The organism is Exiguobacterium sp. s194, from assembly GCF_018618275.1.
In the GTDB taxonomy this organism is placed as follows: domain Bacteria; phylum Bacillota; class Bacilli; order Exiguobacteriales; family Exiguobacteriaceae; genus Exiguobacterium; species Exiguobacterium chiriqhucha.
On sequence record NZ_JACSLT010000015.1, the window covers coordinates 1 to 43,925 of the forward strand.

43 protein-coding genes, 2 tRNA genes and 1 rRNA gene are annotated in these 43,925 nt (G+C 50.9%); 1 reads left to right on the plus strand and 45 read right to left on the minus strand.

Annotated elements, in window-relative coordinates; translation table 11 throughout:
* Window positions 1-360: 360 nt before the first annotated feature.
* From lysS to metG, 35 genes are all read right to left on the minus strand, one after another.
* Window positions 361-1,851: a lysine--tRNA ligase gene (gene lysS / locus KNP85_RS14875; protein ID WP_029594415.1), complete on the minus strand. Its 1,491-nt coding sequence runs from the start codon at window positions 1,849-1,851 to the stop codon at window positions 361-363.
* A gap of 147 nt (window positions 1,852-1,998) precedes the next feature.
* Window positions 1,999-2,937, minus strand: a complete 939-nt coding sequence (gene dusB, locus KNP85_RS14880; protein WP_232819639.1) for a tRNA dihydrouridine synthase DusB — start codon at window positions 2,935-2,937, stop codon at window positions 1,999-2,001.
* Between the two features lie 79 nt (window positions 2,938-3,016).
* The gene (folK, locus tag KNP85_RS14885; RefSeq protein WP_021068198.1) at window positions 3,017-3,520 is read right to left on the minus strand and encodes a 2-amino-4-hydroxy-6-hydroxymethyldihydropteridine diphosphokinase; all 504 of its coding nucleotides are present in this window, start codon (window positions 3,518-3,520) and stop codon (window positions 3,017-3,019) included.
* Window positions 3,517-3,882 carry a dihydroneopterin aldolase gene (gene folB / locus KNP85_RS14890; protein ID WP_021068197.1) on the minus strand — a complete coding sequence of 122 codons (366 nt, stop codon included), beginning with the start codon at window positions 3,880-3,882 and terminating at the stop codon, window positions 3,517-3,519. Before folB ends, folK begins: the two co-directional genes overlap by 4 nt.
* A complete protein-coding gene (folP, locus tag KNP85_RS14895) occupies window positions 3,875-4,660 on the minus strand; it encodes a dihydropteroate synthase (protein ID WP_214803855.1) in 786 nt (261 codons plus the stop codon). The genes folB and folP overlap by 8 nt, the downstream gene beginning before the upstream one ends.
* Window positions 4,657-5,487 carry an aminotransferase class IV gene (locus KNP85_RS14900; protein WP_214803857.1) on the minus strand — a complete coding sequence of 277 codons (831 nt, stop codon included), beginning with the start codon at window positions 5,485-5,487 and terminating at the stop codon, window positions 4,657-4,659. Before KNP85_RS14900 ends, folP begins: the two co-directional genes overlap by 4 nt.
* Window positions 5,471-6,055 carry an aminodeoxychorismate/anthranilate synthase component II gene (gene pabA, locus KNP85_RS14905; protein ID WP_021068194.1) on the minus strand — a complete coding sequence of 195 codons (585 nt, stop codon included), beginning with the start codon at window positions 6,053-6,055 and terminating at the stop codon, window positions 5,471-5,473. The genes KNP85_RS14900 and pabA overlap by 17 nt, the downstream gene beginning before the upstream one ends.
* A complete protein-coding gene (locus tag KNP85_RS14910) occupies window positions 6,052-7,431 on the minus strand; it encodes an anthranilate synthase component I family protein (RefSeq protein ID WP_214803859.1) in 1,380 nt (459 codons plus the stop codon). The genes pabA and KNP85_RS14910 overlap by 4 nt, the downstream gene beginning before the upstream one ends.
* Window positions 7,432-7,525: 94 nt before the next feature.
* Window positions 7,526-8,479, minus strand: coding sequence for a cysteine synthase A (cysK, locus tag KNP85_RS14915; protein ID WP_021068192.1), 954 nt, complete (start codon window positions 8,477-8,479; stop codon window positions 7,526-7,528).
* An 86-nt stretch (window positions 8,480-8,565) separates the two neighbouring features.
* Entirely contained in the window at window positions 8,566-9,492 is a 927-nt protein-coding gene (hslO, locus tag KNP85_RS14920) for an Hsp33 family molecular chaperone HslO (protein WP_051627654.1), read from the minus strand.
* 20 nt (window positions 9,493-9,512) lie between these two features.
* Entirely contained in the window at window positions 9,513-10,277 is a 765-nt protein-coding gene (locus KNP85_RS14925; RefSeq protein WP_021068190.1) for a type III pantothenate kinase, read from the minus strand.
* 94 nt (window positions 10,278-10,371) lie between these two features.
* Window positions 10,372-12,399, minus strand: a complete 2,028-nt coding sequence (gene ftsH, locus KNP85_RS14930) for an ATP-dependent zinc metalloprotease FtsH (protein WP_021068189.1) — start codon at window positions 12,397-12,399, stop codon at window positions 10,372-10,374.
* Window positions 12,400-12,504: 105 nt separating this feature from the next.
* Window positions 12,505-13,050 carry a hypoxanthine phosphoribosyltransferase gene (gene hpt / locus KNP85_RS14935; protein WP_021068188.1) on the minus strand — a complete coding sequence of 182 codons (546 nt, stop codon included), beginning with the start codon at window positions 13,048-13,050 and terminating at the stop codon, window positions 12,505-12,507.
* A 35-nt stretch (window positions 13,051-13,085) separates the two neighbouring features.
* Complete coding sequence (gene tilS, locus KNP85_RS14940; RefSeq protein ID WP_214803860.1) at window positions 13,086-14,315, minus strand: tRNA lysidine(34) synthetase TilS; 1,230 nt, start codon at window positions 14,313-14,315, stop codon at window positions 13,086-13,088.
* Between the two features lie 68 nt (window positions 14,316-14,383).
* Window positions 14,384-14,455, minus strand: a tRNA-Glu gene (locus KNP85_RS14945).
* Window positions 14,456-14,464: 9 nt separating this feature from the next.
* Window positions 14,465-14,541: transfer RNA gene (locus KNP85_RS14950), tRNA-Met, on the minus strand.
* Between the two features lie 142 nt (window positions 14,542-14,683).
* Window positions 14,684-17,086, minus strand: a complete 2,403-nt coding sequence (locus KNP85_RS14955) for a YhgE/Pip domain-containing protein (RefSeq protein ID WP_214803862.1) — start codon at window positions 17,084-17,086, stop codon at window positions 14,684-14,686.
* Between the two features lie 211 nt (window positions 17,087-17,297).
* Window positions 17,298-17,837: a S1 domain-containing RNA-binding protein gene (locus KNP85_RS14960; protein ID WP_021065739.1), complete on the minus strand. Its 540-nt coding sequence runs from the start codon at window positions 17,835-17,837 to the stop codon at window positions 17,298-17,300.
* Window positions 17,838-17,912: 75 nt separating this feature from the next.
* Window positions 17,913-18,287 carry an FtsB family cell division protein gene (locus KNP85_RS14965; RefSeq protein ID WP_021065740.1) on the minus strand — a complete coding sequence of 125 codons (375 nt, stop codon included), beginning with the start codon at window positions 18,285-18,287 and terminating at the stop codon, window positions 17,913-17,915.
* A 45-nt stretch (window positions 18,288-18,332) separates the two neighbouring features.
* The gene (locus KNP85_RS14970) at window positions 18,333-18,605 is read right to left on the minus strand and encodes an RNA-binding S4 domain-containing protein (protein WP_021065741.1); all 273 of its coding nucleotides are present in this window, start codon (window positions 18,603-18,605) and stop codon (window positions 18,333-18,335) included.
* A complete protein-coding gene (yabN, locus tag KNP85_RS14975; protein WP_021065742.1) occupies window positions 18,602-20,017 on the minus strand; it encodes a bifunctional methyltransferase/pyrophosphohydrolase YabN in 1,416 nt (471 codons plus the stop codon). Before yabN ends, KNP85_RS14970 begins: the two co-directional genes overlap by 4 nt.
* 1 nt (window position 20,018) lies before the next feature.
* A complete protein-coding gene (locus KNP85_RS14980; protein ID WP_214803864.1) occupies window positions 20,019-21,566 on the minus strand; it encodes a polysaccharide biosynthesis protein in 1,548 nt (515 codons plus the stop codon).
* Window positions 21,550-25,074, minus strand: a complete 3,525-nt coding sequence (mfd, locus tag KNP85_RS14985) for a transcription-repair coupling factor (RefSeq protein WP_058765142.1) — start codon at window positions 25,072-25,074, stop codon at window positions 21,550-21,552. The genes KNP85_RS14980 and mfd overlap by 17 nt, the downstream gene beginning before the upstream one ends.
* Before the next feature lie 45 nt (window positions 25,075-25,119).
* The gene (gene pth / locus KNP85_RS14990) at window positions 25,120-25,677 is read right to left on the minus strand and encodes an aminoacyl-tRNA hydrolase (RefSeq protein WP_058765144.1); all 558 of its coding nucleotides are present in this window, start codon (window positions 25,675-25,677) and stop codon (window positions 25,120-25,122) included.
* Window positions 25,678-25,732: 55 nt separating this feature from the next.
* Window positions 25,733-26,689 (minus strand): ribose-phosphate diphosphokinase, encoded by a 957-nt coding sequence (locus tag KNP85_RS14995; RefSeq protein ID WP_021065746.1) that lies wholly within the window; start codon window positions 26,687-26,689, stop codon window positions 25,733-25,735.
* Between the two features lie 45 nt (window positions 26,690-26,734).
* Window positions 26,735-28,090: a bifunctional UDP-N-acetylglucosamine diphosphorylase/glucosamine-1-phosphate N-acetyltransferase GlmU gene (gene glmU / locus KNP85_RS15000; protein ID WP_021065747.1), complete on the minus strand. Its 1,356-nt coding sequence runs from the start codon at window positions 28,088-28,090 to the stop codon at window positions 26,735-26,737.
* Between the two features lie 184 nt (window positions 28,091-28,274).
* Window positions 28,275-28,574: a septation regulator SpoVG gene (gene spoVG / locus KNP85_RS15005; protein WP_021065748.1), complete on the minus strand. Its 300-nt coding sequence runs from the start codon at window positions 28,572-28,574 to the stop codon at window positions 28,275-28,277.
* 135 nt (window positions 28,575-28,709) lie between these two features.
* Window positions 28,710-29,534, minus strand: coding sequence for a pur operon repressor (purR, locus tag KNP85_RS15010; RefSeq protein ID WP_021065749.1), 825 nt, complete (start codon window positions 29,532-29,534; stop codon window positions 28,710-28,712).
* A 73-nt stretch (window positions 29,535-29,607) separates the two neighbouring features.
* Complete coding sequence (gene ispE, locus KNP85_RS15015) at window positions 29,608-30,471, minus strand: 4-(cytidine 5'-diphospho)-2-C-methyl-D-erythritol kinase (protein ID WP_034796941.1); 864 nt, start codon at window positions 30,469-30,471, stop codon at window positions 29,608-29,610.
* Between the two features lie 100 nt (window positions 30,472-30,571).
* Window positions 30,572-30,808, minus strand: coding sequence for a Veg family protein (locus KNP85_RS15020; RefSeq protein WP_021065751.1), 237 nt, complete (start codon window positions 30,806-30,808; stop codon window positions 30,572-30,574).
* A gap of 82 nt (window positions 30,809-30,890) precedes the next feature.
* Window positions 30,891-31,769 (minus strand): 16S rRNA (adenine(1518)-N(6)/adenine(1519)-N(6))-dimethyltransferase RsmA, encoded by an 879-nt coding sequence (gene rsmA / locus KNP85_RS15025; protein WP_058765146.1) that lies wholly within the window; start codon window positions 31,767-31,769, stop codon window positions 30,891-30,893.
* Window positions 31,766-32,326 carry a ribonuclease M5 gene (rnmV, locus tag KNP85_RS15030; RefSeq protein ID WP_214803866.1) on the minus strand — a complete coding sequence of 187 codons (561 nt, stop codon included), beginning with the start codon at window positions 32,324-32,326 and terminating at the stop codon, window positions 31,766-31,768. The genes rsmA and rnmV overlap by 4 nt, the downstream gene beginning before the upstream one ends.
* Window positions 32,319-33,614, minus strand: a complete 1,296-nt coding sequence (locus KNP85_RS15035) for a ubiquitin-like domain-containing protein (RefSeq protein ID WP_353048946.1) — start codon at window positions 33,612-33,614, stop codon at window positions 32,319-32,321. Before KNP85_RS15035 ends, rnmV begins: the two co-directional genes overlap by 8 nt.
* Before the next feature lie 14 nt (window positions 33,615-33,628).
* On the minus strand, window positions 33,629-34,396 hold the full coding sequence (locus KNP85_RS15040; RefSeq protein ID WP_021065755.1) for a TatD family hydrolase: 768 nt from the start codon (window positions 34,394-34,396) through the stop codon (window positions 33,629-33,631).
* Window positions 34,397-34,449: 53 nt separating this feature from the next.
* Complete coding sequence (metG, locus tag KNP85_RS15045) at window positions 34,450-36,411, minus strand: methionine--tRNA ligase (RefSeq protein WP_021065756.1); 1,962 nt, start codon at window positions 36,409-36,411, stop codon at window positions 34,450-34,452.
* Between the two features lie 329 nt (window positions 36,412-36,740).
* On the opposite strand from metG, the gene KNP85_RS15050 reads away from it, so the two are divergent.
* Window positions 36,741-37,034: a transition state genes transcriptional regulator AbrB gene (locus tag KNP85_RS15050; protein WP_012727742.1), complete on the plus strand. Its 294-nt coding sequence runs from the start codon at window positions 36,741-36,743 to the stop codon at window positions 37,032-37,034.
* A 16-nt stretch (window positions 37,035-37,050) separates the two neighbouring features.
* Here the strand turns inward: KNP85_RS15050 and rsmI are convergent, their stop codons facing one another.
* The 10 genes from rsmI to rrf form a co-directional block, all read right to left on the minus strand.
* Window positions 37,051-37,920, minus strand: a complete 870-nt coding sequence (gene rsmI / locus KNP85_RS15055) for a 16S rRNA (cytidine(1402)-2'-O)-methyltransferase (protein WP_021065757.1) — start codon at window positions 37,918-37,920, stop codon at window positions 37,051-37,053.
* Window positions 37,892-38,170 carry a GIY-YIG nuclease family protein gene (locus KNP85_RS15060; protein ID WP_021065758.1) on the minus strand — a complete coding sequence of 93 codons (279 nt, stop codon included), beginning with the start codon at window positions 38,168-38,170 and terminating at the stop codon, window positions 37,892-37,894. The genes rsmI and KNP85_RS15060 overlap by 29 nt, the downstream gene beginning before the upstream one ends.
* Complete coding sequence (locus tag KNP85_RS15065) at window positions 38,163-38,897, minus strand: tRNA1(Val) (adenine(37)-N6)-methyltransferase (RefSeq protein WP_021065759.1); 735 nt, start codon at window positions 38,895-38,897, stop codon at window positions 38,163-38,165. The genes KNP85_RS15060 and KNP85_RS15065 overlap by 8 nt, the downstream gene beginning before the upstream one ends.
* A 65-nt stretch (window positions 38,898-38,962) precedes the next feature.
* Window positions 38,963-39,298 (minus strand): DNA replication initiation control protein YabA, encoded by a 336-nt coding sequence (gene yabA / locus KNP85_RS15070; RefSeq protein WP_021065760.1) that lies wholly within the window; start codon window positions 39,296-39,298, stop codon window positions 38,963-38,965.
* Between the two features lie 23 nt (window positions 39,299-39,321).
* On the minus strand, window positions 39,322-40,152 hold the full coding sequence (locus KNP85_RS15075; protein WP_021065761.1) for a PSP1 domain-containing protein: 831 nt from the start codon (window positions 40,150-40,152) through the stop codon (window positions 39,322-39,324).
* Between the two features lie 6 nt (window positions 40,153-40,158).
* Complete coding sequence (locus KNP85_RS15080; protein ID WP_353048947.1) at window positions 40,159-41,169, minus strand: DNA polymerase III subunit delta'; 1,011 nt, start codon at window positions 41,167-41,169, stop codon at window positions 40,159-40,161.
* Window positions 41,169-41,498, minus strand: a complete 330-nt coding sequence (locus KNP85_RS15085; protein WP_029594397.1) for a cyclic-di-AMP receptor — start codon at window positions 41,496-41,498, stop codon at window positions 41,169-41,171. Before KNP85_RS15085 ends, KNP85_RS15080 begins: the two co-directional genes overlap by 1 nt.
* The gene (tmk, locus tag KNP85_RS15090; RefSeq protein WP_029594396.1) at window positions 41,498-42,136 is read right to left on the minus strand and encodes a dTMP kinase; all 639 of its coding nucleotides are present in this window, start codon (window positions 42,134-42,136) and stop codon (window positions 41,498-41,500) included. Before tmk ends, KNP85_RS15085 begins: the two co-directional genes overlap by 1 nt.
* A 2-nt stretch (window positions 42,137-42,138) precedes the next feature.
* Entirely contained in the window at window positions 42,139-43,560 is a 1,422-nt protein-coding gene (locus KNP85_RS15095) for an aminotransferase class I/II-fold pyridoxal phosphate-dependent enzyme (protein ID WP_251136311.1), read from the minus strand.
* Between the two features lie 84 nt (window positions 43,561-43,644).
* Window positions 43,645-43,760 (minus strand): 5S ribosomal RNA (gene rrf / locus KNP85_RS15100).
* Window positions 43,761-43,925 lie beyond the last annotated feature (165 nt).

Here is a 43,925-nt window from a genome sequence, read left to right on the forward strand (position 1 = left end):
CGTCCTGAGCCAGGATCAAACTCTCCAAAGAATTTGATATAGCTCTTTAAAAATGACGAAGCTTGCGCTTCATTCAAAAATTGTAAAACTTTTTTTGCCTCATCGTTCAGTTTTCAAAGTTCGTCTGTCGCTCATTGGCGACTCTTAAAATAATACAAGTCATCGACACAGTTGTCAACCACTTTTTTTATTCTTTTCCGCTGCCATCAGCGGCAACGTTTATTACTTTACCGCATCCCTAAATAGAACGCAAGACTTTTTGCAAAAGTTTTTCTAAAAAAGTTTTTAGTCTCTTTACACCGGCAACATTCTCCATAGAAAAACCTCTCGTCTGTAAGAACGAGAGGTTAAAATGATTCTTTACTGTTGGTGTCTCATCGTCGGGAACAATAGAACATCACGAATCGATGGTGCATTCGTCAACAACATGACGAGGCGATCGATTCCGATTCCAAGACCGCCCGTTGGCGGCATTCCGTATTCGAGTGCCTCAAGGAAATCGTTATCCAATTCATGGGCTTCGTCATTCCCTGCTTCTTTCTCAAGAAGTTGAGCTTCGAAACGCTCACGCTGATCAATCGGATCATTCAATTCCGTGAAGGCGTTAGCATGTTCACGACGAACGATGAACAATTCAAATCGATCCGTGAAGCGTGGATCTGTATCGTTCTTTTTCGCCAATGGCGATACTTCGACAGGGTGACCGGTGACAAACGTCGGTTGTAACAATGTTTCTTCGATTTTCTGCTCAAAGAATTCATTGACGATGTGACCGAATGTCATATGGTCTTGAATCTCGACACCGTGCTCTTTTGCAAGCGCACGTGCATCTTCATCAGACATCTGTTGCCAGAAATCGACGCCTGTTTCTTCTTTAACCAAGTCGACCATGTGCGCACGTTTCCAACCGACAGCCAAATGAATCGTATCTTCTCCATATTGAACGTCCGTCGTGCCAAGAACTTCTTGGGCTACGTGAGCTACGAGTTCTTCTGTCAAATCCATGATGTCATTATAGTCCGCATACGCTTCATACAATTCAATCATCGTGAACTCTGGGTTATGACGTGTTGAGATCCCTTCATTACGGAAGACACGGCCAATCTCATACACGCGCTCGAGACCACCAACAATCAAGCGCTTCAAATGAAGCTCGATGGCGATCCGCATATATAATTCCATATCAAGTGCATTATGGTGCGTCAAGAACGGACGGGCCGCCGCTCCACCTGCGATTGTATGCAACATCGGCGTTTCGACTTCCAAGTAACCGCGATGGTTCAAGAAATTCCGAATTTCCGAGATGATCCGGCTACGCAGAATAAACGTTTGACGCGAATCGTTATTCGTAATTAAATCCAAATAACGTTGACGATAGCGTTGCTCAACATCTTTTAAGCCATGATATTTATCAGGAAGCGGACGAAGTGCTTTTGTTAAGAGTTCGAACTCTTCAACATGAATCGACAATTCGCCGACGTTCGTCTTGAACAGCTTCCCTTTCACCCCGACGATGTCACCAAGGTCAGATGATTTGAATAAATCGAACGGTTCGTCACCTACGTCATTTTTACGCACGTAGATTTGGATTTGTCCTGTGACGTCTTGGATGTGGGCAAAGAAGACTTTCCCTTTTCCACGTTTCGTCATGATTCGTCCGGCAAGCGTCACTTCGACGTCTTGTTCGGCCAAGGCTTCTTTTTCAATTGCCTCATATTGTTCATGTAATTCACCGGCGTGGGCAGAACGTTCGAACCGACGTCCGAACGGGTCAAGCCCTTGTTCACGCATCTCGGTCATTTTTTCAAACCGAACCTGCATTTGGTCATTCATTTCCAACTCGTGACTCACTACTCCATTCACTCCTCTATACGTATTGGGGATGTTCCTAATAAAAAACTGTCAGCCTCACGGCCAACAGCACAGCCTAAACCGTTTGCTTGTGTGGTTCACTTTTTCGCCAAACAAGCTTACCACAAATCAATTTTTTTCACTAGTTCACACTTCTTGCATTTGTCGCTCGAGCTGTTCCACAAAATGATACAACACGATGCCAAAAGCATCTCGCGATTCCGTTTCGTTGATTTGCTTCCGAACCGGGCCGCTGCCTTTCAACCCTTTCAAGTACCACGCCGCATGTTGACGCATCTCGCGAACGGCCGTCACTTCTCCTTTGATGGCAATCAAGCGATCGAGGTGCAACATACAGATGTCGATTTTTTCACGCGCCGCTGGTTCTGGCGGAAGTTCACCCGTCTCCAAATACTGCACCGTTTGATACAGCATCCATGGGTTACCGAGCGCTGCCCGTCCAATCATGACGGCATCGACACCATAGTGATCAATCGCATGTTTTGCTTCTTGAGGTGTCGAGATATCGCCGTTACCGATAATCGGAACCGTCGCAATCTTCTTGGCTTCGCCAATCCAATCCCAGTTTGCGGTTCCTTCATATTGTTGAGACCGCGTACGACCATGAATCGCAATCGCCGCCGCTCCTCCGGATTGAGCCGCCCGAACATTGTCGAGAATATAAATATGGTCTTCGTCCCAACCGAGGCGCATTTTGACCGTGACCGGCTTATCGACCGCATTCGAGACGGCGTTCACCATCTCGTAAACTTTGTCCGGGTCGAGCAACCATTTGGCACCCGCCTCACACTTCGTGACTTTCGGGACTGGGCAACCCATATTGATATCGATGATGTCCGCATTCGTGTTTTGATCCACGTACTGGGCCGCTCTGACGAGTGTGTCTTTCGAACCTCCGAAAATCTGAAGGCTGAGCGGTTTTTCCCGTTCATCGACGTACAGCATCCGGAGCGTTCTTGCGTTCTCCAATAAAATCCCTTTATCGCTGACCATTTCAGCACAGACGAGTCCCGCGCCAAATTCTTTAGCGATCAAACGAAACGCAGGGTTTGTCACTCCGGCCATCGGGGCAAGGACGGCGCGGTTCTTTATATCGATGTTACCAATTTTGAACCCTGACACTTCTCCACTTCCTTTGCTAACGTTAAACCGAGCTGACCAATGATTGTAACGGCCCCAGACGGACGACATCTTGTCGTTCCGACGCAGGAAGGGCTTCTAGCAACGCCCGCACCGTCATTCCCTTTACCTCGACCGCCGGAGCAATCTCCGCGAACGGGGCAAGGACAAAAGCGCGTTCATGCATCCGTGGATGCGGAACAGTTAACTGCTTCGATTGTATATCTTCGCTGTTATAGACCAAGATGTCAAGGTCGATTGTACGCGGTCCATTCTTGAATAGTCGTTCTCTCCCTAGGTCCCGTTCAATCTGTTGGAGTTGAAGCAAGGCCGCTTCCGCAGAAAGCGACGGCTCGACTTCGACGACCATATTATAGAAGGATGGCTGATCTGTGTATCCGACCGGTGCCGTCTCATATACGGATGACTCTTTCGTCACCTGAAGACCGTTTACCGCCATCGCTTGAATCGCTTCTGCCAGATAGTTGGCACGCTCCCCAATGTTCGAGCCCAGCGCTACGTACATCATACGTTCCGTCTCCGTGTCATCTCAATTGCGACTGAGTCATAATGACCCGGGATGGGCGGGTCCGGCTTGATCACTTTGACGGTGACGCTTTGAATCTTGTCGCTGTGGGCCAAGACAGCCGTCGTGATGCGCTCGCCTAGCGCCTCAAGTAGATTGACCGGCTCCCCGGTGACGATGTCTTCCGTCAATTGATAGAGACCGGCGTAGCTGACCCCGTCTGATAAATCATCCGATTGTCCAGCCGGCGCCAAATCCAACTCACACATCAAATCGATGTTAAACCGTTGACCGAGTCGATTCTCTTCTGCAAACACACCGTGATAGCCGTAAAAACGCATCCCATTCACAAACATCTTATCCAATTTGTCCGCCTCCCAGCATCGCGTCCATCATGAGTGACGCTCGTTTATTCTCTCGTACGTCATGGACCCGAATCCACGCACAGCCTTTCATGATGCCTAGACACGTCGTCGCCAGTGTCCCTTCCAGTCGTTCTTCGGTCGGTAAATCAAGCGCTTGCCCGATAAATGATTTCCGCGACGTTCCGAGTAACACCGGATAACCGAGGTTCGTGATCACGTCGAGTCGATTCATCAACTCCATGTTTTGCGCATAGTCTTTCGCAAAGCCGATTCCCGGGTCTAACCAAATCATCTCATCCGGCACACCTGCCGCTTGAGCGATTTCAATCGATTCATACAAGTCACCGACGACCTCCTCAATGAAATGGCCATAATTTCGATTGTCGCGATTGTGCATCAAGATGATGGGAACGTTAAACGCCCGTGCCACTTGTGCCATCGATTGATCGCCCCACTTCGAGCCCCAGACGTCATTGATGATATCGGCCCCGGCTTCTAATGCTGCCTTTGCCACCATCGGTTTGTACGTATCGATCGAGATGAGCACGTCGAGCTCTTGCTTCAGTTGACGAATGACAGGAACGACTCGCTCGATTTCTTCTTCCGCCGAGACGAACCGGGCTCCCGGCCGTGTCGATTCCCCGCCGATATCAATCGCGTCCGCTCCGTCTTGAACGAGTTGCTTGGCGTGAGCGACCGCCTGTTCGAGCGCCGTATACCGTCCTCCGTCCGAAAACGAATCCGGTGTCACATTTAAAATTCCCATGATTTTTGTCATCGCGTTTCTTCCCTCTCAATCGCATGCAACAATACAGACCAACATGCTTTAAATTTTGCCCCGTCTTTTCCTGGATAGCTGTTCCCGGCATAGTCTGTGACCGGAGCAATCTGTTGAACCGAATTGGTCAACCAAATCTCGTCTGCCTGTGCAAGTTCCGCAAACGTCACATCACGTTCCTTCACATCAAACGTATCCATCACCCAACGTCGCGTGACCCCAGCCAGAGGTCCCGTCGCGAGCGGCGTCGTCCAAAGTTGGTCAGCTTCGGCCCAGAAGATATTCGAGACAAGCCCTTCCACGACATGTCCTGAGTCATCGGCGAACAGTCCTTCCGCCTCCCGATCAACAAGCATGCGCTTCCCTAATATATTGTTCATATAATGATGGGATTTTAAGCGAAATGCCGCTTCGGGCCGACTTCTTGGAAACGGGATGGCTTCCAGCCGTTTTTCCGTGGGCTGGAACGATTCCGGTAACGGCTTGACGAGCAGTGTCACGTTTGGACGAGTGTAGCGTCCGTCGTAGAGTCCAAGTGGCGCCACCCCCGCGGATACGTTCAAGCGCACATACAGGTTCGGGGTCCCGTTTTGACGAACGACGTCTTGAATCGCCTGCTCCATCTCTTGTTTCGTATACGGTAAATCAATCCATAGTTCCGCTAAGCTCTTTTCGAGACGTTCCCAGTGAAGATCAAACAAGAACGGGATGCCATTGAACGTTCGAAACGTCTCGAATAGGCCCATCCCATATAAAAATCCGTGATCTTCCACCGGAATCTTTACTTCAGAGCGGCCCCGAAGTTCGCCGTTATGCCAAAGCCACATGACGATACACCTCGACGAAATTACGAATCATGTCTTTGCCGTGTTCTGTCAAAATCGCTTCCGGATGAAACTGCACCCCTTCAATCGGTAACGTTTCATGCCTGAGTGCCATAATCTCTCCTAGGCCCGTCTCGGCCGTGACTTTCAAGCACGACGGTAAGGTATCTCGTTCGACCGCGAGCGAATGGTAGCGTGTCACGATTGTCTGTTGCGGGATGCCGTTAAACAGCGTGTTTCCGTCATGTTGAATCGCTGACGTCTTACCATGCATGAGCCGCTCGGCATGGACGACTTTTCCGCCGAACGCTTGAGCAATCGCTTGATGTCCGAGACAGACGCCAAGAATTGGGATGCGACCGGCAAACGCCTGAATCGCATCGATGCTGATACCCGCCTCACTCGGTGTGCACGGACCAGGCGAAATGACGAGATAACTTGGGGCGAGCGCTTCAATTTCCTCGATCGTGATGTCATCGTTACGACGGACGACGAGTTGTTCACCGAGCTCCCCAAAGTATTGAACTAAATTGTATGTGAACGAGTCATAGTTATCGATGAGTAAAATCATACCGTCGCCTCCGTCATTTCTTTCGCCGTCCATAGCGCTTTCGCCTTGGAAAGTGATTCGGCGTACTCCGCTTCAGGATCCGAATCAATCACAATCCCGGCACCAGCCTGAACATGGGCGATTCCGTCCTTCACGACCATCGTCCGAATCGTGATGTTGAACACGAGGTCATCATCCCAACTAAGCCATCCGTATGAGCCGGTGTAAATCCCACGCCGGACCGGTTCGAGTTCCTCGATGATTTCCATCGTCCGGATTTTCGGCGCCCCGGTGATGGTGCCGCCCGGGAACATCGCGCCGAGTGCTTCGGCTCCCGATACGCCGTCCCGCATCAAACCGCGCACGTTCGAGACGATATGTTGGACGTGCGAGTATTTCTCGATGACCATCAGCTCATCGACATGCACTGTCCCGTAAGCCGCGACTTTGCCCAAGTCGTTTCGTTCAAGGTCGACGAGCATGACGTGTTCGGCCCGCTCTTTCTCATTGTCGAGCAGCGTCCGAGCCAGTTCCAGATCTTCCGCCTCATCCCGGCCTCGCGGTCTCGTTCCGGCAATCGGGCGGGTCGAGATGGCGGCGCCATGTTTCTCGAGCAACAGTTCCGGCGAAGCCGACACCATCGTGAGCGAGTCGTCCACGAAATAACCCATATATGGTGAAGGGTTCACTTTCCGGAGCGTGTCGTAGATGTGACGCGGGTGTGCGAGTAGTGGTTCCGATTGCCGGACGCTCAAGTTCACCTGAAACACATCGCCCTCGACGATATAGTCTTGAATCTTTTGTACCGCCGTCACGAAGTTCTCTTGTGACAATGAACGTGAACGTTCGAGCGTTCCGCTCGCGACCTGTGGGAACGCATAGTGCGTCTCAGTGTGCCAGTGGGCGACAAAGCGATCGAGTTTCACTTCTAACCGATCGTCCGTCGTAACGAGCATATATAAAAGTGATTCTTCTTCATCGAAGACCGCTACTTCATCGAACAGCAAGAACGAGACGTCCGGTGTCGCCAAATCGTCTGCCGCCTGCCGCGGTAAACGTTCGAGCGTTCGGGCTACATCATAGCTCACATAGCCGATCATCCCGCCAAAAAACGGGGGAGCACCTGCTGGTCGATCGGTGGCGTAGCGGGCTCGCACCATTTCGACGATGTCGAGCGGCTCACCGTGCATCGTTTCTGTCACATCAGAGGTGATGAACGTCCCGACCCCATCTTTCACGTGAAGCGTAGCGAACGGCTCAATCCCGGCCATCGTATAGCGGCCGACGCGTCCGCTCTCTAACCACGCATAATGCTTCTTTCCTTCCGTCAATGTCATATATGTGTCGTACATCTTCTCTTTTGTCATACTCATGGTTTTGAACGCTGTTTGTCTCACGCCACATTCCCCCGTTCCACTGATTCATGCCTCTAATTGTACACAAGAAAAGGCAGTTACCGAAAGAAGTTGTCTCCCGGTAACTGCCGTTTGTTTACGAGCGTACGCTATCTGATTCTTCATCGAATTGATAGAGCGGTGTGCTGAGGTAGCGTTCTCCGTTTGACGGGATGATTGCCAGCACGTTTTTCCCTTTGCCGAGACGTTTTGCCGTATCGACAGCCGCTGCAATCGCCGCCCCAGATGAGATGCCTCCGAGCACGCCGTTCGTTTTGGCCGCAAGACGTGCGTATTCGAACGCCTGATCGGTCGTGATTTGAAGGACACCTTCATAAATCTCCGTATCTAGAATCGACGGGATGAACCCGGCCCCGATTCCTTGGATTTTATGCGGGCCTGGTTTACCACCCGACAAGACCGGTGAATCGACCGGTTCGACCGCTAGGATTTGAACGTTCGGATAGTGGGCTTTCAACACTTTACCCGCTCCCGTGATTGTTCCACCTGTCCCGACGCCGGCGATGAACGCATCGACTTGAAGGCCTGACGCATCGAACGCGTCGACGATTTCAGGTCCCGTCGTCATCTCGTGCACGTTCGGGTTGGCTTCATTGTTAAACTGCTGCGGGAGGAAATAACCGTTTTGTTCAGCCTCTTCCGTCGCACGGCGAATCGCTCCGCCCATCCCTTCAGGACCCGGCGTCAAAATGAGTTCGGCACCGTAGCCACGAAGCAAATTGCGACGTTCCATGCTCATCGTTTCCGGCATGACCAAAATCGCTTTATAGCCTTTGGCCGCACTGACCATGGCGAGACCGATTCCCGTGTTCCCACTGGTCGGTTCGATAATCGTATCTCCTGGTTTCAAGACCCCTTCTCGTTCAGCCGCTTCAATCATAGCGAGCGCAATCCGGTCTTTTACGCTAGAGCCCGGGTTCATATACTCCAATTTCAAGTAAACCGTGGCATCTTCAGCGCCAGTCAATCCATTCAACTTCACAATCGGTGTCTTTCCAATCAAGTCTGTTACTGAATCTACGATACGCATTTCATTTCCTCCTCCATAATTCCGACTATTCCGATATTGTAATCATACCCTATCAGATTCAAAATATGCAATTTGGAGTAAAGCGGTCAACGTGCTTGTTGTTTCATCGTTTCTAATTGTTCCGCCGAGAAGTGGTATTTCTCGCCGCAGAAGTGACAAACCGCTTCAGCGCCGCCATCCTCTTCAATCATGTGACGAATCTCTTCGGCACCGAGCCCGATAATCGCGCTTTCCATACGGTCGCGGCCACATGTGCAATTAAATTGAACCGGTTTTTGATCCAACACTTCGAGGCTGTCGCCAAGGAGCATATGGAGCATTTCTTCCGGTGTTTTCTCTTCACCGATGAGGACCGACACTGGCGGGAACGTCTTGAGCGCCTGTTCAAGCGCTTGAATCGTCTCTTCTGACGCATCCGGCATCAATTGAACGATAATGCCACCGGCCGCAAGAATCGATTCATCTTCTGGAAGGACGAGCACACCCGCACCGACGACTGACGGTACTTGTTCTGACGTCGCAAAGTAGTACGTGAAGTCTTCGCTAATCTCACCCGTTTGAATCTCAGACGAGCCGCCGACAAAGTCTTTCAAACCGAGGTCTTTAATGACCGAGATCGTCCCGCGTCCGACGGCTTCACCGACTTTCAACTTTGTCAAACCGTGATCATTCACAAACGTGCCGCCTTCGACACGAGGATGTGACACGTAACCGCGCACGTCACCCGCCGTATCGGCATCGACGATGATTTTCCCAATCGGTCCATCGCCTTCGACTTTGAGCGTCACGCGAGCGGCGCCTTTTTGCATCGCACCGATCATCGTCCCGATCGTCATCGTGCGACCGAGCGCTGCTGAAGCGACCGGTGTCGTCTGGTGACGGAGTTGCGTTTCAAAGATTGTTTTTGTCGTCCGGACGGCAAACGCGCGGACTTCCCCGTTGAACCCGAGGGCACGGACGAGGTAATCGGCTTTCATTTGGTCAAGTAATGCTTGTTGTTCTGGTTGAATCATATCGAGTAACTCCTTTAAGTTTATTTCTGGTTGCGCTCATAGATGAGACGAAGCCCATCGAGCGTCAAAAATGAATCGACGACATCAATCGTCTCTGCATGCTCGCTAATCAAACGCGCGAGACCGCCCGTGGCAATCACGGTCGCTTCTCCGACTTCACGCTTCATACGACCGACAATGCCATCGACTTGTGCGACATAGCCGTAATACGTCCCGGACTGCATCGCTTGAATTGTATTTTTCCCAACGACCGTAGGCGGTGTCGCGAGCTCGATGCGCGGCAGCTTGGCCGCCCGTTGATAGAGCGCCTCGACCGAAATCATGATCCCCGGTGAAATGATGCCTCCGTGATAACGGCGGTTCTCATCAATATAGCAGTACGTCGTCGCCGTTCCGAAATCGACGATGATGAGCGGTCCATCATACTTGGCAATTCCAGCAACCGCGTTGACGATGCGGTCCGCTCCGACTTCACGCGGATTATCAACATGAATGTCGAGACCGGTTTTTACGCCGGGTCCGACGACAATCGGTCGGACGTTAAAGTAGCGCTGCGACATCTGCTCGAGCGGAAAGATGACCGGCGGAACGACCGAAGACAGAATCACACCGTCAATCTGATCGAATGAGACGTTCGAATGATCGAACAGTGATTTCACGAGCATGCCGTATTCATCGGTCGTTTTCGTGCGGTCTGTCGAGATGCGCCAATGATGGACGAGTGTCTCGCCGTCATACATCCCAAGGACAATATTTGTATTCCCAACATCAATCACTAAAATCATGATAGCGTTCCTCACTTTGTTGTCAATTACAGTTCGCTCGAATTATAACACGAAAAAAGACGAATGCCTTGTTTAGGGCATTCGTCTCTTACACTTACCGTGATTCGTTGTTCGGGCGTTCCGTCGGTGTCGCTTCCGGCTTATCGCCTTCAGGGACAACATCCGGCTTCGCTTCTTGAACGACTCCAGGCTGATCGATGACTTGTCCGTGCTTGACGGCCGCCTCATCTTTCTTCGCTTCGTCGCTTGCATCATCTTTCGATGGTTCAGACGGCTCTTCCGGTTCGTGCGGAAGATATTCGCGCGTCTTAATCAAGTGACGAATCTGTTTCGAATCGAGCGTCTCGACTTCGAGCAACGTCTTCGCGACGAGTTCGAGATCGTCTCTACGATCCGTCAAGATTTGTTTCGCTTTCGCGTAACAACGGTTGATGATATCACGAATCTCGAGGTCGATGTCTTGTGCAATCGCATCCGAGTAGTTCTGTTCCGTTTGGAAGTCACGGCCAAGGAAGACTTGTCCACCATGGTTTGACCCAAGTTGGAGCGGCCCGAGCTTGTCGCTCATCCCGTAATCCATGACCATCTTCCGGGCGATACCAGTCGCACGTTGGAAATCATTGCTTGCTCCTGTTGACACTTCACCGAAGATGACATCTTCCGCCACGCGGCCCCCGAGGAGACCGACGATTTTATCTTCAAGCTCAGGTTTCGTCATGAAGTAGCGATCTTCTTTTGGAAGCATGACGACATAGCCGCCTGCGTTACCGCGAGGAACGATCGTCACTTTATGCACTTCATCTGCATTCTCAAGTTCAATCCCGATAATCGTATGACCCGCTTCATGATAGGCGACGATTTGTCGTTCTTTCTCCGAGATGACACGGCTCTTCTTAGAAGGACCGGCGATGACGCGGTCAATCGCTTCCTCGACATCCACGACTGATACCGCTGAACGGTCAGACCGGGCTGCGACGAGCGCCGCTTCGTTCAATAAGTTTTCAAGGTCAGCACCTGAGAATCCAGGTGTCCGCTGCGCAATCGACTTCAAGTCGACTGTCGAATCAAGTGGCTTGTTGCGGGCGTGAACTTTGAGGACTGCTTCACGGCCTTTAACATCCGGACGATCAACCGTGATTTGACGGTCAAATCGACCTGGGCGAAGAAGGGCCGGGTCAAGAATATCCGGACGGTTCGTCGCGGCAATCATGATGATCCCTTCGTTGTCACTGAATCCATCCATCTCGACAAGAAGTTGGTTAAGCGTTTGTTCACGCTCGTCATGTCCACCACCGAGGCCAGCGCCACGTTGACGTCCGACCGCATCGATTTCATCGATAAAGATGATACACGGTGCGTTCTTTTTCGCATTCTCGAACAAGTCACGTACACGTGACGCCCCGACACCGACGAACATTTCGACGAAGTCAGAACCTGAGATTGAGAAGAACGGTACACCGGCTTCTCCTGCAGCTGCACGAGCGAGCAATGTTTTACCTGTTCCCGGAGGACCGACAAGCAAGACACCTTTCGGAATCCGTGCCCCGAGTTTCGAGAACTTACGTGGGTCTTTCAAGAATTCAACGACTTCGATGAGCTCTTGCTTCTCTTCATCCGCTCCGGCAACGTCTTCAAACGTCACACGGCGCTTCTCTTGATCGTATAATTTCGCCTTCGATTTCCCGAAGTTCATCACACGACCACCACCACCGCCACCTTGGGCTTGGTTGAGCAAGAAGAAGAATAAGATGAAGATGATGATGAACGGTAAGATCGCGAATACGATGCTGAACCAGCTACCACTCGACTCTGCTTCTTCGATTTGGATGTCGGTATCCGCGCGAAGTGACGAGAGCACTTCGGCGTATTCGGCCTCGTTGGCCGGGATATTCGTTTCAAAACGCTGATCTTCGTCTCCTGTTAGATCTCCTGTAATTGAGATGGCTCCCGGAATTTCTTGTACGGTTGCCGTTTCAATCCGACCTTCTTCCACATATTCCAAGAACTTCGAATACGTAAGCGTCTCGCTCTGGCTATTCGGGTTTTGTAAATATTGAAGGAACAAGATCAAGGCTAGGAAAATCACACCGAAAACTAAGGTGTTTTTCACTGCACGATTCATTCTCTGCCTCCTATTCCGAGAAACGATGTTCTCGCCCATTCAGTATATGTGTATACTTTGGGTATTTCTTTTATCTTAACACGACGCATTTTCAAAAGAAAAACGTTAGCCCCCGTAAATGCTCGGCTTGAGCACACCGACGTACGGAAGGTTACGATATTTCTCTTCGTAATCGAGACCATAGCCGACAACAAACTCGTGCGGAATAACGAAACCGCTATAATCTGCCGACAATCCGTTCTTGCGGCCCGTCGGTTTATCGAGAAGCGTCACGATTTTAACCGATTTGGCTTTGCGGTACTTGAGCAGGTCGACGAGATAGCCGAGCGTGAGTCCACTATCAATGATATCTTCTACAATCAAGATGTCGCGTCCTTCTACAGATGTATTTAAATCTTTCTCAATTTTAACTTCACCCGTCGATGACGTTCCGCCATGGTACGTCGACACGTCCATGAAATCCATTTCTAAATGGATGTCCATTTCTTTGACGAGGTCTGACATGAATGGCATCGCACCTTTTAACACGCAGACGAGGAGTGGAAACTCTTCTTTATATTCTTCGCTAAGTGTTGTAGCGAGTTCTTTCACTTTACCTTGAATCTCTTCGCTTGAAATCAGTACTTTCTCCATATCGTTCATTAATGACATCTTAAAATCCTCCTCTTTCTTATCCGACACAATCATCATTTTACCATTAATCGTGGGCACATCGCACCCGACTTATCCGGAAAATCGGAAACTCTTACCCCTACTATAGCGATAATCCGTCCCGTTGCGTCAACTACCAATGGGACAAAAGGCCGTTTTTCTCGCGGAATCTTCGCATCAATGAAGATGCGGGCGACTTTTTTCGTCCCGATGGACAGTTTCATCGCGTCCCCAGCCTCGACAGAGCGGATGATCAACGGCAACTCGATCGCCTCGAGCGGGATGCCGTCCGTATCATCCTCAACGTCTAGTGAGAATAATGAAGTCCCGAACACTACATGCGCTGGGAAGGTCGTTACCACTTGTTTGTGTGGGGCTAGGAGCGATTGACCAGTTGCCTGTAACGATAAGAGCCCGTCTTGTTTCCGCAGGCCCCATGACCCCTCTAAGTCGAAGTGGCCAGAACCTTGGGCACTCGTTAACAGACGGTCGATCGCGGTCCCCACCTCTACCCCGTAGCGCATTGATAGCAGGCGCCCGACGGTGTATCGTTCGACAGGATTTAGACACATCAAGTTATCCGATTTCACGTGAAACGCTTTCATCTCGAGTCGCACGTTGTCCTGGATCCAATTCTCCATCTGTCGGTAGCGGGTCCGCCACAATTCGCGTTGATGCCGAGCTGTTTCGCTCACAACTTGAACAAGATCCGGTTGCGACGCGAGGAGCTGGGGCACGATCTGATGCCGCAATTGATTGCGCAAATATTCGGTCGTGGCGTTGCTCGCATCTTCTCTCCATTCAAGTCCGTATCGTTTGGCATAGGCAATCAGTTCCCGCTTCGGTTCCGATAAGAGCGGACGAACGAGTTCTCCTCCTGCGAACGGACGACGCTCATGAATCCCCGTCACTTCGACGACGTTACGCTGCAGTTGAATGAGGACGGTCTCGAGTTGGTCATCCGCGTGATGGGCCGTCATCAGTTGTGTATAGCCGAACTTCTGCATAACCTGTTCAAAGAACGCATATCGTGCCGTCCGGTAACTCGCCTGCGAACCGCCGTTCGGGAAAGCGAGCCGCTTGCCATGAAATGGCACGTCGTACTTGTCGGCCAAACGTCGCACAAATTCATACTCTTCATCCGACTCGGGACGCAGTCCATGATGGACATGGGCCACGCCCACTTCCATACCGTTCCGAATGACCCGATCCAACAAGACGACCGAATCGATTCCACCGGACACGGCAACCAATACTCTCGTCATCCGTCCGCCTCCTTGATATAACAAAAGAAGCCATCTCGAGTGAGATGGCTTCTTTTCGCTTAGGTAAGTGACCCGTACGGGATTCGAACCCGTGTTACCGCCGTGAAAGGGCGGTGTCTTAACCGCTTGACCAACGGGCCTAAATAAAATGGTAGCGGCGGAGGGAGTCGAACCCACGACCTCACGGGTATGAACCGTACGCTCTAGCCAGCTGAGCTACACCGCCATGTTATTGTTGTGTCCTAAGCACATTTTCTATAATAACCAGTACCCACGCCAGTGTCAATTCTTTTTTAAAAGTTTTTTCACAAAAAAATCGTGTATAGTGTCGTCTTATCCACTATACACGATTTTCAGTTCGTTGTGCATCACGCTTCTGACGTCGTCAGCCGATATTTTTTCTTCCAAGCGATGCGGAAATATCCCCATAGCAGGAAGAAGCAAGCGGTTGAGACGAATGCCAAATAGATGATTGCTTGTTGCAGGTAGCTCCAGCCGTCCGCTGACAAGATTTCTTTATAGCCCGATACGGTGTATGTCATCGGCAACCAAGCGTTAAACGGTTGGAGGGCGCTCGGAATCAGTTCGAGCGGGAACGTTCCAGCCGACGTCGTCAATTGAAGAATCAATAAGACGATGGCGACGAAACGGCCCGGATTTCCGAGCGTCGTGACGAGTAGCTGCACGATTAAGAGGAACGTGATGCTGACGAGCCAACTGAATCCGAAGAACTGGAGCGGCGCCTCGACTTCAAGTCCGAGCAACATGACCATCGCCACATCCAAGACGAGCGCTTGAATAAATCCGATGACGAGCAACACACCTGATTTTGAGACGAGCCATGACAGGCTGCGTTTCGGTTTTCCAGCCGGATCGTACAGCGGATAGACAATCGAGAGCAAGAGCGCCCCGACGAATAGTCCGAGTGACATGAAGTACGGTGCAAAACCCGTTCCGTAGTTCGGGACTTTGTGAATCGATTCGTTGACGACCGTGACCGGTCCGGCCATCATGTCGACGTTATCGTCTCGGATGTCGATCGCGGCCGCTTCGGCCCCATCGGCGAGCGCGTCCCGTAACTTGCTGTTACCAGCCGCAAGTTCGGACACTCCGTCTGCGAGCTGGTCGCTACCTGACTGGAGGTCTTTACCGCCCTCTGCCAAACGTACAGCCCCGTTCGCGAGTGTATTCGTGCCCGCGCCGGCGCTCTTCGCCCCGTCCGCGAGTTTCGAACTCCCCTCTGACAAGGCCCCCGTCGCCTCGGTCAACTGCGTACTGCCGGACGCGAGTTCGGCGGTCCCGTCTTTCAACGCTCCGACGCCGGCGTTTAAGCGATTGCTTGCCGAAGCCAACTCTTTCGAACTCACGGCTGCCGTTTGCGCCCCTTGTTCCACTTGTGTCGACCCATCCGCCAACGCCTGTGCCCCGCTTGCGAGCTCGGCTTGTCCGTCACGTAACGTCACCAGTCCCGAAGCGAGTTCATTGGCACCAGCCTCTGCTTGCGTCAATCCGTCACCGAGCGCGGCCTGTCCTTCTTTCACACGCGTCGCTCCCGTGGATAGTGCATCGAATCCAGCGGCCGTCGCTGTTTGACCTTCCGCCAATTGGGCCACAATCGCCTGTAGCATCTCTGGTGAAGCAGGTTGCCCTGCCTCGACGAGTGCTGACAGCTGGGTCATCAACTGATCTTGACTGGCCAACATTTCTGTCTTCATCTGACCGATTCCGGCCACGAGTTCCGTCTCTCCTGCCATCAAGGCGGCATTTCCTTCTTTCGCCGCCGTCATCGCGGCCGCCAATTCATTTGAACCGGCACTCAATTGCTCACTGCCGTCCTTCGAACGCTGAATCCCGGCCGCGAGTTGTTGAACGCCTTGATTGAGAGAAGCCGTCCCGCTGTGCAATTCCTCCAACTTCGAGGCGAACGTGTCTGTCCCTTCGACAAGTTGGCTCGTTCCGTCTTGAAGGGCAGACGCCCCTTCATTCACTTGACGTGCCCCGTCTGATAAGGCGGCGCTACCTGCATAAACTTGCTGGCTTCCCTTCGCCAATTCCGTCGTCCCTGTCTCGAGTTGGGCCACACCTTCATTCAACCGACTCGCCCCGTCAGCCAATTCTTGTTGTTTTGAAGCGAGCAATGCGGTCCCGTCGGCCAATTGGGTCGCCCCCTGTTCGGCCGTCTGCGATCCATCTGCTAGTTTTCCCGCCCCAGCCGCCGCTTCATCGAGTCCAGCAGCGGCATCTTGAATCCCGTCACGCATCGCACTGACGTACTGTTTCGCGACTTCGGTCGACAGTTCACCTTTCACTTGCTCCATCGCGGAACCGCCGATTTGAGCCGCTAAAAAGTTATACGATTCATTGGCAATATATTTGAGTTCGAGCTTCTCAGGTTGTTCGCTGAGCGCCGTCGTCGCTTTTTCTGAGAAGTTTGCCGGAATCTCAATCGCCATGTAATAGTCATGATCGTTCAACCCTGACTCGGCTTCTTGTTTCGTCGTCTCGATAAATTCGAACGCCTCAGACGTCTTTAACTTCTCAACGAGTTCGTCCCCGACGGCAAGTTGCTCCCCGTCGAACGTCGCTCCCTGGTCTTCGTTCACGATCGCCACCGGCAAGTCTTTCATCTGTCCATACGGATCCCAAAACGCCCATAAGAACATCCCGGCATACATGAGCGGCACGAGTGCGACCGCGAGAATCGGGACCCAGACCCGAGGATTCTTCCCGATGCTTCTCCATTCCGCCAACCACAGTTTCCATCCATTCATTTTCATTCTCACCTTTCACTTATAAAACATAACTATTTTTTCATGTTCCCTATTGTGCTCGCTTCCTCGAAAAAATGCAACCCTTTTTAGTTATTTTTCATAACAAAAAAGAATCAAAAAAAAAACCACAGACTATAAAAGTCTGTGGTTCGTCGTCTTCTTGAGGAAGACCGTCTATCGTTACGAGTAGAAGCTGATGGTTTACGAAGGGTTACCCGCGCTTGGCTCCACGTCCACCGCGTTTTGAGTCGGTTTGACGTTTTAACGTCGTCAAGCGCTCGTCGCTGTCTTTCAAGAACTTGCTCATCAACGTATCGAACGTTTCTGGTTCACGGCGTACTTCACGACGTCCGCCGCCACCACCACGTGGACCGCCACCGCGTGGACCGCCGCCACCGCGTGGGCCACCTTGTCCTGGACCACCTGGGCGTGGACCGCCTTGACCCGGGCCGCCTGGGCGTGGGCCACGAGAGAAACGCTCGCCGGCTGGACGCTCTGGACGTTCACTGACAGGGCGATCGACGGCCTTTTTGATAGACAACCCGATTTTGCCATCTGTTTCGACGTTCAAGATTTTGACCGTCACTTCTTGACCGACCGTTAGCACTTCATTGATGTCTTTGACGTAAGAATCTGCCACTTCACTGATGTGCACCAAACCCGTTTTGCCATTTGGAAGTTCTACGAACGCTCCGAAATGCGTAATCCCTGTAACCTTACCTTGTACCTTGCTTCCTACTTCAATTGACATAAAATAATGTACTCCTTTTTTTGATTGATTCCCTACAATTATACGAGTCGATTCGTCAACGGTCAACGAACCCACTTATTCCTCTGGTGAGAAGTAAAAAATAATCTCGCCATCTTTCGAGAACAACAGCTCGTTGCGCGCTAGATTGGCGATGTATTCTTCGTCTTGTAAACGCTCGACCTGCTCTTTCAGTTCTGATTGTTCGTCCTTCGTTTCCCGAAGTTCGACTTGCGCTTCATTTTGTTTCCGTTCTTGCTCGGACACATATCCGACTTTCGAGAAGTAACTTTGACCGATGAAGACAACCATTAACAAAAAGAGAAGTGAGGCCGCAGCCAGGCGGCGTCGAAGATGGATACGTCGCCGGTTCTGTTCTTTTTCCAGCTGTTCTCTCCGTTCATCAAGAGCCCGAATCCGCTGTTTGCGTTCCATCGGGTTACGTCCATTCATCGAATCACCTTCCTCCTGTCCTGTTACGTTCAGTATACCTTTTTTTTACGCTTCCGTACCACTGTTCACCTTTTCTTCTTTGAGCAAGCGGTACATTTCTTTCGCATCCTCTTTGCGGGCATGCTCGGCAATCGAGTCAATGACGACCGTGACGAGCTTGTTCCCGAATCGAATTTGTAACTCGTCACCGACTTTGACGTCGGTGCTCGCTTTCGCTACTTGTCCGTTCAATTGAATCCGGCCTTGGTCGGCGACTTCTTTCGCCAACGTACGCCGCTTAATCAAGCGGGATACTTTCAAAAACTTGTCTAGTCTCATAATCCCTTCTCCTTCGCTTCATCCCAGAGCCGATCCATCTCTTCGAGCGTCATCTCTTCGAGGGAGCCGTTCGCTTCAATGTATTCGAATCGTCTCTTAAATTTTTGATTGGTTCGTTCGAGCGCCTGCTCGGCGTTCAACTTGAAATAGCGCGCCACGTTGACGATTGAGAAGAGGACATCCCCAAGTTCTCGTTCATCTTCAGGCTGACTTCTCCACTCGTGGAGTTCTTCTTCCAATTTCTCGAACGCACCTTGAACATCGTCCCATTCGAAACCGACTTGCGCAGCTTTCTTCTGCAATTGCTCGGCCCGCATCAAACCAGGTTGCGTCATGAGAACTCCATCTAGCTGCGATTTTCTCTTTTCCCCTTTTTCCACTTGTTTAATCGCATTCCAATTCGTCACCACTTCATCGGCATCATCGACCGTCACATCCCCAAACACATGAGGATGACGGCGGACCATCTTCTCACTGACGGTGCCAATGACGTCTCGAATATCAAAATAGCCTTCGTCCGCTCCGATTTGGGCGTGGAGCATGACTTGAAGCAACACATCACCGAGCTCTTCGACAATCGCATCATCGTCTTCCGTATCGATTGCTTCAATCAATTCGTACGCTTCTTCGAGCAAATATTTACGGAGCGACTCATGCGTCTGTTTCCGGTCCCACGGGCAGCCGTCCGGACCGCGGAGCGTCGCAATGATGTGCTTCAGCGTCGAAAATTCGCGCGCCAAATGCGTCTCGTCCGTCAACGGCGGCACATAGAGCGTCGTCAAGTTGTCGACTTCTGCCACGCGGTCCATCTCATAGAGCGGGATTTCACTGACCCGCTCATGTTTTGTCCCAGCGGCTGTCACGAGTTTGACGATATGCTCATCCGGATATCGTTCCATCAATTGGACTTTCACGTCTCCGGCCACGAACCCGTCATACACTTGACCAATCAATACGTGTTGAGTCACTTGAATCCGTTCGACATCGAGCGCCGTCGCATCGAGTAATTGGAAGCCGTTGATTGGATCGATGCGGAGGGCTTGGAACATGGCGTCCAAAAAGCTTTGACCGCCGAGGAACGTGACGTCCGCACCTTGTTCGACGAGCAACTCGACCGTCCGCTCCGCCACGAACGGATGTCCCGGTACGGCATAGGTGATGGCTAGCTCTTCACTCTTTTCAAGCAACGTCTCAACGATTTGTCGGTAGACGTCCTCGAACGTGTCACTCGCTTCGTAAATCGCATCAAACGATTCGAACGTCACGCCTTCCGCCTCAAGTTCGCTGACGACAGGGTGTTCTTTCGTGCGCAACCAAACGAGCGGTTGCTGCTTCAAATGACGATAGACACCGAGCGGTAGTTGATCAAGTTCGCCAGACCCGAGGCCGACGACCGTAATTCCGTAACTCATATCAGTTCTCCTTTTTTTCTAGCAGATTGATGAGACGACCTCCGAACGGAATCATTTCCCATTCTTCTATCGTCAAAATTTGTTCTTTCCATAACCGCCAGACATAAATGCCGGCACCGAGCACGAGCATGAAGACGAGCCAGATGAGGGCATCGAGACGATGCGTCAGGCCATCCAGCGCCATGACGTTCAAGCCGAGCAAGATGACGCCCATCGGCGCCACCGTTTTGACGAGACGTCCATAATGTCGAAACCGGAGCATGCCGAGCGGGATGATTTGATCGAGCCGATTGAAATTGAACGCGGCCATCGCTAAAAAGGCAATCGAGGTCCCGAGGGCAGCCCCGGCGATGCCATAGGAAGGTACGAGCCACAAGTTGCTGCCGAGCTTCACGCAGATGGCGAGAATCATACCGACAGCAGCTGTGCGTTCCCGATCAATCGCCTGTAGACATGTCATGCTCGCCACGGCAAGCGACGCGGCGAACGTACTCGTCGAGAGCAAGACGAGCGCTGTCGTCCCGGCCGCGTTCTCAAATAGCGCGACATTCAACGGGAACATGACACCCATCAAGCCGATTGTGGCCGCAGCGGCGACCGTTGTCGTCACGCGAATCATCGAACTGAGTCCGGAAGAGGTCGCTTCGATACGACCGGCACGATAATGCCGCACCAAGTTCGGGACGTTTGCCATTCCGAGCGCCGTCGTGAAAAGAATCGCGAATTGAACGAGCGGATAGCCTCGGTCAAATACCCCTTTGCCGACTTTCGCCGCATAATCCCCGCCCATCAGATTGACAATCGTGAACGAGTCGACGAGTTGCATCCATAAAATCCCGAGCGAGGCGAAACCGACGGCAAACCCCGTCGTCAGTAAGATTCGAAGGACAGACCGCAACGTCGTGGGTTGTACCGGTACGAGCCGTAACTGCTTCGCCCATAATGACAAGATGACGATGGCGATGACACCTCCGAAGAGCGTCGCCCCATACGCGTATCGACTGAGTGTATAGGCGTCTTGGCCGAAGCGCACGCCAATCAACAAGGCGACGAGTAAGACCGTGACGCGAACGAGGTTCTCGAGCACTTGAGAAATCGCACTCGGCCGCAAGTCATCGACGGCCTGAAACGAACCGCGGAGCACCGCCAAAGCCGGCATGAGTAAATAACTCAGGCTGATGATCCGCAGCGTCGGTGCGAGTTCCATGTCCCCGAGGAGACGGGCGATGACCGGTGCTAGCATCCACATCGTGACGACAAGGATGACGGCTAGACCGAGCAAGGCATAAAAACTGCCCCATAACACTTCGAGCTTTCGTCTCGGTCCATGGGCGCCGACACCGATTTTGGCAATCACGACCGGCATCGCATACATGCCGAGCGAAGCGACGATCGCGGCAAACGGATACACCGTCTGATAGGCATATAGCCCGAAGTCTCCGGCGATATTTTGGTAAGGCACTCGGTAAGCGAAACTGATGAACTTTGAAAGATAGCCCGCGAGCGCAAATAAGACGACGCCGGTCGCAAATTTACTTGGCGACCGCATGCGACAACCTCTTCACGAGCTCCTCAAGCACCGTATCGGCATCGTTCAACAGTTCGACGACCGGCATGCGGCCACTGAGCGACAATTTGAGGGCGCCGTTGTCTTGTCCGACACCGAGTTTCCGACCGAGCGGCATCGTCCATTCCATGAATGACGGTACGTCGAGCGCCGTCGTCGATTCGAGCGACAATACCATCTCGATGCGGCCCGGAGACTGTTTGATGCGCGCCACTTTCGCCATCTCGCCATAGATGCGCAGACGCGTCAGTTGGATGAGGAGCGCGACCGGTTCCGGGAATTCGCCGAACCGTTCAATCAACTCGTCCTGGAGGGCGAACAACGCTTCTGGTGTATCGACATACTTGAAGCGTTTGTACATCTCGATTTTCAATTCGCTGTCCGATAAATAATCGTCCGGAATGTACGCATCCGCTTGGAACGCGATTTCCGGTTTGAAGACGACTTGTTTCGCCTGACCGCGCATCCGGTCTTTCCGTTCTTCGATGGCTTCAGACAACATTTGCGAGTATAAATCGAACCCGACCGAATCAATGAACCCGGACTGTTGGGCCCCGAGCAGATTTCCGGCGCCGCGAATTGATAAGTCGCGCATCGCAATCTTGAACCCGCTCCCGAGCTCCGTGAACTCTTTAATGGCCTGTAGCCGGCTCTCCGCGACCTCGGTCAAACGCTTGTCTTTCCGATACGTGAAGTAGGCGTAGGCGATCCGGTTGGAACGCCCGACACGTCCGCGCAACTGATACAGCTGTGACAGCCCCATCTTGTCCGCATCGTGGACGATGAGTGTGTTCACGTTCGGGATATCGATGCCGGTCTCGATGATCGTCGTCGAGACGAGCACATCCGCTTCCCCTTCTAAGAAACTGATGAGCTGGCTCTCGAGTTCTGTCTCGGTCATCCGACCGTGTGCCGTCGCAATGCGTGCCTCCGGTAACAAAGCGCGAATCTCTTCTGCCTTCCGCTCGATGCCTTCGACGCGGTTGTAGAGGAAGAATGCCTGTCCGCCTCGCGCGAGTTCGCGCTCAAGTGCTTCCCGCAAGACGATACCATCGTATTCCATGACATACGTCTGCACCGGGTAGCGATTCTCCGGCGGTGTCTCGAGTACCGACAAGTCCCGGATGCCGATCATCGACATGTGGAGTGTCCGCGGAATCGGTGTCGCCGTCAGCGTCAAGACGTCGATATTCGTCTTCAACTGCTTGAGCCGTTCCTTGTGCTTGACCCCGAATCGCTGCTCTTCATCAATGATGACGAGACCGAGATCGGCGAACGTCACATCTTTCGACAAGACGCGGTGCGTCCCGACGACGACGTCAATCGTCCCTTCTTTCAAGCCTTTTTTCGTCGCCGCCATCTCGCTTTTCGAGCGAAAGCGGCTCATGACAGAGACGTTGATTGGAAATTCACTGAACCGTTCGAGCATCGTCTCGTAATGTTGTTGCGCCAGCACGGTCGTCGGCACAAGGAACGCGACTTGCTTCCCGGCGAGCACGGCTTTGAACGCGGCTCGAATCGCCACTTCCGTCTTGCCGTAACCGACATCGCCGCAAAGGAGACGGTCCATTGGCCGCGACCGTTCCATGTCCGCTTTGATTTCGGCGATGGAGCGGACTTGGTCTTCTGTCTCTGCGTACGGGAACGAGCTTTCGAACTGGCTCATCTCTTCGTCATCACCTGGGAACGCATAGCCGACGGACGCTTCACGCGCCGCGTACAGCTTGATCAGTTCATCGGCGATGTCTTCCACCGATTTGGCGACTTTCGATTTGACCTTCTTCCACTCGGTTCCGCCGAGTTTGTAAATCTTCGGCTCTTTACCTTCGGCCCCGACATACTTTTGAACGAGATCGATTTGATCGACGGGGACGTACAGCGCATCGTCGCCGGCATAGACGAGATGTAAGTAGTCTTGATGAATGCCGCCGACTTCAATCGTCTTGATGCCTAGGTACTTCCCGATTCCGTGATGGATGTGGACGACATGGTCGTTCGGCTTCAATTCTTGGTAACTTTTAATCCGTTCGGCGTTCGTCAAATTCTTCGTCTGACGTTTCCGCTTCGTGACGCGCTTGAACAGTTCTTCTTCGGAAACGACGACGAGACGGCTCGTCGAGAGTTCAAAGCCGCCTTCGATTTGTCCGATCATGACATGGACGTGACGCGGCAACAGCTCACCGTCCACATTTGTGAACGTGGATGAGATTCCATAATCGTCAAGCAACTCCACCACTTTATCGGCCCGTGTTTGATCCCCTGCCAAGAAGACGATGCGATGGTCACCTTGTTGCCACCGTTCGACTTCTTGTTTCAATAAGTGCATCTGGCCATGAAACGCCGGGAGCGGGCGACAGCTGAGGTGGACCGTGTTCGTCTCCGGAATTCCGGACCGTCGTGACGGCAACAAGGAGAACGCGACTTGCTTCAACGTACGGAATACTTTATGCATCGGGACGGCGAGCGTGTAGTTGCTGACCGATTCCCCTCGTTCGATGAGCGACGAGAACCATTCCGCTTCTTCGCGGTCTTGCACGTCGGCAGCATCTTCAATCCGTGCCACTTCATCTAACATCAACACCGCTTCCGCCCCAACATAATCGAGGAGCGTCGAGCTATACAGGAGCGGTGTGTACTTCCCAACTTTTTCAGGAACCTCGCCTCGACCGAACTGTTCGATGTCCCGGGCGATTCCGTCCTCGAGCGCTTGCCGGATCGTCTCGGTCTCAATGAGCGAAAGCGTCCGCTCATATTGACGTTCGAGTGCTTGTCCGGCCTGCTGCAACTGGTCGCGTGAGGCGATGAACTCGGTGGCGGGTGGGATGACCGCTTCGCCGACGACACCTAGCGAACGCTGCGTCTCGGCATCAAACGTAAAGATGGAATCGACTTCGGTGTCGAACAAATCGATGCGATACGGGCGCGCTGCCGTGAGCGGATAGACGTCTAAAATACTGCCGCGGACGGAGAATTCACCCGGTGCCGTCACGGTGGCCGTCCGTTCATAACCGAGCGTGATGAGCGTCTCGGCGAACGGCTTTAAATCGAGCTCTTGTCCAGGTTTGATGTGATGATGGCTCGTCTGCCAGTCTGACGGGTTCGGGATATAACGGCGCAAGCCACCGAGCGGCACGACAAGGACGCCTCCCGTTTCGTCAAGGAGACGTGTCCGAGCCTCAATCCGAGCGGCAAGCAATTCTGGGCTCGATGTGAGGGATAGTTCGCCAGCGAGCGTCTCATCAATCGGATAAAGCAACGTTTTGCTCGGACCGATGAGCGACTCGAGTTGATCGTACATTTTTTGTGCTTGATACATGTTATGCGTGACGACGACGAGACGTCTTGGCGAATTTTTCGCCAAACCCGCCAATACAAGCGCCTTGGCACTTGTCGTCAATCCGGTGACGAGTTGTCGATCGACTTTTGGCAACCGCTCCCGAATCACGTTCGTCTCAGGTAACGTCACCATGAATTTCTCTAGAGCATTCATTTGTTTTCCTCCACCTCATACGACAAAAAAGGGTACGTTGACCCTTTAGTTATATCGATTCATGAGCGCAATCCATTCAGTATCCACAAAATCGGTTGCGGCGGACACAGCTTGATCGAGCGTATCATTTAATTCTGGCATGTCTTCTTTACGGTAGTTCATAAGCACCCAATCGACCACTTTAATCGGATGCGGCGGACGGCCAATCCCCAGTTTCAGACGTTTAAAGTCTTGTGTGCCTAAATGCTGAATCAACGACTTGATGCCGTTATGTCCGCCGGCACTGCCTTTCGGACGGAACCGCAGTTTTCCTGGGACCATGTCCAAGTCATCATAAATGACGAGCAAGTCGTCAATCTCAATCTTATAATAATCTAAAATCGGACGGACCGACTCGCCTGATAAATTCATATACGTGAGCGGTTTGACGAGGACGACACGTTCTCCATTGATTCTTCCCGTTCCAATCAATGCTTTAAACTTGGCTTCATCGAGTTTGATCCCATGCTTGTCGGCAAGGCGATCAATCGCCAAAAATCCGACGTTGTGACGGGTCATCTCATACTTTTTGCCTGGATTCCCGAGGCCGACGATACATTTCATCTTATTCCTCCTGAACAAAAAAGCCCAAAGGCGAACGCCTTCGGGCCTCGTTTTTTTAATCGAACAGTGTGCTCACCGATTTGTGCTCGTGGACACGCATGATCGCTTCTCCAAGCAAACGGGCAACCGACATCTGCTTGATTTTGCTTGAACATTCGCGACCTTCTAAATCGATCGTGTTCAAAACAACAAGTTCCTTGATTGACGAGTTATCGATCCGTTCCATCGCCGGTCCAGATAACACTGGGTGTGTACACGAGGCGTACACTTCTTTTGCACCAGCTTGGACGATGGCATCGGCCGCGAGCGTGATTGTTCCAGCTGTATCGATGATGTCATCGATCAAGATGGCCGTCTTGCCTTCAACGCTGCCAACGATGTTCATGACTTCAGCCACGTTCGCTTCAGGACGACGCTTGTCGATGATGGCGATTGGAGCCTTCAAGCGTTCGGCAAGCTTACGGGCACGCGTGACGCCACCGTGGTCCGGTGAAACGACGACAATGTCTTTCGCTTTAAATTCATCTGTCTCAAAATACGTCGAGATGAGTGGAACACCTAATAATTGGTCTACTGGGATATTGAAGAAACCTTGGATTTGAGCAGCATGCAAGTCCATCGTGATTAAACGCGTGGCACCTGCAACCGTCAATAAATCAGCGACAAGTTTCGCTGTGATCGGCTCACGTGAGCGCGCCTTGCGGTCTTGGCGAGCGTAACCGTAGTATGGCATGACCACGTTAATCGTCCGAACCGATGCTCGTTTCAACGCATCGATCATGACGAGTAACTCCATGAGCGTTTCGTTCACCGGTGAGCTCGTCGATTGAATGATGTACACATCATCGCCTCGCACGCTCTCCTCGATGTTGATGTAAAGTTCTCCGTCGCTAAACCGCTTCACTTGGCAATCGCTGAGCGGGATGCCAATTTCCTTGGCAATCTCTTCGGCGAGTGGGCGGTTTGAGTTTAAGCTAAATAGGCGAATTTCACGTTCATATACAGTAGACATGTTTAGGATTCTCCTCCATCGTTTTCCATAATAATAGGCAGCAACTTATCGTTTCGTGTAACCTTCTTTATTCGTTTGGCGTTCGCGTGCAATCGCAAGCGCCTCTTCAGGAACGTCATCCGTGATCGTCGAACCGGCTGCTACGATTGAGCCTTTTCCGACTTTCACCGGAGCGATCAAGTTCACATTGCAGCCGACGAATGCATCGGCTTCGACGACCGTTTCGAACTTGTTCTTGCCGTCATAGTTGACCGTGATCGAGCCACAGCCGAGGTTGACGCGTTCCCCGATCGAAGCATCTCCGATATAGCTGAGATGTGATGCTTTCGCACCGTCTCCGAACGTTGATTTTTTGATTTCCACGAAGTTACCGACGCGCGTATTCGCGCCGAGGACTGCTTGTTGACGAAGGTGGGCGAACGGCCCGACCTGTGCTTCAGTTCCGACACGGCTGTCACTTACGACCGATTGACGAACCGTCGCACCGTCTTCGATGACGCTATTGCGGATATCTGAATTTGGACCAATCACGCACTCTGAACCGATAATCGTTTTCCCGAGAATGACCGTCCCTGGATAGATGATCGTATCCGAACCGATGACGGCATCTGGTGAGATGTATGTCGAAGCTGCATCCATGAATGTGACACCTTCACGCATGAGGCGTTCGTTCGTCCGCTTGCGCATGACCGCTTCAGCTTGTGAGAGAGCGACACGATCGTTGACGCCGATCGTTTCATCGAATGTCGGCGCCGTGTGTGCTGCCACGACTTCGCCTGCTTCTTTCGCAATCGAGATGACGTCCGGCAAGTAGTACTCGCCTTGAGCGTTGTTGTTCCCGACTTGCTTCAATGCATCAAACAAGAGCTCATTATCGAACACGTACGTTCCGGTGTTGATTTCACGAATCTCTAGTTCAGTGTCAGACGCATCTTTATGCTCGACGACTTTTGTGACATTTCCGTCTTCCCCGCGGATGACGCGGCCATATCCAGTCGCATCATCAGCAATCGCAGTCAACACGGTCACTTTTGCCTGTTGCGCCTCGTGATGGGCCAACAACGCCTCGAGCGTTTCCGCTGTCAATAGCGGTGTATCGCCGCAAACGACGAGCGTCGCGCCAGGTTTGCCTGCGAGTTCAGCTTCTGCCATCTGTACCGCATGGCCCGTACCGAGCTGTTGTTCTTGGACCGCATACTCCACGCGTGAGCCCAACGTCTCTTGTACCGCTTCAGCCCCATGGCCGACGATGACGATTTGACGACTGACCCCGATTTTGTCGAGTTGATCGACGACGTGTTCGACCATCGGTTTTCCAAGGACCGGATGAAGTACTTTATAAAGCTTCGACTTCATGCGCGTCCCTTTACCTGCTGCCAAAATGACTGCAAAACGATCCATTCTTGATTCGCTCCTATCTCATATCGACTGTAATGTACTCAAATGTTCGGTTTTTTATACATTCAAACCTTATTTACACCGTATCTACTATATCGAAACCATGACGCGGTTTCAACCGTTGTACCTATTCGTAACCAATGAAACGTAAAAAGGCAGCGGAAGGATCCCCATCCGCTGTCAAATATTACTCGTTCATGGCATTATATTGGGCTTGCGTCTCGGCGATGGCGACGTCCTCTTGACCGTACGCCTCTAAAACGGCAGCCTCGACTTTCTGACGCATATCTCCATTAATCGGGTGAGCAATGTCACGGAAAATCCCTTCTGGCGTCCGCTTGCTCGGCATCGCTACGAACAGACCGGTACTCCCTTCAATGATTCGAAGGTCGTGTACCACAAATTCGTGGTCGAGTGTAATGGAGGCCAGTGCCTTCATTCTACCTTCCGTCGCGACTTTGCGAATTTTTACGTCTGTGATCTGCATGTTTCGCATCCCCTTTTCATCGTTGTCTGGACCGTGGTGTACTTTCTAAAAGGCTGAGATGATTCCAAGCGAACCGATTGACTTCGTACGAATCTTATACCCTTTCATCATAAAACGAAATCAATTTTTTGCCAATCACTTTAAGAACTGTTCGACGTTTCCACGCGAAATCGTGACGAGACCTTCATCCGAGTCGACGTTCGTCAATTTCATTAAACTGACGTATTCGCTCACCATTTTCTTCTCGGCGCCTTCTGCTTCCATAAGTACGCCGACACCGGCAAGGTTCGCTTCGAACTCGTTCAAGAGACTCATCATTCCGCGAATCGTTCCGCCAGCTTTCATGAAATCGTCAATCAACAGCACGTTCGCGCCACGTGGCAAACTGCGACGCGCGAGCGCCATCGTGCGAATCGCCTTCGACGAACCGGAGACGTAGTTGATACTCACGGTCGAACCTTCGGTGACACGACTATCGGACCGAACGATGACAAACGGTACCCCGAGTTGCTCGGCTACAGCGTAGGCGAGCGGAATCCCTTTCGTCGCAATCGTCATGACGACATCGACTTTCCGATCAGCGAACACCGAGGCGAAGACTTGGCCCATCGGCTTCACTTGACGCGGGTTACCGAGGACGTCTGTCAAATAGAGATAACCTCCTGGGAGCAACCGTTCTGGCTTCGACAACTGTTCACATAGCCCGTCGATCATCGAGAGCGACTTGTCTTTGCTCCACCCTGGGATGAACATGACGCCACCGGCCGCTCCTGGCACCGTGACCAGTTTACCCGTGCCATCGTGGGCCAACATTTCACTGACAATGACCAAATCTTCACTGATGGATGACTTGGCTGCTTTATAACGGCTCGAAAACATCGATAACGAGACGAGCTGGTGCGGATGGTCCAGCAAATAACGGGTCATATCAACGAGACGACCACTTCTACGAATTTTCATACGGATTCCCCTTCACTTCTTCAATAATAGACGAATGTTCTAAACAGAATATATCATTCTCATTCGTCTTTGTTCAATGTTTTTTGCCGAGAATCCGAACGACGAACACTTCAGGACAAAATCCTTTCAGCCCGTTATAGACACGATGTGCTTTTTGTTCATGCTCAATTAGTGCGAATACGGTCGGACCACTTCCACTCATGAGCACCCCATCCGCTCCGCAGTGGAGCATCGTTTCTTTGATTTGGCGAACTTCCGGATGAAGTTCGAGCGTGACCGCCTCAAGGGCATTGCCTAAGTTTGAACAGATACCATCAAAATCACGATCACGAATCGCCGTGACCATAGCCTCGGTGTTTGGATGCACAATCTTCTCCATCTCTACCGCGCGATAGACGTCGGCCGTCGATACCCCGATTTTCGGTTTCGCCAAGACGACGTAACACGGTGGCGGTGACGGGATTGTCTCTAACTGTTCACCGCGTCCGCGCGCGATGGCTGTTCCCCCCATGACACAAAACGATACGTCCGATCCGACGGCGGCCCCAAGTTCGGCCAACTCTTCTAACGACAGGCCGAGGTCGAACAGGTCGTTCATACCTCGAAGCGTCGCGGCAGCGTCACTCGATCCGCCAGCTAGCCCTGCCGCGACCGGAATCTGCTTATCCAATACGATTTCGACACCTTGCTTGATGCCAAATCGCTTCCGCAACAACTCGGCTGCACGATACGCCAAGTTCCGGTGGTCATTCGGCACATAGGCATGTTCAGATTGAATCCGAATCTCGTCTGTATCAAGGACGGTCAATTCCAGTCGATCCGATAAATCCACTGTCGTCATTACCATTTCTACTTCATGATAGCCATCTGCCCGCTTCCCAAGGACGTCAAGCGTCAAATTGATTTTTGCCGGCGCTTTCACACTGATCGTGCGCATATCGTTCACCCTTCCCATGTATCTCCTGTTCGCCATTGTACCGTAAACGAGCGCACAAAAAAAGAAGCAGCTGCCAATGCATCCGCCTCTCATTTATCGTTCAATTGCTGAATTCAATTTTAACTGTATCCGTTAGGACATCAGCGTAGCTATATGAGACACGTTCCACGTTATGATGGTCTTCATCCAATTTGACGACGAACACCGCGGGATACGTCTCAACGAGCGTTCCAAACCGAGTAACGACTTTCTTACGACCGCCGTTTGCTTTCAACGTCAATCGTTCTCCAACATGCGATTCGAGTTTCTGTCTGATTTCTTGCAACGTCTTTGGCATACGCTTCACCTCACTGTTACAAGTATAACACATTCAGAAATGAAAATAAAGATTAATATTATATCGATTCGCTATCCGGTCGTCAACTGTTTTTAAGTGGTAAAATTGTGTCCGCTAACCGTGCAAACTCTTCAAGCGAAAGCGTTTCGCCTCGCCGTTTTGGATCGATTTCAGCCTCACCCAGGAGACGTTCGATTTCCATTTTTTTATCTTTGCCCAGGTGATTCGTCAAGTTATTCAAAATCGTTTTCCGACGTTGCGCGAAACTGGCACGGGCAATCTCAAAGAAGAAGGCTTCATCCTTCACGTCGACCGCCGGTTTGGGGCGCATCTTCAACGTGATGACCGCTGAATCGACGTTCGGCGCCGGCATGAACACACTTTTCGGGACGATAAAGCTCACGTTCGCCTCTGCGTAATACTGAATTGCAATCGAGAGAGAGCCGTATGCTTTCGTCCCAGGCTTCGCTCCGATCCGCTCGGCAACTTCTTTTTGAATCATCATGACGAGTGAACGGAACTTGATTTGGCTTTCCAGTAAACGCATGATGATTGGCGTCGTCACGTAATACGGCAAGTTCGCCACGACCGAGATGTCTTCGATACCTTGACTGAAAAACTCACGCTCGACGATGGCTTGAATATCGAGCTCGAGCGCATCGCCGTGGATGACATGCACGTGTGGATAAGGAGACATCGTGTCTTCCAAAATCGGAAGCAGACGTTGGTCGATTTCGAGGGCGACGACCTTTTTAGCCCGCTTGGCAGACTGTTCCGTCAATGACCCGATACCGGGACCGATTTCGAGTACCCCGCTCGCCTCTCCTAGCTCCGCGGCGTCCACGATTTTATTCAAAATATTTAAATCGATTAAAAAGTTCTGCCCAAGCGACTTTTTAAACGAGAAGCCGTGACGTTCTAGAATTGATTTCGTGCGTTGAATTGTGGCGATGTCTTTCAATGATTTTCCTCCTCTAACTGAGCCAGTGCTCGTTCCCATTCTTCAATCGTGACCCGTAACGCTTCCACACGTTTCACAAACTGTTTCGCGTTCGGTTCACCAATGCGAAGTAACACCCCGAGCCGTTTGCGCCGCTGCGCCGCGTCTGGTCCGCCAATCAAATCGGCCTCGAGCACCATCTGACGGGTGACGAGCGGCATGTCCGTCTCAACCCGCTGTTCATACAACGCTTCGAGCACACGGCGAATCGTCGCTGGAGAAGCATGCTCGACCCCGATTTTACCGCGCTTGTCTTTCGCTTCGGCTCGAGGGAGATAGGCATGCTTGCACCCTTTGACTTGCTCCTCGACGATGGCCCGGATCCGGTCACCCGGATAATCCGGGTCCGTCAAAATAATCACGCCTCGTGTCTCTTGGGCACGTTTGATTCGCTCGATTGTTTGCTTCGAAACAGCCGATCCGTTCGTTTCAATCGTATCGACGTCATATACTTCCTGTAGCCGCGTCGTGTCGTCTCGACCTTCGACGACAATCACTTCTTGTATCTTTTCACGCATCATCGGTTCCTTCTTTCTCTTCTTGCTTCGGGATGACCCAAATCGTGAGTGGCTGACGCCCAAACGTCACCGCCTCTTCTTTTGAGTCCATCATCACATCGATTTTATTGCCTTTGATGGCACTGCCTGTGTCTAAGGCAATCGCCATGCCAAACCCTTCGACGTAAACGCGTGTGCCGAGTGGGATGATGGCTGGATCGACCGCGATGATTCGCATGCCTTCATACAGAATCGTGTCCGTCACATCATAACCGCTGCGCGTCAGTACCCTGCCGTCAAACGTGATTGTATCTTCTGCATTGTTCGTATACGCCGTCGCCTCGACGAGAAGCTGTTTCGCAGAGGTGAAATCTAAGACATCCTCGGCTCGAGGCGTCTCTTCGATTTTAATCTCTGCTTCCTCTCGAAACGGGCTCGACGGTTCGGTCGTTGCCGTCTCCTCTTGTTCTTGCTCGGTCTCTTGGTTCGTTTCTGGTTCAACTACGACCTTCGTTCCAAATTTTATGATTTGAGGGCGTACGGTTCGCAGCGTTTCCACGCTCGTTTCGGTCCGATTTGTAATTGTACCATTTTCCACTGTCAGTGCATACCGCGTCCGTTCGAGTCCAGGGACACCGACTTGAACAACCTCGGTTTCTCCGAGCGCAAGCGTGTCGTCCTCTTCTCTGACGATTTCAAATGGGATGAGTCGATTTTCATACTGCACGACGTCTCGACTCACATTGACCGTGATTGTCATCCCGTCTCGCACTGGTGTCGCCAGAGCCGGTTCGACAGTATCCTTGTCAGAAACCGTCACATTCGCCTCCTGTAGCGCCTGCTCGACAGTTTGAGCCATCGTATGAACCGTCTTCGCCTCATCGCCGACAATGACATCGAGTGCGACGACAGGCTGATACCGGATGGTCATACCCGATGTAATCGGGGTACGGACGCCCGGGTACACATCGTCCCCGTCACGGACACTCACTCCATAACGAAGCAACACGTCTTCGACAGTCCGTTCACGCGTCTCAATCGTTTCGATTTGTCCGTAACCAATTTGTAGCGAGACGGTACGGGCCCGCTCAATCTGAATAACTCGGTCGAGCGGGATATCCGCACTCAAAGCCGGCGTCACGACGTCTGACTCGTCAACGACAATCCCCGTCTCTTCAAGCACATCTAACACCGATTCGCCCCGACTCTCATGCACCATCGTCACTCCGTCATCGATGATGGTGATAGGTTCTGGTTGCATCGCCATATAGGCGAACACAGCGGTGGCCACGACGCCGACGCTTAACACGATCCGTCTGAACATCATGGGAGACGGAACAGGCGCTTCGCATTAGCGGTCGTCGCCTCAGCAAGTGCGTCGTAAGACATGTCACGTAGCGATGCAATCTCTTCGGCGACATACGTGACGTAAGCCGGTTCGTTCCGCTTGCCACGGAACGGCGTCGGCGTTAAATACGGACAGTCTGTCTCTACGAGGAGTCGATCGAGCGGGACTTGTTGTGCCACCGCTTTTGGTACTTTCGCATTCTTGAACGTCACCGGTCCCCCAAGAGAAATATAGAAGTTCAAACGCAGACAGCGCTCCAACAGTTCGACGGACATGCTGTAACTATGGAACACACCCCCGACCTCTTCGGCGTGTTCTTCCTCTAAAATATCGAGCACGTCGGCGGTCGCTTCCCGATTGTGAATCACGATCGGCATATTCGTCCGTTTCGCGATGGCGATTTGTTGCCGGAACACGTGCTGTTGGACATCTTTAGGTGATTTGTCCCAATGATAGTCGAGCCCGATCTCCCCGAGCGCCATTACTTTCGGATGATCCATCAATGTCTCGATTCTTGCCAAATCGGCCTCCGTGCAATCGACGGCGTCGACTGGGTGCCAGCCGACGATCGCGTAAATGTCTTCATACGTTTCCGCGAGCTCGATGGCACGCGTGATGGTCGGATTGTCGAACCCGACGACGAGCATCGGGGAAACGCCCGCAGCACGAGCTCGTTCAATCGTCGCTTCGACGTCTTCATTGAACTGTTCTGCATTGATATGTGTGTGTGTATCAATCAACATGATGGTTCCTCCTTGTATAGACAAAGAGGGAGACCGAAGTCTCCCCCAAACGATTATTTGACGATGGCCCCGTTCGGCATATTCTCAGATACGGTCGCAAGTTCAAGCTTGCCGTCTTTATCCGCCGCTAAAATCATCCCTTGTGACAATTCGCCACGCAGTTTGACCGGCTTCAAGTTGGCGACAACGATGACTTTCTTGCCAACCAAGTCTTCCGGCGCATACCATTCCGCGATACCCGAGACGATTTGACGCGTCTCCCCGCCAAGGTCGACTTGAAGTTTCAACAACTTCTTCGCCTTCTTGATTTTATCGGCTTCGATGATTTGACCGACACGGAACTCGACTTGGTCAAAGACGTCAATCGTGATTTCTGGACGCACGTCCTCATCTTCGACGTCGCCCGCTTCCGCTTCGACTTCTTCGACACGAGCTTGCGACGCTTGACGCATCATCTCTTGAATCGCATCGACTTCTTCTTTGACGTCACGACGCGGGAAAATCGGTGTCCCGTCTGTGACGACGGCTCCATCGAACGCCGCGAACGTATCGAGCGCTTCCCATGACATATCTTCTCCTTCGAGACCAAGCTGACGGAACATCTCTTTCGGCGCCCGTGTCATGAACGGTTGAATCATGACCGCGACGTGACGGAGCACGCCGGCGAGGTGAGTCATCACCGACGCCAGTTCGTCTCGTTTCGTTTCATCCTTCGCAAGGACCCACGGTTGTGTCTCATCAATGTATTTATTGGCACGGCTAACGAGTTGCCAGATGCTTGTGAGCGCCACCGAAAACTCCATGTGTTCCATAGCCGCTTCCGTCTTCGCTGTCGTCTCGTTGACGACTTGAAGCAATGAGGCATCGAATTCCGTCACATTGCCCGCGTACGCCGGAATGTTCCCATCAAAATACTTCTTAATCATGGCCACGGTCCGGTTGAGCAGGTTCCCGAGGTCGTTCGCAAGATCAAAGTTCAAGCGATCAACGAATGCTTCCGGTGTGAACGTGCCGTCTGCCCCGAATGGAACTTCACGAAGAAGATAGTAGCGGAGCGAGTCGAGTCCGTATCGGTCGATCAGTGGAATCGGGTCGACCACGTTGCCTTTTGATTTCGACATTTTGCCGTCTTTCATGAGCAACCAACCATGTGCGAAAACTTGTTTCGGTAACGGGAGGTCAAGCGCCATGAGCAACGCTGGCCAAATGATTGTATGGAACCGGACGATCTCTTTTCCGACCAAATGGACGTCGGCTGGCCAATAGCGGTTGAACAACTCGTCGTTGTCCGACCCGTAGCCGAGGGCAGAGATATAGTTCGTAAGGGCATCGACCCATACGTATACGACATGCTTCGGGTTCGATGGGACTTGTACACCCCAGTCAAACGTCGTCCGTGAGACAGCCAAGTCTTGAAGACCCGGCTTCAAGAAGTTGTTGATCATCTCCGTTTTGCGCGATTCTGGCAAGATGAAGTCAGGGTGCGACTCGAAGTACTCGATCAAACGATCCGCATACTTGCTGAGACGGAAGAAGTAACACTCTTCGCGTACGAGTTCGACTGGGTGGCCGCTGTCCGGGCTCTTCCCGTCGATGAGCTGAGACTCCGTATAATACGTCTCATCAGGAATCGAGTACCAACCTTCATACTCTCCGAGATAAATATCATCATTTTTAAGAAGCGTCTCGAACACATGCTCGACGACAGCTTTGTGGCGTGCGTCTGTTGTACGGATGTAGTCATCATATGAGATTTCGAGACGGTCCCATAACACTTTGATGTCTTTGACAACTTCATCCACGAACGCTTGCGGTGTCACACCGGCTTCTTTCGCTTTTTCTTGAATTTTTTGACCGTGTTCATCCGTCCCAGTCAAATAACGAACGTCAAAACCTTTCAAACGCTTATAGCGCGCGATCGCATCGCCGGCCACCGTCGTATAAGCGTGACCGATGTGTAGTTTGGCACTCGGATAGTAAATCGGAGTCGTAATATAAAAAGTAGGCTTCGCCATTGTATGTTCTCCATCCTTTCGACATTTGCAATTTCCATTATACACGGTTCGACAAAAGAATTTCCAAACCAATTGTTTGGAATTTTTTTGTTGTTATCTCATAAAATATGTTCCAAAAAAACCCTTTCTTTGTTTCAGGTCCTAACTTTCGGGGAATTTTAGGTATATATCGCTCCTACATCGTCATTTTTCGAAAATGTAGATTTCCAATAGTAAGCAGTTGACTACAATTGGAAAGTTTAGTATGCTTTTTGCTGTAGTAACATTGTCGAATTTTGACGACTCATGTCACCAAGAGATTTCGACACCATTGGAGGAGGAAACACAAAATGAAATCTACAGGTATCGTACGGAAAGTTGATGAGCTCGGTCGTGTCGTCATTCCAATCGAATTGCGCCGCACACTCGGGATCGCTGAGAAAGATGCACTTGAAATCTACGTCGACAACGATCAAATCGTGTTGAAAAAATACAAACCGAACATGACTTGCCAAGTGACGGGCGAAGTATCGGATGACAACTTCAAGTTGGCTGACGGTAAATTGATCCTTTCACCAGAAGGCGCACAACGCGTTCTCGTCGAGTTGAAAAACATGCTCGAAAACTACTATAGCGAAGAGTAAGCAAGGGATTCCTTGCTTACTCTTTTTTGTCGACTTGATGATACGCGTCATACACTTCACTCCGTGACAGACCCCGCTCTTTAGCGGCTTGTTTAATGGCAGCGTTCGGTTTTAAGCCATCTTCAATGTAACGGTCGACGTGCTCGAGGGGCGATAGTGCCTCCCACCAATCGTGTGTCGGTGCCGCTTCCGTCGATCCTTCCACCATGACGACGAATTCGCCGCGTACTTCGCCTTCGCACCAGACCAACGCTTCTTCTACCGTCCCTCGTAAAAACTCTTCAAACGTTTTCGTCAACTCTCGTCCGAGAACGAGTTGCCGGTTGCCGAACACGTCTTGAATCCCGGTCAGCATCTCTTTTAACCGATGTGGCGCTTCATAAAAAATGATAGTGCCCGGTTCATATTGTAAGGATGACAACACATCGAGGCGCTCTTTCTTTTTACGGGGCAAGAATCCATAATACAAAAACCGCTCGGTCGCAAGACCAGAGGCGACAAGAGCCGTCAATGCTGCGTTCGCTCCAGGGAGTACGACGACGGGGAGCCTCGCTTGAATGGCCAACCTCACGAGGTCACTCCCAGGGTCTGAGATACCCGGCATGCCAGCGTCTGAGACCACGGCGACCGACTTGCCCGCCTCGATATCTTCGATTAAGCGAGGTCCACTCACGTGCTTATTATGCTCATGGTAGCTGACCAGTTTCGTCTCAATGCCGAAATGGCGACAGAGTTTCATCGTTTGGCGCGTGTCTTCAGCCGCAATCAAATCGACTTCTCCTAAAATTCGAACCGCCCGATACGTCATGTCTTCTAAATTTCCAATCGGCGTCGGCACAACATAGAGCGTGGGCCCATCAGTCTGGTAACTTTTCTGTGAGTTCATTACTCGTTCCCTCCATCAATTGCTGTTTTTGAGCCCGCGTGAGTTGTTTGATGGACCATTCGTACTGCATGGCTTCACGTTTGGTCGCAAACGACCTGACATATCGCAACGTCACCGGGAGACGAGCCCGTGTATATTTCGCACCTTTTCCGTTGTTATGCACTTCCATCCGCTTATCCACATCCGTCGTATATCCGGTATAGTACGTGCCATCGTTGCACTCGAGAATATAGGCAAAGTGCTTACGCATCGAGGATTGCCCGCATGTCGCTCGTATACGTGTCATCTTCCTCATAAACGATAAACGGAGGTAAGATTGTGAGCCCTGCTTTTCCATCTTTCGACCCCTCTATTAACAATGTGTTCGCGTCTCGACCTTGCTTCGGATAAACGAGTTGCATTCGCTTTGGTTCAATCCGATACGCCCGCATGAGCGTCAGAATGTCGAGTAATCGTTCTGGACGATGGACGAAGGCCACTTTCCCACCCGGTTTGACGAGTTGACTGGCTGAACGAATACAATCTTCTAGAGTGCAAAGGACTTCATGGCGTGCAATCGTATGATGTTCATTTTGATTGCGTAACGATGTCTCGTTCGCCAAAAAATAAGGGGGATTGCACGTGACAACATCGTAACGGGCATGTCCTAATCGACTTGCAGCGGTTTTCACGTCCCCTTCAACGATGTGGAGCCTCTCGTCCAACTCATTGATGGCAATGCTACGATTGGCCATGTCGACGAGGCGAGGCTGGATTTCAACACCCGTGACCGTCCCTTTCGTTCGATATGATAAAAAGAGCGGAATCGCCCCCGTGCCGGCGCACAAATCGACGAGCTTCCCTTTTTGAATCGGCACCCATACAAATTCGGCGAGTAATACGGCATCCAATGAAAATGAAAAAACGTCATCACTTTGAATGATCTTGCCGGGACGCCCTAACAAATCATCAAGACGTTCACCTTGTTTAACAGTCACGCCATTTCCCTCCTACATAACGTACAAAGGCGACGGACGGGAATACCCCCGTCTATCGCCCCTTATTAATGTTTATTTAGCATCGACATGCAGAAGAGACAGTCTCCGTCTTTTCTGACTTGTCCATAGTGCAAATTACAAATGTGAAATCCTTCTTGGTATAACGCCGCCAGATTGTTCTGTCCTTTTCCGGACAACGCAATTTGGGGATCCCCGTCAGGCGTCTCGACTTCTGCAAGTTGCTCCACTTTTTCACGCAAATGATGGTTTTCGAGATACATGTGTTGGTTTTCTTCGAGCAAATAGGCGAGTTGCTCTTTGAGCACCCCTAAATGCTCCGTCAACAATTGCATTTGTTGCTCGATCGCATCGACCCGCATCATGACTTCCTTTTTATCCATTCTTTCCACTGCTCAGCACCCCATCACTGTTTCGACGGTTTTCGTTTGACTGCACCGACCTCGACGAGCTCGTCGATTGTATACGTCACAACACGGGTCCGATCATTCAACTCGACTTGAATCAATTGATCCAAGATATTGAGACCGATGACACGTCCGTCACCTTCTGGAATTTTGATTCGTTTTCCGACGTCTGGTAAATCCCGCTTCAATTCTTCATACGTATCATTCTCGTATTTCAGACAGCACATGAGACGACCACACACACCGGAGATTTTATTCGGATTCAAGGATAAGTTCTGATCCTTGGCCATCTTAATCGATACCGGCTCAAATTCCCCTAAAAACGAGGAGCAACACAACACACGACCACAAGGCCCGATTCCGCTCAGCAGTTTCGCTTCGTCCCGAACTCCAATTTGACGGAGTTCGATCCGGGTGCGAAACACACTTGCTAAATCTTTGACGAGTTCCCGAAAATCAACGCGCCCCTCTGCCGTGAAATAAAAGATGACTTTATTACGATCAAATGTATACTCAACATCTACTAACTTCATTTCAAGTCGATGTTCACGAATTTTTTCTTCACAGACGGCGTGAGCGTCAAATGCTGCCAATCGATTGTCTTGAACGATTTCGGCATCTTTTTGATCGGCGACACGAAGGATTGTCTTTAACGGCAATACTACTTCGTCTTCACCCAGTTGCTTACCAACTTGGACGACTTCACCGTATTCGATGCCTCGTACCGTCTCTACGATGACATGGTCTCCACGTTCAAGCGTTGCTTCGCCTGGTGAAAAGTAATAGATTTTTCCCGCTTCTTTAAAACGGACTCCGACTACTTCAAGCACGCTCTCCTATCCTTTCTGCAAATCGAACGTTAACCGTTCGAACGTTAATTGAGGATTGACGTTTGCCTCAAGCCGTCGAATCGCCTCATGGACAGATTCAATAGCATGGACGATTTTATGAACCGGACGATCTTTTACAAACGCGGTATATAGCGCTTGTTCTTTCGTAAACAACTCCGGAACATAGTCTGTTCGCACTTTGAAGTGGAGCGCTTGCTCCAACCAATTTCCGAACAGCTCGAGACCGACTCGCAATTCATTCCGCCCTTTAAAATGACCGAGCCATTTTTCTTGGGCGAATAAAAGCAATTCTTGCGGGCGTTTTGTCAACACTTCAACTAATTGTACCACTAGCCCATACGCCTGTACAAACCAGTCGTTGTGAAGTGCCTCACGGGCGTCTTCGAATTTTGGATATGTCTCTAAAGCAAGACGTGCTAAATCGCTCGTACATTGCACGTCTGCGACCAACGTTTCCACAAGTCGTTCTCGATCAATCGGTCGAAACACTAAATGCTGAGCCCGCGAGCGAATGGTTGGTAATAAGAGTTGCGGCTGGGTCGTGACCAAGATGGCCAGTTTCCCAATGCCCGGTTCTTCGAAAAATTTTAAGAGACTGTTGGCCGCCTGAGGTGTCATTTTATGCGCTTGATGAATGACATATATTTGACGGTCCCCTTCTGCTCCACGTAGCGACAAGTCGCTCAACAATTGTTGAACTTGTTCTTTTTTGATACTGGCCCCATCCGGTTCCACTTCCATATAGTCGACGAGGTTCCCCGAATCCATCCGTCTACAGTTTCGACAACTGCCACACGGCTCTACTCCGTCAGGCGACTCGCAAAAAAGGGATTTTGCAAACAGTTGCGCCGTCTCAATTAAATAAGGTTCATAATCTCCTGAGAAAATATAGGCGTGACCCACCTTTTGAGCGACAATCGAATTTTCAATCACTTTGGCGATAACCGTTTGAGATTTCGCTAACTCTTGAAAGCTCATATTCGTGACCGTTCCCATTAAAACTGATGGAATCCTTCAATCGGCAAGACGAACACAGTCGCTCCGCCAACTTGTACTTCTACCGGATACGGAATATATGAATCAGCATGACCGCCCATCGGTGAAATCGGCGTGATCATTTGATCTCGGCTCGAGCAATTCGATTTGATTAGCGCGAGCAAATCGTCTAACCGTTCTTTTGGTACACCAATCATGAACGTTGTGTTACCTTCTTTCAAAAAGCCTCCCGTTGTGGCTAATTTTGTTGCGCGGAAGTCCTCTTCGATTAAAGCATCTGACAACCGAGCACTGTCCTTATCATGTACAATCGCGATTACCATCTTCATCATTGCGTCACTCCTCTTTCATTTAATCGTTCTAACGTAATATCTAACACTTCATCTTGAATCATTTCAATTGTAGCGTTCGCATCGATACGAACCATCCGATCCGGATGTTGTTCTAATATTTTTTTGAACCCATCGTATACGCGTTGATGGAAAGACTCATCTCGGCTCTCGATACGGTCTAATTGACCTCGATCTTTCATGCGACGGCTCGCTTGATCAGGGGTCAAATCAAAGAGGAAAGTCAAATCGGGTTTAATCCCGGCCGTTGCCCACTCGTTCAGTGATAGAATTTGATTCAAATCATATTGGAGTCCATATCCTTGATAGGCAATCGAGGCATCGACAAATCGATCACACACAACAATCGCCCCTCGTTTAAGAGCAGGTCGAATCACTTGATCGATGTTTTGGGCACGGGACGCGGCATACAGCATCATCTCGACGCGTGGAGTCATTTCATCATGTTCTGGTGATAATAAGACCTCTCGAATACTGTTTCCGACTTTGGTCCCTCCTGGTTCTCGAGTGACGACTACTTCGTATCCTTTTTCAGTCAATGAACGAACTAACAATTGCAACTGCGTGGTTTTCCCCGAACCGTCGGGACCTTCTACAGTAATAAACATACCTTTCACGATTAAAACTCCTCTACGATAACATCAATTTGTTTCATCATAACATGCCTACTCGCTTGCAGGTTCCGTCCTAGTGAAATCCATTCATTCAATACTCTAATTTTCTCGTGTGTGATGACTTCTCCTCTTAGTATCCACGGAATTCCTGGTGGATAAGGGATAACAGTTTCTGCAGCGACGGCTCCTATTGCTTGTTCAAATGATTTGCGAATGATATCTGCATCATCTGAAATAGCATTCAACACCGAAACACGTTCTGTCATCGGGTAAGGATAGATTGTTTCATCTTCGACAATGAGCGGGACATGTTGTGATGCATTTTTAATCAGTTTTACCCAATGTTGAATCTCTTGGCTTTTTAATTCCCTTAACGGCAGGCAGAATAACACATGATCTTCTGCAGCTAGTTCCGTATCAATACCGATTGACGCCAAATGTTGACTAAAGATGAGACCATTTTTCGGATATGTCAGCACGGTCATTTTGGTAAAATCATCGCCCACTTTGATTGAAAAGCCAGCTCGTCTCATTTCCATGATGAATGCGAAATGACTTTTTTGAATATGTGTCCAATCTCGTTCACTCAAATTTTCGAGATACTCTCTAGCGTAATCGAGTGAAGCCATAATCAAATAAGACGGACTAGACGTTTGAAAAGAAGAGAGTGCATGAAATAAACGTTTCTCATTAATCTCTTCCTTATAGTGGACCCAAGCACCCATCGTGAGCGCTGGAAGGGTTTTATGAGCAGACTGGACAACGGCGCTAGCTCCTTCGAAAATAGCGGATCGCTTTGGAAATGTAGGATGAATCAAATGAGCGCCATGTGCTTCATCAACTAAGAGAGGAATATGCAACGGACGCAAATAAGCACTGATCTCCGGGATGTTTGCCATATCTCCGTAATAAGTAGGAGATGTCAGTAGGAGGGCCTTCCCACCTGGGTACTGCGTGACAGCATCTTGAATTGTTTCTAATGCGACGACAGTCGGTAAACTGCTCCCCCTATCTAATTCAGGAGTGAGTAAAATGGGTTCTAAACCGAGCCACTCAATGGCGTTCCACACGGATTTGTGGGAATTACGTTGTACATATACTCGTTCTCCCCGTTTCACAGTTGCTGCCAACAGACTCCAGTTTCCCGCCGTTGACCCATTCACTAACCATTTACTTTTACTTTGATAAAGAGATCCTAGTGCCCTCTCTCCTTCTAGAATAATACCTTCAGCATGGTGTAAATCATCCAAGTGTCCGAGTTCTGTTAAATCGTATGGCATTATTTTTTGGAATACAGTCGGAAGTTTCTCATCTCTTACTGTTCCATTGTGATGACCAGGTACATGAAAAGAGACACGATCTTCGCGTACATGTTGCTCCAATGTTTCCATAAATGTGAAAGGATTATGTTTAGGTTTTCGAGTCATATAGGCAACCTTCCTATCCGAAATAGATGCGACTTATATACAAAAAGAGACGATCAAGCGGATGCTTGATCGTCTTTCGCGTTGGCCTGGCAACGTCCTATCCTCACAGGGGGAGACCCCCAACTACTTTCGGCGCTGAAGCGCTTAACTTCCGTGTTCGGCATGGGAACGGGTGTGGCCGCTTCGCTATCGCCACCAGACAAAAGAATATTAACATCGCCCCAAGGGCGTGTCAATCCATTTCAGGGTTGTTCCCTGAAAACTGAAGACTCATCAATTCACACAAACCATTAGACTAGATCAAAGCCTCGACCGATTAGTATCATTCAGCTCCACACGTCGCCGTGCTTCCACCCATGACCTAT

Coding starts and splice junctions, on each gene's coding strand:
- folK (WP_021068198.1), bottom strand. CDS start 3,520: ATGATGTACGTAGCGCTGGGCTCGAACATTGGGGAGCGTGCCAACTAT.
- KNP85_RS14960 (WP_021065739.1), bottom strand. CDS start 17,837: ATGTCAATTGAAGTAGGAAGCAAGGTACAAGGTAAGGTTACAGGGATT.
- KNP85_RS14925 (WP_021068190.1), bottom strand. CDS start 10,277: ATGATTTTAGTGATTGATGTTGGGAATACAAATATTGTCCTTGGGATG.
- tilS (WP_214803860.1), bottom strand. CDS start 14,315: ATGACGAGAGTATTGGTTGCCGTGTCCGGTGGAATCGATTCGGTCGTC.
- KNP85_RS14970 (WP_021065741.1), bottom strand. CDS start 18,605: ATGAGACTAGACAAGTTTTTGAAAGTATCCCGCTTGATTAAGCGGCGT.
- purR (WP_021065749.1), bottom strand. CDS start 29,534: ATGAAAATTCGTAGAAGTGGTCGTCTCGTTGATATGACCCGTTATTTG.
- KNP85_RS15085 (WP_029594397.1), bottom strand. CDS start 41,498: ATGAAGATGGTAATCGCGATTGTACATGATAAGGACAGTGCTCGGTTG.
- glmU (WP_021065747.1), bottom strand. CDS start 28,090: ATGGATCGTTTTGCAGTCATTTTGGCAGCAGGTAAAGGGACGCGCATG.
- pth (WP_058765144.1), bottom strand. CDS start 25,677: ATGAAATGTATCGTCGGCCTCGGGAATCCAGGCAAAAAGTATGAGATG.
- KNP85_RS15080 (WP_353048947.1), bottom strand. CDS start 41,169: ATGGGAACGGTCACGAATATGAGCTTTCAAGAGTTAGCGAAATCTCAA.
- KNP85_RS14995 (WP_021065746.1), bottom strand. CDS start 26,689: ATGTCTACTGTATATGAACGTGAAATTCGCCTATTTAGCTTAAACTCA.
- ispE (WP_034796941.1), bottom strand. CDS start 30,471: ATGCGCACGATCAGTGTGAAAGCGCCGGCAAAAATCAATTTGACGCTT.
- yabN (WP_021065742.1), bottom strand. CDS start 20,017: ATGAGTTACGGAATTACGGTCGTCGGCCTCGGGTCTGGCGAACTTGAT.
- KNP85_RS15060 (WP_021065758.1), bottom strand. CDS start 38,170: ATGCGTAAGCACTTTGCCTATATTCTCGAGTGCAACGATGGCACGTAC.
- hslO (WP_051627654.1), bottom strand. CDS start 9,492: ATGATTCAACCAGAACAACAAGCATTACTTGACCAAATGAAAGCCGAT.
- mfd (WP_058765142.1), bottom strand. CDS start 25,074: ATGAATGCTCTAGAGAAATTCATGGTGACGTTACCTGAGACGAACGTG.
- KNP85_RS15050 (WP_012727742.1), top strand. CDS start 36,741: ATGAAATCTACAGGTATCGTACGGAAAGTTGATGAGCTCGGTCGTGTC.
- rnmV (WP_214803866.1), bottom strand. CDS start 32,326: ATGCGTGAAAAGATACAAGAAGTGATTGTCGTCGAAGGTCGAGACGAC.
- KNP85_RS14965 (WP_021065740.1), bottom strand. CDS start 18,287: ATGAATGGACGTAACCCGATGGAACGCAAACAGCGGATTCGGGCTCTT.
- yabA (WP_021065760.1), bottom strand. CDS start 39,298: ATGGATAAAAAGGAAGTCATGATGCGGGTCGATGCGATCGAGCAACAA.
- KNP85_RS14900 (WP_214803857.1), bottom strand. CDS start 5,487: ATGTGGCTTTGGCATAACGGCGAACTTCGGGGCCGCTCTGAAGTAAAG.
- cysK (WP_021068192.1), bottom strand. CDS start 8,479: ATGCGTATCGTAGATTCAGTAACAGACTTGATTGGAAAGACACCGATT.
- dusB (WP_232819639.1), bottom strand. CDS start 2,937: ATGGCCGGAGTGACAAACCCTGCGTTTCGTTTGATCGCTAAAGAATTT.
- KNP85_RS15095 (WP_251136311.1), bottom strand. CDS start 43,560: ATGACTCGAAAACCTAAACATAATCCTTTCACATTTATGGAAACATTG.
- KNP85_RS14980 (WP_214803864.1), bottom strand. CDS start 21,566: ATGCGGTCGCCAAGTAAATTTGCGACCGGCGTCGTCTTATTTGCGCTC.
- rsmI (WP_021065757.1), bottom strand. CDS start 37,920: ATGAACTCACAGAAAAGTTACCAGACTGATGGGCCCACGCTCTATGTT.
- spoVG (WP_021065748.1), bottom strand. CDS start 28,574: ATGCAGATCACAGACGTAAAAATTCGCAAAGTCGCGACGGAAGGTAGA.
- hpt (WP_021068188.1), bottom strand. CDS start 13,050: ATGTCATTAATGAACGATATGGAGAAAGTACTGATTTCAAGCGAAGAG.
- folP (WP_214803855.1), bottom strand. CDS start 4,660: ATGACAAAAATCATGGGAATTTTAAATGTGACACCGGATTCGTTTTCG.
- metG (WP_021065756.1), bottom strand. CDS start 36,411: ATGGCGAAGCCTACTTTTTATATTACGACTCCGATTTACTATCCGAGT.
- KNP85_RS15020 (WP_021065751.1), bottom strand. CDS start 30,808: ATGCCAAAGACGTTGCAAGAAATCAGACAGAAACTCGAATCGCATGTT.
- ftsH (WP_021068189.1), bottom strand. CDS start 12,399: ATGAATCGTGCAGTGAAAAACACCTTAGTTTTCGGTGTGATTTTCCTA.
- KNP85_RS15040 (WP_021065755.1), bottom strand. CDS start 34,396: ATGTTGATTGATACACACACACATATCAATGCAGAACAGTTCAATGAA.
- pabA (WP_021068194.1), bottom strand. CDS start 6,055: ATGATTTTACTCATCGATAACTATGACTCGTTCACATACAATTTAGTT.
- KNP85_RS14955 (WP_214803862.1), bottom strand. CDS start 17,086: ATGAATGGATGGAAACTGTGGTTGGCGGAATGGAGAAGCATCGGGAAG.